At 70.9% G+C, this 57,671-nt stretch carries 51 protein-coding genes and 2 pseudogenes (1 of these 53 running past the window's edge); 29 read left to right on the top strand and 24 right to left on the bottom strand.

The window, feature by feature from the left end:
- Positions 1-593, top strand: partial view of a YoaK family protein gene (locus ABZ794_RS29890; RefSeq protein ID WP_210785404.1) — the 3' portion only. It extends 124 nt beyond the left edge of the window; the window shows 593 of its 717 coding nt (coding positions 125-717); its start codon lies off the left edge, out of view; its stop codon occupies positions 591-593.
- Between the two features lie 3 nt (positions 594-596).
- Here the strand turns inward: ABZ794_RS29890 and ABZ794_RS29885 are convergent, their stop codons facing one another.
- The 4 genes from ABZ794_RS29885 to ABZ794_RS29870 are packed head-to-tail and all read right to left on the bottom strand — an operon-like array spanning position 597 to position 3,841.
- Positions 597-1,223 (bottom strand): response regulator transcription factor, encoded by a 627-nt coding sequence (locus ABZ794_RS29885; RefSeq protein WP_210785403.1) that lies wholly within the window; start codon positions 1,221-1,223, stop codon positions 597-599.
- Positions 1,220-2,470: a histidine kinase gene (locus tag ABZ794_RS29880; RefSeq protein WP_357518700.1), complete on the bottom strand. Its 1,251-nt coding sequence runs from the start codon at positions 2,468-2,470 to the stop codon at positions 1,220-1,222. Before ABZ794_RS29880 ends, ABZ794_RS29885 begins: the two co-directional genes overlap by 4 nt.
- A 10-nt stretch (positions 2,471-2,480) precedes the next feature.
- Entirely contained in the window at positions 2,481-2,918 is a 438-nt protein-coding gene (locus ABZ794_RS29875) for an ABA4-like family protein (RefSeq protein ID WP_238690072.1), read from the bottom strand.
- A complete protein-coding gene (locus ABZ794_RS29870; RefSeq protein WP_357518697.1) occupies positions 2,915-3,841 on the bottom strand; it encodes a hypothetical protein in 927 nt (308 codons plus the stop codon). The genes ABZ794_RS29875 and ABZ794_RS29870 overlap by 4 nt, the downstream gene beginning before the upstream one ends.
- Positions 3,842-4,008: 167 nt before the next feature.
- Between ABZ794_RS29870 and ABZ794_RS29865 the strand changes: the two genes are divergently transcribed.
- Positions 4,009-4,758, top strand: a complete 750-nt coding sequence (locus ABZ794_RS29865; protein ID WP_357518695.1) for a glyoxalase — start codon at positions 4,009-4,011, stop codon at positions 4,756-4,758.
- Between the two features lie 275 nt (positions 4,759-5,033).
- Positions 5,034-6,206, top strand: a complete 1,173-nt coding sequence (locus ABZ794_RS29860; protein WP_357518693.1) for a beta-propeller fold lactonase family protein — start codon at positions 5,034-5,036, stop codon at positions 6,204-6,206.
- A 173-nt stretch (positions 6,207-6,379) separates the two neighbouring features.
- Here ABZ794_RS29860 and ABZ794_RS29855 read toward each other — a convergent pair whose 3' ends face one another.
- Positions 6,380-7,246 carry an aldo/keto reductase gene (locus ABZ794_RS29855; RefSeq protein ID WP_357518691.1) on the bottom strand — a complete coding sequence of 289 codons (867 nt, stop codon included), beginning with the start codon at positions 7,244-7,246 and terminating at the stop codon, positions 6,380-6,382.
- 182 nt (positions 7,247-7,428) lie between these two features.
- A complete protein-coding gene (locus ABZ794_RS29850) occupies positions 7,429-7,731 on the bottom strand; it encodes a helix-turn-helix transcriptional regulator (RefSeq protein ID WP_357518689.1) in 303 nt (100 codons plus the stop codon).
- 65 nt (positions 7,732-7,796) lie between these two features.
- Between ABZ794_RS29850 and map the strand changes: the two genes are divergently transcribed.
- The 6 genes and pseudogenes from map to ABZ794_RS29820 all read left to right on the top strand — a co-directional run bounded on the left by map (position 7,797) and on the right by ABZ794_RS29820 (position 15,058).
- Positions 7,797-8,570 (top strand): type I methionyl aminopeptidase, encoded by a 774-nt coding sequence (gene map / locus ABZ794_RS29845; RefSeq protein WP_210785396.1) that lies wholly within the window; start codon positions 7,797-7,799, stop codon positions 8,568-8,570.
- Between the two features lie 186 nt (positions 8,571-8,756).
- Positions 8,757-9,471, top strand: a pseudogene (locus ABZ794_RS29840) (CDP-alcohol phosphatidyltransferase family protein); the annotation flags it as partial.
- 280 nt (positions 9,472-9,751) lie between these two features.
- The gene (locus tag ABZ794_RS29835; protein ID WP_357518687.1) at positions 9,752-11,398 is read left to right on the top strand and encodes a sulfatase-like hydrolase/transferase; all 1,647 of its coding nucleotides are present in this window, start codon (positions 9,752-9,754) and stop codon (positions 11,396-11,398) included.
- Between the two features lie 36 nt (positions 11,399-11,434).
- Entirely contained in the window at positions 11,435-12,235 is an 801-nt protein-coding gene (locus ABZ794_RS29830) for an FkbM family methyltransferase (protein WP_357518685.1), read from the top strand.
- 154 nt (positions 12,236-12,389) lie between these two features.
- Complete coding sequence (locus ABZ794_RS29825) at positions 12,390-13,154, top strand: ABC transporter ATP-binding protein (RefSeq protein WP_357518683.1); 765 nt, start codon at positions 12,390-12,392, stop codon at positions 13,152-13,154.
- On the top strand, positions 13,151-15,058 hold the full coding sequence (locus ABZ794_RS29820; RefSeq protein WP_357518681.1) for a hypothetical protein: 1,908 nt from the start codon (positions 13,151-13,153) through the stop codon (positions 15,056-15,058). Before ABZ794_RS29825 ends, ABZ794_RS29820 begins: the two co-directional genes overlap by 4 nt.
- 9 nt (positions 15,059-15,067) lie before the next feature.
- Here the strand turns inward: ABZ794_RS29820 and ABZ794_RS29815 are convergent, their stop codons facing one another.
- Complete coding sequence (locus ABZ794_RS29815) at positions 15,068-16,060, bottom strand: hypothetical protein (RefSeq protein ID WP_357518679.1); 993 nt, start codon at positions 16,058-16,060, stop codon at positions 15,068-15,070.
- Positions 16,061-16,148: 88 nt separating this feature from the next.
- On the opposite strand from ABZ794_RS29815, the gene ABZ794_RS29810 reads away from it, so the two are divergent.
- From ABZ794_RS29810 to nrfD, 6 genes are all read left to right on the top strand, one after another.
- The gene (locus ABZ794_RS29810) at positions 16,149-16,355 is read left to right on the top strand and encodes a hypothetical protein (protein ID WP_357518677.1); all 207 of its coding nucleotides are present in this window, start codon (positions 16,149-16,151) and stop codon (positions 16,353-16,355) included.
- Positions 16,337-16,489: a hypothetical protein gene (locus ABZ794_RS29805; protein ID WP_357518675.1), complete on the top strand. Its 153-nt coding sequence runs from the start codon at positions 16,337-16,339 to the stop codon at positions 16,487-16,489. The genes ABZ794_RS29810 and ABZ794_RS29805 overlap by 19 nt, the downstream gene beginning before the upstream one ends.
- 20 nt (positions 16,490-16,509) lie before the next feature.
- Positions 16,510-16,791: a hypothetical protein gene (locus ABZ794_RS29800; protein WP_357518673.1), complete on the top strand. Its 282-nt coding sequence runs from the start codon at positions 16,510-16,512 to the stop codon at positions 16,789-16,791.
- A gap of 78 nt (positions 16,792-16,869) precedes the next feature.
- The gene (gene fdh, locus ABZ794_RS29795) at positions 16,870-20,145 is read left to right on the top strand and encodes a formate dehydrogenase (protein WP_255750838.1); all 3,276 of its coding nucleotides are present in this window, start codon (positions 16,870-16,872) and stop codon (positions 20,143-20,145) included.
- Positions 20,146-20,148: 3 nt separating this feature from the next.
- Positions 20,149-21,192 carry a 4Fe-4S dicluster domain-containing protein gene (locus tag ABZ794_RS29790; RefSeq protein WP_357518671.1) on the top strand — a complete coding sequence of 348 codons (1,044 nt, stop codon included), beginning with the start codon at positions 20,149-20,151 and terminating at the stop codon, positions 21,190-21,192.
- Positions 21,189-22,154, top strand: coding sequence for an NrfD/PsrC family molybdoenzyme membrane anchor subunit (gene nrfD, locus ABZ794_RS29785; protein WP_210786326.1), 966 nt, complete (start codon positions 21,189-21,191; stop codon positions 22,152-22,154). The genes ABZ794_RS29790 and nrfD overlap by 4 nt, the downstream gene beginning before the upstream one ends.
- A gap of 86 nt (positions 22,155-22,240) precedes the next feature.
- Here the strand turns inward: nrfD and ABZ794_RS29780 are convergent, their stop codons facing one another.
- The 8 genes from ABZ794_RS29780 to ABZ794_RS29745 form a co-directional block, all read right to left on the bottom strand.
- On the bottom strand, positions 22,241-23,800 hold the full coding sequence (locus ABZ794_RS29780) for an OFA family MFS transporter (protein WP_238690134.1): 1,560 nt from the start codon (positions 23,798-23,800) through the stop codon (positions 22,241-22,243).
- Positions 23,801-24,032: 232 nt separating this feature from the next.
- The gene (locus tag ABZ794_RS29775) at positions 24,033-25,613 is read right to left on the bottom strand and encodes an MDR family MFS transporter (protein ID WP_357518669.1); all 1,581 of its coding nucleotides are present in this window, start codon (positions 25,611-25,613) and stop codon (positions 24,033-24,035) included.
- Between the two features lie 73 nt (positions 25,614-25,686).
- A complete protein-coding gene (locus ABZ794_RS29770; protein ID WP_357518667.1) occupies positions 25,687-26,307 on the bottom strand; it encodes a TetR family transcriptional regulator in 621 nt (206 codons plus the stop codon).
- 41 nt (positions 26,308-26,348) lie between these two features.
- A complete protein-coding gene (locus ABZ794_RS29765; RefSeq protein WP_357518665.1) occupies positions 26,349-27,209 on the bottom strand; it encodes an alpha/beta fold hydrolase in 861 nt (286 codons plus the stop codon).
- Positions 27,206-28,078, bottom strand: coding sequence for an SDR family oxidoreductase (locus ABZ794_RS29760; protein ID WP_357518663.1), 873 nt, complete (start codon positions 28,076-28,078; stop codon positions 27,206-27,208). Before ABZ794_RS29760 ends, ABZ794_RS29765 begins: the two co-directional genes overlap by 4 nt.
- The gene (locus ABZ794_RS29755; RefSeq protein ID WP_357518661.1) at positions 28,068-29,561 is read right to left on the bottom strand and encodes an NAD(P)/FAD-dependent oxidoreductase; all 1,494 of its coding nucleotides are present in this window, start codon (positions 29,559-29,561) and stop codon (positions 28,068-28,070) included. Before ABZ794_RS29755 ends, ABZ794_RS29760 begins: the two co-directional genes overlap by 11 nt.
- Entirely contained in the window at positions 29,562-29,861 is a 300-nt protein-coding gene (locus ABZ794_RS29750; protein WP_357518659.1) for a DUF4873 domain-containing protein, read from the bottom strand. It lies immediately after the preceding gene.
- Complete coding sequence (locus ABZ794_RS29745; RefSeq protein WP_210786319.1) at positions 29,858-30,586, bottom strand: TetR family transcriptional regulator; 729 nt, start codon at positions 30,584-30,586, stop codon at positions 29,858-29,860. The genes ABZ794_RS29750 and ABZ794_RS29745 overlap by 4 nt, the downstream gene beginning before the upstream one ends.
- A gap of 48 nt (positions 30,587-30,634) precedes the next feature.
- Here ABZ794_RS29745 and ABZ794_RS29740 point away from each other — a divergent pair, with 48 nt between their 5' ends.
- A complete protein-coding gene (locus tag ABZ794_RS29740) occupies positions 30,635-31,525 on the top strand; it encodes a diiron oxygenase (protein WP_357518657.1) in 891 nt (296 codons plus the stop codon).
- A gap of 70 nt (positions 31,526-31,595) precedes the next feature.
- Here ABZ794_RS29740 and ABZ794_RS29735 read toward each other — a convergent pair whose 3' ends face one another.
- A complete protein-coding gene (locus ABZ794_RS29735) occupies positions 31,596-32,102 on the bottom strand; it encodes a VOC family protein (protein ID WP_357518655.1) in 507 nt (168 codons plus the stop codon).
- 92 nt (positions 32,103-32,194) lie between these two features.
- Positions 32,195-32,719 carry a winged helix-turn-helix domain-containing protein gene (locus ABZ794_RS29730; RefSeq protein ID WP_357518653.1) on the bottom strand — a complete coding sequence of 175 codons (525 nt, stop codon included), beginning with the start codon at positions 32,717-32,719 and terminating at the stop codon, positions 32,195-32,197.
- A gap of 240 nt (positions 32,720-32,959) precedes the next feature.
- Between ABZ794_RS29730 and ABZ794_RS29725 the strand changes: the two genes are divergently transcribed.
- Positions 32,960-37,384 (top strand): S8 family serine peptidase, encoded by a 4,425-nt coding sequence (locus tag ABZ794_RS29725; protein ID WP_210786316.1) that lies wholly within the window; start codon positions 32,960-32,962, stop codon positions 37,382-37,384.
- Positions 37,385-37,457: 73 nt separating this feature from the next.
- On the opposite strand, the gene ABZ794_RS29720 is transcribed toward ABZ794_RS29725, so the two are convergent.
- A complete protein-coding gene (locus ABZ794_RS29720) occupies positions 37,458-37,964 on the bottom strand; it encodes a winged helix-turn-helix domain-containing protein (RefSeq protein WP_210786315.1) in 507 nt (168 codons plus the stop codon).
- Positions 37,965-38,197: 233 nt separating this feature from the next.
- Between ABZ794_RS29720 and ABZ794_RS29715 the strand changes: the two genes are divergently transcribed.
- The 4 genes from ABZ794_RS29715 to ABZ794_RS29700 are packed head-to-tail and all read left to right on the top strand — an operon-like array spanning position 38,198 to position 41,877.
- The gene (locus tag ABZ794_RS29715) at positions 38,198-39,208 is read left to right on the top strand and encodes a phosphatase PAP2 family protein (RefSeq protein ID WP_357518651.1); all 1,011 of its coding nucleotides are present in this window, start codon (positions 38,198-38,200) and stop codon (positions 39,206-39,208) included.
- A gap of 19 nt (positions 39,209-39,227) precedes the next feature.
- Positions 39,228-39,920, top strand: coding sequence for a response regulator transcription factor (locus tag ABZ794_RS29710; RefSeq protein WP_357518649.1), 693 nt, complete (start codon positions 39,228-39,230; stop codon positions 39,918-39,920).
- Positions 39,917-41,377: a HAMP domain-containing sensor histidine kinase gene (locus ABZ794_RS29705; protein ID WP_357518647.1), complete on the top strand. Its 1,461-nt coding sequence runs from the start codon at positions 39,917-39,919 to the stop codon at positions 41,375-41,377. The genes ABZ794_RS29710 and ABZ794_RS29705 overlap by 4 nt, the downstream gene beginning before the upstream one ends.
- Positions 41,374-41,877, top strand: coding sequence for a hypothetical protein (locus ABZ794_RS29700; protein ID WP_357518646.1), 504 nt, complete (start codon positions 41,374-41,376; stop codon positions 41,875-41,877). The genes ABZ794_RS29705 and ABZ794_RS29700 overlap by 4 nt, the downstream gene beginning before the upstream one ends.
- Before the next feature lie 18 nt (positions 41,878-41,895).
- Here the strand turns inward: ABZ794_RS29700 and ABZ794_RS29695 are convergent, their stop codons facing one another.
- The 5 genes from ABZ794_RS29695 to ABZ794_RS29675 all read right to left on the bottom strand — a co-directional run bounded on the left by ABZ794_RS29695 (position 41,896) and on the right by ABZ794_RS29675 (position 46,856).
- The gene (locus tag ABZ794_RS29695) at positions 41,896-42,921 is read right to left on the bottom strand and encodes a D-alanine--D-alanine ligase family protein (protein WP_357518644.1); all 1,026 of its coding nucleotides are present in this window, start codon (positions 42,919-42,921) and stop codon (positions 41,896-41,898) included.
- Positions 42,918-44,060: an alanine racemase gene (gene alr, locus ABZ794_RS29690; RefSeq protein WP_357518642.1), complete on the bottom strand. Its 1,143-nt coding sequence runs from the start codon at positions 44,058-44,060 to the stop codon at positions 42,918-42,920. Before alr ends, ABZ794_RS29695 begins: the two co-directional genes overlap by 4 nt.
- Positions 44,057-45,220: an acyltransferase gene (locus tag ABZ794_RS29685; protein WP_357518640.1), complete on the bottom strand. Its 1,164-nt coding sequence runs from the start codon at positions 45,218-45,220 to the stop codon at positions 44,057-44,059. The genes alr and ABZ794_RS29685 overlap by 4 nt, the downstream gene beginning before the upstream one ends.
- A gap of 267 nt (positions 45,221-45,487) precedes the next feature.
- Positions 45,488-46,396: an alpha/beta hydrolase gene (locus tag ABZ794_RS29680; RefSeq protein WP_210786594.1), complete on the bottom strand. Its 909-nt coding sequence runs from the start codon at positions 46,394-46,396 to the stop codon at positions 45,488-45,490.
- Positions 46,389-46,856: a hypothetical protein gene (locus ABZ794_RS29675; RefSeq protein WP_210786592.1), complete on the bottom strand. Its 468-nt coding sequence runs from the start codon at positions 46,854-46,856 to the stop codon at positions 46,389-46,391. The genes ABZ794_RS29680 and ABZ794_RS29675 overlap by 8 nt, the downstream gene beginning before the upstream one ends.
- Before the next feature lie 196 nt (positions 46,857-47,052).
- Between ABZ794_RS29675 and ABZ794_RS29670 the strand changes: the two are divergent.
- Together ABZ794_RS29670 and ABZ794_RS29665 are read left to right on the top strand one after the other, a co-directional pair.
- A pseudogene (locus ABZ794_RS29670) lies at positions 47,053-48,639 on the top strand (serine/threonine-protein kinase); the annotation flags it as partial.
- Positions 48,640-48,678: 39 nt separating this feature from the next.
- Entirely contained in the window at positions 48,679-49,104 is a 426-nt protein-coding gene (locus ABZ794_RS29665) for an RICIN domain-containing protein (RefSeq protein ID WP_307850682.1), read from the top strand.
- Positions 49,105-49,168: 64 nt separating this feature from the next.
- Here ABZ794_RS29665 and ABZ794_RS29660 read toward each other — a convergent pair whose 3' ends face one another.
- A complete protein-coding gene (locus ABZ794_RS29660) occupies positions 49,169-51,430 on the bottom strand; it encodes a catalase (protein WP_210786587.1) in 2,262 nt (753 codons plus the stop codon).
- Between the two features lie 184 nt (positions 51,431-51,614).
- On the opposite strand from ABZ794_RS29660, the gene ABZ794_RS29655 reads away from it, so the two are divergent.
- From ABZ794_RS29655 to ABZ794_RS29630, 6 genes are all read left to right on the top strand, one after another.
- Positions 51,615-52,514, top strand: a complete 900-nt coding sequence (locus ABZ794_RS29655) for an alpha/beta hydrolase (protein ID WP_357518637.1) — start codon at positions 51,615-51,617, stop codon at positions 52,512-52,514.
- Positions 52,515-52,650: 136 nt separating this feature from the next.
- Positions 52,651-53,439: an ATP-binding cassette domain-containing protein gene (locus ABZ794_RS29650; RefSeq protein ID WP_357518635.1), complete on the top strand. Its 789-nt coding sequence runs from the start codon at positions 52,651-52,653 to the stop codon at positions 53,437-53,439.
- Positions 53,436-54,158 carry an ABC transporter ATP-binding protein gene (locus ABZ794_RS29645; RefSeq protein ID WP_357518633.1) on the top strand — a complete coding sequence of 241 codons (723 nt, stop codon included), beginning with the start codon at positions 53,436-53,438 and terminating at the stop codon, positions 54,156-54,158. Before ABZ794_RS29650 ends, ABZ794_RS29645 begins: the two co-directional genes overlap by 4 nt.
- A 30-nt stretch (positions 54,159-54,188) precedes the next feature.
- Positions 54,189-55,067 (top strand): branched-chain amino acid ABC transporter permease, encoded by an 879-nt coding sequence (locus tag ABZ794_RS29640; protein ID WP_091399163.1) that lies wholly within the window; start codon positions 54,189-54,191, stop codon positions 55,065-55,067.
- Complete coding sequence (locus ABZ794_RS29635; RefSeq protein WP_357518631.1) at positions 55,064-56,176, top strand: branched-chain amino acid ABC transporter permease; 1,113 nt, start codon at positions 55,064-55,066, stop codon at positions 56,174-56,176. Before ABZ794_RS29640 ends, ABZ794_RS29635 begins: the two co-directional genes overlap by 4 nt.
- Before the next feature lie 85 nt (positions 56,177-56,261).
- Positions 56,262-57,548 carry an ABC transporter substrate-binding protein gene (locus tag ABZ794_RS29630; protein ID WP_238690104.1) on the top strand — a complete coding sequence of 429 codons (1,287 nt, stop codon included), beginning with the start codon at positions 56,262-56,264 and terminating at the stop codon, positions 57,546-57,548.
- The last annotated feature ends 123 nt before the right edge of the window (positions 57,549-57,671 follow it).

The raw sequence follows: 57,671 nt of genomic DNA, 5'->3' as shown, positions 1-57,671 counted from the left end.
TCGGTTTCCTCGCCCTCGGCGGCGCCTTCGCCAGCGTGATGACCGGCAACATGGTCCTGCTCGGGCTCTCCGCCGGCCGGGGCGAAGCCGACCTGGCTCTGACGTCGGGCTGCGCCATCGTCAGCTTCATCGTCGGTGTCCTCGCGGGCGCCCGCGTCGTCGGCTCGGCACAGCCCGACGATCCCGTCTGGCCCCGGCGGGTCACCTGGGCGCTGGTCCTGGAGCTGTCGGTGTTCGTGGTGTTCGCCGTCGTCTGGGAGGTCACCCTGCACACCCCGGACGCGGGTGTCCACCTGGCGCTGCTGATGCTGTCCGCGGTCGCGCTGGGCGTGCAGAGCAGTGCCATCCAACGCTTCGGCGTGTCCGGCCTGTCCTCCACGTACCTGACCGGCACCCTCACCAGCCTGATCGCCGGGGTCGCCGCGCGCAGCCCCTGGGCCAGCCTGCGACCCAAGGCTCAGGTGCTGCTGGCCCTCATGGTCGGCGCGGCGGTCGGCGCCCTTGTCGCCCTGCACCTGCCTGTCGTCGCCCCGGCCCTGCTGATAGTGCCGCTGGTGCTCGTCGTCGCCGTGTCCGCGCGGATGCGGACCTGAGCGTCAGACACCGCGAGCGAACAGGGCCAGACGTACCCGGTTGGGGCTGTCGGTCTTGGTCATCAGGCTGGTGATGTGGGTCTTGACGGTGGTGACACCGATGTGGAGCCGGTCGGCGATCTCGGTGTTGGACAGGCCCTCGGCGACCAGGTTGAGCACGTCCCGTTCCCGGGCGGTCAGGCCCGGCAGGGCCGGTGGTGACCCGGGGCGGGCGTGCACCGCGCGCTGCACGAGGCGGCGCAGCACCTCCGGGCTGAACGGGCTGTCACCGACGGCGGCCCGGCGGATGCCGTCCAGCAGCTCGGTCGGGGGCGCGTCCTTGAGCAGGAACCCGCACGCTCCCGCGGTCAGCGCGGGGTAGAGGTGGTCGTCGTCGCCGAACGTCGTCAGCACCAGGACGCGGGCGGCGGGGCGTTCGGCGAGGATCCGGCTGGTAGCGGTGATCCCGTCGACACCGGGCATCCGCAGGTCCATGACGACGACGTCGGGGAGGAGCCGCCCGGCCAGCGGGATCGCCTCACGGCCGTTGTCGGCCTCGCCGACGACCTCGATGTCGGGTTGGGCGTCGCAGAGCATGCGCAGCCCGGCCCGGATGAGGTGCTGGTCGTCGACCAGCAGCACCCGGATCACGCCGGCTCCGGCGCGGGCGACCCGGCCGACGCCTCCCGCTCGCGGGGCACCGACCCGACCGGCGCGTCGGCGGGCGCGGCGGCCACGGCCGGAAGGACGGTTCGCACCCGCCACCCGGCGCCGGTCGGGCCCGCGTCCAGCCGGCCGCCGAGGACCTCGACGCGTTCCCGCATCCCGGTGATGCCGTGCCCGCCACCGGCCGGAACGCCCGCCGGCACCCCACCGCGCCCGTTGTCGGTGACCTCCCAGTGCACGCAGCCGTCCCGGACAGCCACCACGAGGTGCGCGAGCGCGGACGTCCCCGCGTGTTTGGCCACGTTTGTCAGCGCCTCCTGGGTCAGTCGCAGCACCGCCATGCCGCGCACCGCGTCGAGTGAACCGATCGCCGGGTCGAGATCGGCCTCCACAGTGACACCCGCCTGCCGGGCCCGGTCGATGGACGCGCCGATCGCCGCCGGCAGCGCCGACGGTTCGATAGCGGTCAGCGCCGCGTCGCCGCGTACCCCGTCGGGGTTGCGCAGCACCGCGACCAGCCGGCGCAGCTCCGCGAGGGCCGAGGTGCCGGTGCCGTGCACGTCGTCGAAGACCTCGCCCACCCGCGGGTCCAGGTCGGTGAGCACGTGCCGGGCCACGCCGACCCGCAGGACCATCGACGCCACGTGGTGCGCGACCACGTCGTGCAGTTCGCGGGCGATGGCGCTGCGTTCGTCGGCGCGGGCCGCACGACTCTCCGACTCGTGCTGGCGTTGCTCGGCCACCGCCCGCTCCACGGCCTGCCGACTCAGCTCCCGGTTGGTGCGGATGACGAGACCGAGCAGCACCGGCACACCGACCTCCAGGGCCAGCCCGACGACGGCCGAGGCGACCTGGCCGACCGCGTCGCCGACCGAGTCGGTCAGGTCGACCACGACCAGCAGCGCGGCGGACATCCAGATGGTCCGGGGGCTGCGCGCCCGCATGGTGACCTCGAGCAGGGCCCAACTCGCGCCAACCTGGTTGATGGTGAGGTCGTCGAGCAGGCGGATCGCGACCGTCAGCAGGGCGGCCTGCGCCAGCAGGTTGACCACCGGCCAGCGGTGCACCGCCAGCCCCACGGTGAACGCGAGGACCGCGAGGATCCACTGTGTCGTCGTGGGCGTGCTGGCGGAGTGCGGGACGAAGAACAGGTAGCCCAGCCCGGCGAGGTCGAGCAGCGCCATCCGCACGAGCGCGTCCCGCATGTCGAACAGTCGCCCCGGCCAGCTCACGGTGGTCAGCCTAGGTGCTGCGGGCCGGTGGCGACTGCCGCCACCGGGTCCGGACCGCGAGGTACGCGGCCAGGCCGAGCGGTCCGAGCAGGATGGTCAGCAGCAGCACCGGAGCCATCACCAGCGCCGGCACCCCCCGATCGCGGCTGTCCAACCAGGCCCACCGTCCGACGAACAGATCGAACGCGATCATGTGCGCCCAACCCGCCGCGGCCCCGGCGGAGGTGCCGAGCAGGTCGCGCACCCCGGCCAGGGTCGGCGACGCCACGGCCGGCAGCACGTCGCCGAACGCCGGAAGCACCAGCAGCGCGTAGATCACCACGACCGGCAGCACGATCAGCGGCGAGGCGATGATCCGGGCGGTCCACGACCAGCGCGGCAGCAGGATCATCAGCGCCCAGAACGGCGCGGCCACCGCGAACGTCAGGGAGAACAGCGTCGCGGTCACGCGGCCAGCGCCAGTTCCGGGCGACGTCGCCGGGCCAGCACCCGTCCGGTCGCGGTCGCCGTCGCGACCACCAGGGCCGCGACCGCGACGAACGTGACGGCGTCCGGCCGCAGCAGCGGCTGTTCGCGCAGGGCCTGCCAGGTCAACAGCACGGTGAGTACGCCGTACGAGCCGCCCGCGACGACCAGCAGCCGGGCGCGGGTGCGCTCGTCCAACCGGGTCGCGAACCGGCTCAGCAGGATCGCCAGGATCGGCAACGCCTGGAGGGCGTGCAGCCCGACGAAGTGCCCGATCCGCAGGTCACCGCCGGTGGTGCTCCAGCCGACGATCGGCAACCCCGGCCCACCGTCGGGCACGCCGACGCTGTGCGCCCCACTGATCCCCTCGATCCCCGGGTCCTGCATCGGCAACGCCATCGGCACCGCCGCGAGCATGCCCAGCGAGGACAGGCCGAGCCCCCACCCGACGGCGGTCGCGGCGACGCGGTCGGGGATCCGCTGGATCAGGACCACGATCCCAATGACGAGGTGCGCGAAGAACAGCACCATGATCGCCGCGCCCATCGTCGCGAACAGCGCGGTGTTCAGCGGGGTGCTGTCGTTGAAGTGGCTGGTCTGCCCGCGTATCACCTGACCAACGATCCACACGTTCTCGACGACCGCCACCGCGACGATGACGACGACCGCCCACTCGACGGCCCGGCTGCGTCGCGGCAGCAGGGAGAGCATCCAGGCGAGCGTCGCGCCGTACAGCACGAACGACACCGCGAACTTGAACGGCTTGAGCCAGATCGGCGCCCCGGTGAGGACCCGCGGGTCGACGAGGATGCCGACGACGGCGACGACGCCGAGCACCGCCATCACGGATACCAGGACCATCAGTGGGCGGTTCCAGCGCGTCGCCCGGCGCACAACGGTAGTCATGTCTGTAGATGCTCGTGGCCGCTCCCGCCGATCGCGTCCGACCCCGAGCCCCGGTTGTGGCCGGTGGTCGGAGCGCGCCTCCTCCCCGGGTAGGAGACGAAACCCGTCGAGGCCGCTGGGTGGTGCTGGCACAATGGCCGGCCTGCCGACCGGACGGGGATCGAATCATGAAGGTCAGTGCGGACCAGGTCCGACCGAACGAGACCACAGTGCCGCTGCTGCACTGCGCGGCCCCGGAGGAGACCCTGGCGTTCTGGCGGGCTCTCGGGTTCGAGGTGGCTTTTGAGCAACTCAAGCCATATGTGTATCTGGCGTTCACCTGGAGCGGGTTCCAGCTGCACTACGGCCCGGCGCCCAAAGACCTGGACCCGGCGAAGGAGCATTCCGGCGGCTGCCTGGTGATGGTGGACGCGGTGGCGTCGTACCACGCGGTGTTCGCCGATGCGATGCGCCGCAGCTACGGCAAGGTGCTGGTCAAGGGGCTACCCCGGATGACCCGCTACCGCGCCGGGGCGTCGCGGTTCAGCATCGTCGACCCGTCGGGCAACACCATCGTCTTCATCCAGCGGGACGAGCCGGAGGACGTGGAGTACGGCGGGTCGAAGCAGCTTGACGGGCTGGCCCGGGTGCTCGACAACGCGCGGATCCTGCGGGAGTTCAAGATGGACGACCGGGCGGCCTATCGGGCGCTCGACTCGGGGATGCGCCGCCGCGCCGAGGACGCGCCGGTGGTCGAGCAGGCGATGGCGCTGGCCGGCCTGATCGAGTTGGCCACCGCGTTGGACAAGGCCGATCGGGTGCCCGAGTGGGGCGCCCGACTCCAGGCGCTGTCCCTGACCTCGGAGCAGCGGACGCAGGTGGCGCAGTACGTCGCCGACCCCACCCTCCTCGAACCGTGGTGGCCCGGCCCGCGCTGACCCCGGACCTCTCCGCGCCTCATCGGGCGTGGACCGCGGTCAGGACCCTCGAACGCGCCCGTGCGCTGATCAGTCTGACCGCCGAGTTCCTGCCCCTGACGCGACGAAGGTCCGCTTCCCAGTAGGTCATATTCGCGCGTACGTCTCGCCATTCCACGGAACGGCGCAAAATTACCGCTTTAGGGTAAGTAAGGCGAACGCACCTAGCTGCTCCGATAGCTTTCGAAGGAGAGGAAAACTCATAATCCTCCCTTCGGGTGCACAAGGAGTCAGTGATGAAGCGCAGTGTCGCGCTCGCGGCAGCCCTCCTGGCAGGTCTGACCAGCATCGGATCGATCCCCGGGGCCGCCTTCGCCGATGGCGGTGGCCCCGGGTACCACGACGACCGCAAGGGGGGTGATTACCACCACGGCGACGAGGGCGCGGTCTTCGTCCAGACCAACAAGGCCGAGGGCAACACCATCAAGGTGTACGACCGCGACGAGGACGGCCGTCTGACCAAGGCGGGCGAGTACGAGACCGGCGGGCTGGGCGGCTTAACCATCGGCGCGCCGCTCGACGCGCTGGCCTCGCAGGGCTCCCTGACCTACCACCGCGGACTGCTGTTCGCGGTGAACGCCGGCAGCAACACCGTGACGGTCTTCCGCGTCGAGGGCACCAAGCTGCACAAGCTCCAGGTCATCTGGTCCGGCGGCCTGCTGCCGGTCAGCGTCGCGGCCCGTGGCGACCTCGTCTACGTCCTCAACGCCGGCGGCGAGGGCTCGGTGCAGGGCTTCGAGCTGCACAAGGGGCGTCTGTCGCGGATCGAGGACGCCAACCGGTCGCTCGGACTGCACAACGGCAACCCGCCCGCGTTCGGGACCGCCCCGGCCCAGGTCAAGATCGACCCGGACAGCGAGTTCGTCCTGGTGTCGACGAAGGCCGCCAACGTCATGTTCAGCTACGAGATCGGTCGCAACGGCAAGCTGTCCCGCAACCCCGTCATCAGCGACGCGGGGAACACCCCGTTCGGCTTCACCTTCGACACCGAGGACTCGCTGCTGGTCACCGAGTCGGGTGCGAACGCGGTCAGCCGGTTCGAACTGGAGGACGACGGCGCGCTCGACCAGGTCGGCCCGTCGGTGCCCAACGGCCAGCAGGCGACGTGCTGGATCCAGCGCGTCGGCGACTACTTCTTCGTCGCCAACGCCGGCAGCTCCACCATCAGCTCCTACCGGGTCGACGACCACGGCAAGCTCGAACTCGTCAAGAACGTCGCCGCCGACACCAACGGCGGGTCGATCGACATGACCACCAGCGACGGCTTCCTGTACGTGCAGAACGCCACCGCCGGCAACGTGCAGGGCTACAAGGTGCACGAGGACGGGTCGCTGAATCTCGTCACCACAGTGGAGGGTCTGCCGAAGTTCGCCGACGGCATCGGCATGGAGGGCATCGCCGCCTCCTGAGCGCACCACCCGCTGGTCCCGGTCGTTCGTCGACCGGGACCAGCTCTCGCCGGTCTCCGGACGGCCTCCGCTGAGCCCGGTCAGCTGGGACGCTGGATCGGGCGTTGTCGCTGCCTGCACGGTGACCGACCTTCCGTCGAGGTCGTGGCGGGGCTGAAATCCCGCCGGGGCCGCTAGTCGAGGCTGGCCAACTCGTCCGGCGACAGGGCCAGCGCCCCGGCGGCCAGGTTCTCGACCAGGTGATCAGGGTTGCCGGTACCGGGGATGGCCAGCAGGTGCGGGCCGCGGCTGAGGGTCCAGGCGATCCGCACCTGCGCCGGCGTCGCGCCGTGCGTGCGCGCGATGGCCTCCACTGCCGTGTTGGTGGCTACGCCGCCGGCCTCACGTCGGTCGCCGGCGATCGCGAAGAACGGCACGAATGCGATGTTCTGTTCACCGCAGGTGCGCACGAGCTGATCCTGCGTACGTCGGGTGTCGACACCGTACGTGTTCTGCACGCAGACCACCGGGGCGATCGCCTGCGCCTGCGCGAGGTGGTGCGGACGGATGTTGGACAGGCCGAGATGCCGGATGAGTCCGGCGTCACGTAGCTCGGCCAGCGCGCCGAAGTGCTCCGCCACCGAGTCCAGTCCGTCTTGGCGCAGGTTCACGACATCCAGATGGTCGCGGCCGAGTTGGCGCAGGTTCTCCTCGACCTGTCCGCGCAGCTGATCCGGCCGGGCCAGCGGCAGCCACTCTCCCGAGGGGTCGCGGCCCGGTCCGACCTTCGTGGTGATGACCAGGTCGTCGGCGTACGGCGACAGTGCACTGTTGATCAGCTCGTTGGCCGACCGGAGCGGCGAGAAGTAGAACGCCGCCGTGTCGAGGTGGTTCACACCGAGGTCGACCGCTTGGCGTAGCAGGCCGATGACCCGCGCGCGATCGCTCGGCGCGCCGCCGTTACCCGTCAGGCGCATTGCGCCGAATCCGATCCGATTGACGCTCAGGTCGCCGAGCGTCCAGGTACCCGCAGATTCCGCACTGATCATGTTGGTGGGCATTGGGCGAAACTAGCCACCCCCACTGACCTGCGCAGTCGGGCGTCTGCCCGATACCGATCGGGATGAGGCGCTGTTAGGTTATCTATCGTGGGAAGCGCTTTGCCGGCAGCGCGGTGACAGCCGGCAGATCATTCGGGTCCTGACCGCATTGGCGTTTCGCCCTGACGGCAGACCGTCGCGCGCTAGGACGCCAACCGTTCGCGCGGGGTGCGCGTCGGCCGGGGGAGTTCGGCGCTGCCGTCCGACGTGTTGATCTCCGACCAGACGGCGTCGAGGGAGAGGCCGAGGACGTCGGCGATCGCCGCGATGGTCGGAAAGGCGGGGGTGGCTATCCGGCCGGACTCGATCTTTCGAAGGGTCTCTGGCGAGACGCCCGCGTCCAGCGCGGTGAGGAGCATCGAACGCTCTCCACGGGCTCGACGCAGGAGCGCGCCGAGGCGCTGTCCGCGTTCGAGCTCTTCGGGAGTGAGCGGCAACCTGACCATGCCCCGATTCTAGTACCGGGATAATATGGCCGGGATACTTATTGGTCTCCCGAGGAAGGCGCTGCATGATCGAGATCCTGAGCCCCGCCGACGTGCTGCGAGCGAAGGACACCGGCGCGCTGGTCGCCGGCATCCTGCAGACGCTGAAGAGCCGCTGCGTGGTCGGCACGAACCTCCTGGACATCGACCGGTGGGCGCAGGCCATGATCACCGAGGCCGGGGCGCAGTCCTGCTACGTCGACTACGAGCCTTCCTTCGGGCGCGGGCCGTTCGGCCACTACATCTGCACGTCGGTGAACGACGCCGTGCTGCACGGGTTGCCGTACGACTACCCGCTCGCCGACGGCGATCTGCTCTCGCTCGACCTCGCCGTCTCCCAGGGTGGAGTCGTCGCGGACTCGGCCATCAGCTTCATCGTGGGCGACGTGCGGCCCCCGGAGAGCCTCGCGTTGATCGACGCGACCGAGCGCGCGTTGCAGGCGGGGATCGCCGCCGCCGGCCCCGGCGTTCCCATCGGTGACCTCTCCCACGCGATCGGCTCGGTTCTCAAGGCGGCGGGATACTCGGTCAACACGGAGTTCGGCGGCCACGGCGTCGGATCGACGATGCACCAGGACCCGCACGTCTCCAACACCGGGCGCCCCGGTCGCGGCTACCGGCTACGCCCGGGGCTGCTGCTGGCGCTGGAGCCGTGGGTGATGGCGGACACCGCCACGCTCGTCACCGATGCCGACGGCTGGACCCTCCGCAGCGCGACGGGCTGCCGGACGGCGCACAGCGAGCACACCATCGCCATCACCGACGACGGCGCGGACGTGCTCACCCTGCCGACGTCCTGACCCGTACGGCACTGTCGACGCCCTCATCGCTCAGCCGACGCCGTGCCGCCCACCGTGGACGATTAACCGGCCGCCGAAGGGGCACGTCCCTCCGTGGCACCCTGCCGGGTCGCGTTCAGAATGAACCGATCGGTCATATTTTCCGTGATGACGGTCAGGGTCACCCACCAGAGTCACGGAGGCACGATGTCAACGGTTCGAACTGGTCCGCTCATCGGACTGCTCGTGCAGATCGCCCTGCTGGCGGTGCTGGCCGAGACGGTCGGTCTGGGCGCGGCGGGCTGGGCGGCGGGGCTGGCGTACGGGGTGGTCCTGTGCGCCCTGCTCAGCCGGGGGATGTCCCGCTCGGGCGCGGATGCCCTCAGCCCGGCCGACCGGGTGACCCTGAGCCGGGCGATCCTCGTCGGCGGCGTGACGGCCCTGGCCGCCGACTCGTTCGGCCGGTCGGCGCCGGTCACCCTGATGGTCGTCCTCACCAGCGTGGCGTTGGCCCTCGACGCCGTGGACGGGTACACGGCCCGCCGCACCGGGACCACCAGCGAGCTCGGCGCGCGCTTCGACATGGAGATCGACTCCTTCCTGGTCCTGGTCCTCTGCCTGCACGTGGCCCCCGCGGTGGGTGGCTGGGTGCTCGTGATCGGCGCGATGCGGTACGTCTTCGTCGCCGCCAGCTGGGTGGTGGGGTGGATGCGCGGATCCCTGCCGCCGCGCTACTGGCGCAAGGTCGTCGCCGCCATCCAGGGCGTGGTGCTGACGGTGGCGATGGGCGACGCGCTGCCCGGGCCGCTGACGACAGTCGTGCTGCTGGCGTCACTGGCGCTGCTGGTCGAGTCGTTCGGGCGTGACGTCGCGTGGCTGTGGACGACCCGTCACCTCCGCCGCACCGTCATCCACGACACTGCGGGCAGCCGACACGCCCCGGACATCCACGACGCCCCGGTCGCGATGGTCCACGCGAGCAGCCCGGTCAGCCACAGTGCCCCGAGCGCCGCAGCGGCGCTGGGCTCGGGCCGGACGGACGGGCTGCCGTGGTCGGACCGTCCCACGGTCGCCGTCGCCCGACGGGGGATCGCCCGCGTCTGATCCGCCCGGATGCCGCGCCCAACAAAGATCATGGAAGGATGCCCGGGTTGTCGCTCTTGACGCGCGTACGTCAGCTGCCGAACCAGGGACGGAGGGCGATGAGGGACGAGGTCTCGGACGGCACCACCGACGTCGAGGATCGGCCGAAACGCTCCATCGCCGCCCGGCTGTCGACAGTGCTCGCCGCGCTGCTCGTGCTGCTCGTCCTCACCGTGCCGTACGACTTCGGCCGGCTCAGCCCGGCGGCGTTCGCGCGGATCCCCCTGGAGGCGCTGCTTGTCGTGGCCCTCCTGCTCGCCCTGCCGTCTCGTGGCAGCCGACTGGTCGCGACGCTGGCCGGCGTGGCCCTCGGCCTGCTCGGAGTGTTGAAGCTGCTCGACCTGGGGTTCACCGCCTCGCTGAGCCGGGCGTTCGACCCGGTGCTCGACTGGGCGCTGCTCGACGAGGGGTTCGCCTTCCTCAGCGAGTCGTACGGTCGACCCGCCGCCACCGGCGTCGCCATCAGCCTGGCGGTGGTGGCCGTGGGCCTGCCCACACTGGTCACGCTGTCGATGCGGCGACTGCGGCGGCTGGTGGTCCGGCACCGCACCGGGACCACCCGGATCGTGGCCGCGCTGGTGGTCGTCTGGGTGGCCTGCGCCGCGTTCAACGTGCGGGTGGTCGAGGGCGTGCCGGTCGCCGACACGTCCGCGACCACACTGGCCAACGGTCACGGCTTCCAGGTGCGCCTGCGCCTCGACGACCGCGAGACGTTCGGCGCGCTGATCGAGGACGACAGGTTCGGCGACACCCCGGGTGACCAGCTACTGACCGCGCTGCGTGGCAAGAACGTGGTGGTCGCCTTCGTGGAGAGCTACGGCCGGGACGCCGTCGAGGATCCGGAGTTCGCGCCGCAGGTCGGTGCGGTCCTCGACCGCGGCGCCAGCGAGCTGAGCGCGGCGGGTTTCGCCGCGCAGAGCGGCTTCCTCACCTCGCCGACCTTCGGCGGCGGCAGTTGGCTCGCGCACGACACGCTGCTCTCCGGCCTCTGGATCGACAACGACCAGCGGCACCGCACCCTGCTGGCCAGTGACCGGATGACCCTCAATGGCGCCTTCCGGCGGGCGAACTGGCAGACCGTCGGCGTGATGCCCGCCGTCACCAGGCCGTGGCCGGAGGGTTCCTTTTTCGGCTACGACCGGTTCTACGACGCCAAGGCGCTCGCGTACCGTGGCCCGAAGTTCAGCTTCGGCACCCCGCCCGACCAGTACACCCTGGCAAGGTGGCAGCACCTGGAGCAGGCGAAGCGCGACGGCAACGTGATGACCGAGCTGGCGTTGGTGTCGAGTCACGCGCCCTGGACGCCCGTGCCGCCGCTGCTCGACTGGGCCGACGTCGGCGACGGCGCGGTCTACCGTGCGGCCGGCGCGGGCAGGTCGGACGACAAGCGCCGCAACACCGGCCAGATCCGGGCGGACTACCGAAAGTCCATCGAGTACACCCTCGGCGCGCTCATCTCCTACGTGCGGACCTACGGAGACGACGACCTCGTGTTCATCGTCCTCGGTGACCACCAACCCGCCGCCGTCGTCACCGGCGAGAACGCCAGCCACGACGTGCCGATCTCGATCATCACCCGTGATCGGGCCGTATTGGACCGGATCTCCGGGTGGGGCTGGCAGGACGGGCTGAAGCCCGGACCGCAGGCGCCGGTCTGGCGAATGGACGCCTTCCGGGACCGGTTCCTGACCGCCTTCGGACCGTAACCCGGCCACCTCTCTCACGGACTGGACCCCAGACAGATGACGGCTACCACCGACACCAGGATCGCCGCGCTCCGGACCGACCCGGCCCTGTCCCTGCTGCACCGGTCGCTGGACGTCTACTACGGCGATCCCGAGCGGGACGCGAGGATGGACGCCTTCTACTCCCGCTTCGTCGGCGGCGGGGACCTCGTCTTCGACATCGGCTCCCACGTGGGCGACCACATCGCCAGCTTCCGTCGCCTCGGTGCCCGGGTCGTCGCTGTGGAACCGCAGCCGCTGTGTCTGCGCGTCCTGCGGGCGATCTACGCCGACGACGACCAGGTGACCCTTGTCGACGCGGCGTGTGGCGCGCTCCCTGGGCGCACCCGGTTGCACGTCAACTCCGCCAACCCCACCGTCTCGACCGCCTCACCGGACTTCGTCCGCGCGGCGAGGGGCGCGGGCGGGTGGGAGGGCCAGGTGTGGGACACCGACATCGAGGTCCCGGTGGTCACCGTCGATGCGCTGATCGAGACGTACGGCGTGCCGACCTTCACCAAAATCGACGTTGAGGGTTTCGAGGACGAGGTGCTGGCCGGCCTGAGCCGCCCACTGCCCGCCTTGTCGTTCGAGTTCACCACCATCGCCCGTGCGGTCGCCGACCGGTGTCTCGATCGCCTGACCGCGCTGGGCTTCGACGGCTTCGACGTCGCGGTGGGCGACGACAAGTCGATGACGTTCCGACGGTGGATGTCCGCGACCGACCTGGCGACGCACCTGCACGACCTGCCGCACGCCGCGAACTCCGGCGACGTGTACTGCGTGTCCGGACACCAGGTGGCTGCCACCGACAGCTGACCATCCACGGCCGGAGCGCTGTTCACAGTGGACGACGACACCCTGGTGGTGACCGAGCGCTTCCGGCTGGTGCACGTCGTCTGAGCACTTCCGCCCACTGTGGACTGTTGAGCGGCGGGCCGCGCCGCCTGACAAGGTCACCTATGCTCGGCGCGTGATCCCCCCGGCACTCGAAATCCGTGGCCTGGTCAAGACCTTCGCGGCGCATCGCGCGGTGGACGGCATCGATCTGACCGTCCACCCCGGCACCTTCCACGGCGTTGTCGGGCCCAACGGCGCCGGCAAGTCCACCACCATCGGGATGGCCGTCGGCCTGGTCACCCCGGATTCCGGGCAGATCCGGATCCTCGGCCACGACGCGCTGCGCGACCGCCGCCAGACCCGCGCGCTGACCGGCGTGCTGCCCGACGGCCTCGACTTCCCCGAACGCCTCACCGGTGCCGAACTGCTGCGCTACAGCGCCGGCCTGCGCGGGCTGCCCCGCGCCACTGCCACCGACCGTGCCGCCGAACTGATCGACGTGCTCGGCCTGACCAAGGGCGCCGGCACCCCGCTGGCCGACTGCTCCACCGGCACCCGCAAGAAGCTCGGCCTCGCCCAGGCGCTGCTGCACGCGCCCCGGCTGCTCGTGCTCGACGAACCGTTCGAGGCGGTCGACCCGGTCTCCGCGGCCACCATCCGCCAGGTGCTGCGCCGGTTCGTGGCCGGCGGCGGCACCTGCGTGCTGTCCACCCACTCGATGCTGCTCGTCGAGCAGATGTGCGACGAGGTCACCGTGATCCATCAGGGCCGGGTGGTCGCCGCCGGGTCGGTCGCCGAGGTCGCCGCCGGCCGCAGCCTGGAGGACCGGTTCGTCGAGTTGGTCGGCGCCGAAGCCTCCGGCAGCGCCGGTCTGGCCTGGCTGACCGGGGCACGATGAGCACGGAACTGAGCGCCCCCGGCCGGCTGGGCGGCACCCTCGGCGCGATCGCGGTGCCGGCCCGGATGCGCGCCACGATGCTGCGTCGCTCGCTGCGCGAGCACCCCGGGCCCACAGTGGCCGGCCTGGTCGGTCTGCTCGCCGCCGCCTGGTTGATCCGGTACGCGCTCCGCGGCGACCAGCACACCCTCGGCCTGCTCGCCGGGGCGTGGGTCCTCGGCTGGATCGTGTTGCCGCTGCTGCTCGGTGGCGGGCGCGGCCGGGTCCGCCCGGCCCACCTGCGGCTGGAGCCGATCGGCGGGATCCCGGCCGCAGTCGGTCTGCTCGCCGCGTCGGCGATCGGCATCGGCCCGGCCGTCTCGCTGGTGGCACTCGCCGCGCTGCCGGTGCACGCCGCCCGGTACGGCGCCGTCGCGGTCCTCGTCACCGCCGGCGGCGCGGTGCTGCTCTGGCTGCTCGGGCTGATCGGCTCGGCGATCGCGCTGGAGGTCGTCGGCCACGCCGGCGGTCCGGCCGGGGCGCTGCTCACCGGCGTCTTCACCGGTACGGCGATGGGTGTCGCCGGGTCGCTCTGGGCGGTCTTCCCGTGGGTGTCGGTCCTGCTCGTGGCAGCGCCGGAGGAGGTGGTCCGGGCCATGGCGTACGTGCCGAGCGCCTGGCCGCTCTCCGCCGTGACCGGGCCGACCGGGCAGGGGGCGCGCCTGACGGCGACCCTGGTGGGCATCGTGGCGCTCTGCGCCGCCGCGTACATCATGCTCGTCCGAAGGGTGATCGCCACGGGCGTGCCGTTCCGGCCGCGCCGGACCACAGCGCTCCCGCTCGTGCGGCGCGGCGGCGACGATCTGGCCGCGCGGCGCGGAACCACGGCGGCGTCACCGGCCGAAGATGGGCAGGCGCAGCGCGGCTGGCGGGCGTGGGTGCCGGCCGCGACGCGGGCGGTCGTCGGCCGTGAGCTGCGGGCCTGGACGCGGCATCCGTTGCGGTTGCAGTATCTGGCGTTCGCCGTGGTGTACGGGGCGCTGCTCGCCGGCCTGCCGCTGCTGTCCGACGTGGACCTGCTGCTGCCGTGGGCCGGACCGCTCGCCGTGCTCGGCGCGGCGGCGATGTCGGCCGGGCTGGTCGGGCTGGACGGCACCGCGTTGTGGCTGCCGCTCACCACGCCCGGCGGCGAACGGGCCGAGGTCCGGGGCCGGGCCCTGGCCTGGCTGGTGCTGGTCACCCCGATCGGGGTGCTGCTCGCCGTCGCCGGTGTCATCCTCGCGCCCGACGTCGACCCGCTGGCCGCGCTCTCCACCCTGCCGGCTCTGCTCGGCGCGGGCGCGTCGGTGCCGGTGTGGGTGTCGCTGCTGCGCGTACGCCCGGTGGCCGACCCGCGGCATCCGACCGCGGCCGACAACCCGACCGACATCGTCAGTGTGCTGGTCGCCACCGCGGCTGGGCTGCTCGCCACCGCGCCGGTGCTCGCCCTGGTGATCTGGGGCCCGTCGGAGGTGGCGCCGCTGTTGCCGCTGGTCGGGCTGCTCGGAGGCGCCGCAGCCTGGTGGGGTGGCGTGTGGTTGGCCGACGAGCGGCTCGCCCGGCGCGGCACGACGGTGCTCGCCGCGGCAGGTCAGCGGAGCCGGCCTCCGGAGACGGTGCTTCCGCTGACCTGGGACCTGCAGTGGTATCGGGAGAACACGTCGACCGCCTGGGCGCTGGGGTTGCTGACGGTCGGGTGGATCCCGGTGATCCCGCAGGGGTTGATGCCGTTGGCGTTCGGAATCGACAGCGGGTGGATCGTGGCCGGTCACCTGAGCGGGAGCGCGCACACGGCCATGGGGTTGGCGATGGTCGGCCTGGGCGTCGCGATGCTGCTCACCGGCCTGGTGCTGTGGGATCGCCGACCGCAACCCGGCGGCTCCTGAGCCACAGCTCTACCACAGCCCGAGCTGGCCCTCGACCTCGTCCGTGTGTGGCTCCCGCAGTTGCCAGAGGCGGACCACCCCGAGGCGGGCGTCATGCGTCATCCACCGTCCGTGTCCACCGGCGGACAGGATCGAGTTCTGGGGCATGTCGATGCCGTAGTCCATCACGGTCTGCGGGCGCAGCGTACGGGTGGAAAGCAGGAGATGCTGCTCGGCGTCACCCTGGTCGGTCGCGACGCCGACCATCACCCAGTCGTCGGATACGACGGCCCCGGTCTCGTACATCCGGTAGTCGTCGGAGTCGCCGAACTCCGGGATGTCGTCGTAGCGGCGCTCTATCCGAACACTGTCGTCGGCACCATCGCGTATCGCGATCCAGCCGCTGCCGTGCGGCATGGAGAGATAGAAGCTCCCGCTGGCGTTCGTGTCGGCCAGGCAGCCGTTCAGGATCTGCCCGGCGACCAGCCGCCGATCGCCCGTCGTCCAGCGATAACTGAGGCAGGTTTCCGGTCCCACCGCGATGTGCAGCCCGACGTGCTGTCGATTGGCGTCCAGGACGAAGGTGGCGGAGCCTTCAACTGTCTGAAGGGGGCGCCGGCCCACCTCGGTGCCGCCTCGGGACGTGTCCAACACGACGAGTTGGTCGCCGGCACCGTCGGGCAGAAACAGCCAGAGAAGATCGTCCCCGGCCAGGTGACAGCTCGGCCGTGGCCAACCTGTCGACAAGACCCTGCCGTGCTCGACTGTCCACCGGACGCGGCCGTCGGCGCTGCGAACCTGCACCTGTCGAGGTCCCACGAGCGCGAACCGCGACCGGTCCGGAGCCACACCGACGGCCAGGATCGGGTCAGCGTCGGAGGACGCCCACGCCAGCGCGACCGTCAGGTCCGAGTGCGATACGCGCAGCGAACGATGGCTCCACGCCAGTAGCCCCGTGTCGGTCAGCCACTCGACGAAGGTCGGCGGCGTCACCACTGTCTCGGCGATCAGCAACGGGCGCACAGCCGCGAGCCTACGCACGACGAGAAGCCGTGGCGGTACTCGTTGGGTCGTAGCCATGGGAGTGGATGCTGTCCGGCATGCTGTGGACATGACTGAGGAGCTGAAAGATCCGTCCGCCTGGTCCGGCGACACGATGTCAGCTTCGCCACCAGTGATCTCTGTGATGCTGATACCGGCGTTGATCCTGCTCGGGGCGACGTTGGTGCCGTTGACGTTCCTGACGTTCGCGCAGGCCCGGACCGGGCGGTGGCAGGTGCCGGCCTCGGCACTCTGCCGATGCTGTTCGTCGCGTTGATCGAGGAGTCGGCGAAGCTGATCGTCCCGGTGGTGCTGCTGTTCACGGTGGTGGCCCAGCGTCGTCGCCGGGTGCCCTCCGACGGGCTGATCATCGGCATCGCGCCGCCGGTCACACCGCCTGGACCGGGCTGACCGCCGGTGCGCTCTGGGCGTTGCTGGCGAGCCCGAGCGTCGCTCGGCTCTTCGGGTTCATCGGCACGTTCCTGGGTGTCGTCGTCCTGCACACCCTGTGGGACACGTTCTCCGGTTCGCTGGTCTTCGTCGTGTTGGCGATCATCAGCATCGGCTGGTTGTTCTGGGAGCTGCGCCGCTACCGGAGCTTCAGCGATCAGCACATCAGCACATCGGCCAGCTGCAACCGCACTGACCAGCGTCGTACTCCATGCCTCTCCCGGCCCGCAGCGAAGAGCTGGGGTAGGCATGACTGTTGGTGATCTCGCTGCGACCGGGCCAGCACCTCATCTAACGTCAGAGTGTTCATATTTGGCGGGATTGGTGGGGAAGGTGCGGCGATGGGGGTGCGCAGCTGGTTCGAGGGCTGGCCGGTCTATCGCCAGCTCACCGGCACGGACCCGCTGGGCCGGGGCGCCGCGGCGAAGTCCGACGGGTCCCGCGCGCTCACCGCCCGCACCGATACCGCCGATTCGGTGGCCCGTTCGGTCTGCCCGTACTGCGCTGTGGGTTGTGGTCAGCGGGTGTTCGTGAAGGACGGGCGGGTCAGTCAGATCGAGGGTGATCCGGACAGCCCGATCTCGCGGGGTCGGCTCTGCCCGAAGGGTTCGGCGAGCAAGAGCCTGGTCACCAGCCCGCTGCGGCAGACCACGGTCCGCTACCGCCGGCCGTACGGCACCGAGTGGGAGGACCTCGACCTCGACACGGCGCTGAATATGATCGCCGATCGGGTCCTGGCCGCCCGGGACGAGACCTGGGAGGACGTCGACGCCGAGGGTCGAGCGCTCAACCGGACGCTGGGCATCTCCAGTCTGGGTGGGGCGACGCTGGACAACGAGGAGAACTACCTCATCAAGAAGTTGTTCACCGCGATGGGGGCGCTCCAGATCGAGAACCAGGCCCGTATTTGACACTCCGCCACCGTCCCCGGTCTGGGGACCAGCTTCGGTCGTGGCGGCGCTACCCAGTACCAGCAGGACCTGTCGAACTCCGACGTCATCGTCATCCAGGGTTCGAACATGGCCGAGGCGCACCCGGTGGGTTTCCAGTGGGTGATGGAGGCCAAACGTCGGGGGGCGAAGGTCTTCCACGTCGACCCGCGGTTCACCCGAACCAGCGCGCTGGCTGACTCGTACCTGCCGATCCGGGCGGGCACCGACATCGCGCTGCTCGGCGGGGTGGTGCGCTACATCCTCGACAACGAGCTGGACTTCCGGGAGTACGTCGTCGCCTACACCAACGCCGCGACCATCGTGACCGAGGAGTACGCCGACACCGAGGACATGCACGGCCTCTTCTCCGGCTTCAACGACGACAACGCCACCTACGACCAGGCCAGTTGGCGCTACCAGGGCCACTCGCAGAACCAGACGACCCGCGACAGCGAGACACAGCGGGAGACGGCGGCCGGGCTGGAGAACGAGTCACACGGTGCGCCCGTCGGCGGCGAGACCGAACGGGACGAGACGTTGCAGCACCCGCGCTGCGTCTACCAGATCCTCAAGCGGCACTTCGCCCGCTACACCCCGGAGATGGTGGAACGGGTCTGCGGCATCCCGCAGGAGAAGTTCTTCGAACTGGCCCGGGCGTGGACGGAGAACTCCGGCCGGGACCGGACCGGCATGCTCGTCTACTCGGTGGGTTGGACGCAGCACAGCGTCGGCGTGCAATACATCCGGACCGGCGCGATCATCCAGCTCCTGCTGGGCAACGTGGGCCGCCCGGGTGGCGGGGTGATGGCCCTGCGCGGGCACGCCAGCATCCAGGGGTCCACCGACATCCCGACGCTGTTCAACCTGCTTCCGGGCTACCTGCCGATGCCGCACCACGCCAATCACCCGACCCTGGACGAGTGGGTGGACAGCATCGCGCACCCCGGGCAGAAGGGCTTCTGGGGCAACGCCCGCACCTACGGCGTCAACCTGCTCAAGGCGTACTGGGGTGATGCGGCAACCGCCGACAACGACTACTGCTACGGGTACCTGCCGCGGATGACCGGGGACCACGGCACCTACCAGCAGGTGCTCGACATGATCGACGGCAAGATCAAGGGCTATTTCCTGCTCGGGCAGAACCCGGCGGTCGGTTCGGCGCACGGCCGGGCGCAGCGGCTCGGCATGGCCAACCTCGACTGGCTCGTCGTCCGGGACCTCTTCATGATCGAAAGCGCCACGTTCTGGCAGAACGCGCCGGAGATCGAGACCGGCGAGATCGCGCCCGAGCGGTGCCGCACCGAGGTGTTCTTCCTGCCGGCCGCCTCCCACGTGGAGAAGGAGGGCACCTTCACCCAGACCCAACGGCTGTTGCAGTGGCGGGAGAAGGCCGTCGAGCCGCCAGGCGACGCCCGTTCCGAACTCTGGTTCTTCTACCACCTCGGTCGCGTCATCCGGGAACGGCTGGCGACGTCGACGAAGCCGCGCGACCGTGCGCTGCTCGACCTCGCCTGGGACTACCCCACGCACGGCCCGACCGCCGAGCCGAGCGCCGAGGCGGTGCTGCGCGAGATCAACGGGTACGACGTGGCGACCGGCCGGCCGCTGGCGTCGTTCACCGAGATGAAGGACGACGGCTCCACAGTCGGCGGTTGCTGGATCTACACCGGCGTGTACGCCGACGGCGTCAACCAGGCGGCCCGCCGCAAACCCGGCTCGGAGCAGTCCCTGGTGGCGCCCGAGTGGGGTTGGGCGTGGCCGGCGAACCGGCGCATCCTCTACAACCGTGCCTCCGCGGACCCGGACGGCAACCCGTGGAGTGAGCGCAAACGCTACGTCTGGTGGGACGCGGACAAGAGCGAGTGGACCGGCTACGACGTGCCGGACTTCGAAAAGACCAAACCGCCGTCCTACCGACCGGCGCACGACGCCTCGGGTGTGGCGGGCATCGCCGGCGACGACCCGTTCATCCTCCAGGGCGACGGCAAGGGCTGGCTGTACGCGCCCACGGGCGTGCTCGACGGACCGATGCCCACCCACTACGAGCCGGTCGAGTCGCCGGTGCGCAACCCGCTCTACCGACAGCAGGCCAACCCGACCCGCAAGGTCTACACCCACCCGATCAACACGCTCAACCCGAGCCCGCCGCAGGAGCACAGCCAGGTGTTCCCGTACGTGTTCACTGTCAGCCGGCTCACCGAGCACCACACCGCCGGTGGGATGAGCCGGACGGTGTCACCGCTGGCCGAGCTGCAGCCCGAGATGTTCGTCGAGGTGTCGCCGGAGTTGGCGGCCCTGCGAGGGTTGAGTCACCTGGGCTGGGCCCACCTGGTCACCAGCCGGGCGGCAGTCGAGGCGAAGGTGCTGGTGACCGACCGCGTGACGCCGCTGCGAGTGGATGGCCGGATCATCCACCAGGTCTGGCTGCCGTACCACTTCGGCTACGAGGGTCTGGTGACCGGCGATTCGGCCAACGACCTGTTCGGCATCACCCTCGACCCCAACGTCCTGATTCAGGAGAGCAAGGTCGGCACGTGCGACGTCCGGCCCGGACGACGCCCCAGAGGACAGGACCTGGTGGACCTCGTCGTCGACTACCGGCGGCGGTCGGGGAACCTCGTCCACCGTTACCCGCCGATGGTCACGACCGACGTCGCCGACAGCAGCAGCGACCAGGAGGCCTGACCGATGCCCCATGCCAACGCCCTGTACGGGCCGCTGGACCCCGCGCCGGACGCCGGCTACGAGAACCCGCCACCGCGGATGGGGTTCTTCACCGACACCAGCGTCTGCATCGGCTGCAAAGCGTGCGAGGTGGCCTGCAAGGAGTGGAACGGCGTCCCCGAGAGTGGGCTCGACCTGCTGGGCATGTCGTACGACAACACCGGCGCGCTGACCGCGAACTCGTGGCGACACGTCGCGTTCGTGGAGCAGCCCCGTTCGGCCGGCTGGGCGACTCCGGCGTTCGCGGGGGACCCGGACGGGCCGGCGATCAGCCCGGTGACGGCGGCGGCCGGCGCGCGTACCAGCACCGACACCGGGACGGACCCCGGCCTCGACACGGGCTCGCCCGCCGCGGCGGCCCGCATGTCGGGCGGGCCGGAGTTTCTGGGGATGCCGGGTGCGCAGCCGCCGGGGCGGGGCTCGGGCGCGGAGGGGCGGACGGATTTCCGCTGGTTGATGATGTCGGACGTGTGCAAGCACTGCACCCACGCGGCCTGCCTGGATGTCTGCCCGACAGGTTCCCTGTTCCGGACGGAGTTCGGCACAGTGGTGGTGCAGGAGGACATCTGCAACGGCTGCGGTTACTGCATCTCCGCCTGCCCGTACGGCGTCATCGATCAACGCAAGGACGACGGTCGGGCGTGGAAGTGCACGCTGTGCTACGACCGGCTCGGGGTGGGGATGACGCCGGCGTGTGCCCAGGCGTGTCCGACGGAGTCGATCCAGTACGGCGAACTGGACGAGCTGCGGGAGCGGGCCGCCGCGCGGGTGGCGAAGCTGCATGAGCGGGGCGTGCCGGAGGCGCGGTTGTACGGGCACGACCCGAACGACGGCGTCGGTGGTGATGGTGCGTTCTTCCTGCTGCTCGACGAGCCGGAGGTGTACGGCCTGCCACCGGACCCGATTGTGACCACCCGCGACCTGCCGGCCATGTGGAGGCGTGCCGGCCTGGCGGCGATGACGATGGCGGTCGCCACGGCGGTCGCGTTCCTGGGCAGGCGGCCATGACCCGCGGCGGTGAACAGCTCACGGTGCCGCCGGCCGACTTCGCCTCCTACTACGGCCGACCGGTACTGAAGCCGCCGGTGTGGAAGTACGACATCGCCGGCTACCTGTTCACCGGAGGCCTCGCCGCCGGAAGTGCGCTGATCGGCGCGGGCGCCCAACTGACCGGACGAACAGGGCTGCGCAAGGTGGGCCGTTGGACGGCCCTCGGCGGTGTCGCCGCCAGCACGTACCTGCTGGTGCACGACCTCGGCCGGCCGGCCCGGTTCCATCACATGCTCCGGGTGGCCAAGGTGACCTCGCCGATGTCGGTCGGCACCTGGATTCTCGCCGCGTTCGGCCCGCTGGCCGGTGTGGCAGCGGTCGCCGAGCTCGCGCCGCTGCTCCCGCAGCACGGTGTGCTCGGCCTCGCCCGTCGGATCGCACCGCCCATCGGCAACGTCGCCGGCCTGGCCGCCGCGGCCACCGCGCCGGCGCTGGCCACGTACACGGGGGTGCTGCTCGCCGACACTGCAGTGCCGTCGTGGCACGACGCCTACCCGTCGCTGCCGTTCGTCTTCGCCGGCAGCGCGCTCGCCGCCGCGTCCGGGGTCGGACTGATCGCGGCACCGGCCGCGGAGGCCGCCCCACTGCGACGACTCGCCCTGGCCGCCGCGGCCATCGAGTTCGGCGGAGGGCACCAGCTGGAGCGGCAGGGCCTCACCAGCGAGCCCTACACGCACGGACGCAGCGGCCGGCTGGTCAAGGCGGGACGCGCTCTGCTCGCCGTGGGTGCCGCCACCGCGCTGGTCAGCCGACGCAGCCGGGTCCTGGCGGCGATCTCCGGCGCCGCCCTCGTGGCATCGTCTGTCGCCACCCGGTTCGGCGTCTTCGAGGCGGGACGGGTGTCGGCCCGCGATCCGAAGTACACGGTGGTGCCACAGCGGGAGCGGCTCGACGAGAAGCGGTCGGCGACCCGGCTCTGAGCGGATCGTCGCAACGGAAGGCGCCCCGTCAAGGGGGCGCCTTCCGAAGCGGTGCAAGAGGTCTGGCGGCGGTGGGCCGCCGCGGGTCAGCCGGTGAACAGCTTCGCGGCGGTGATCGCGGTCTGGACGATGCCGTACCCGAGGAGCACCGCGATCAGCAGCCACGACAACCAGAGCCGCCCGGTCTGGCTACCGACGCGCGGCGGCGCGGGCGGCTGGCTGTCCCGCCCGAGAGCGACCGGCTCGGTGACGGTGGCCTTCGCCACGGGCGAGGTCGGTCCTCGGTTCGGTTCGTGGAACCGCTCGGGCACGGAACGCACCAGCAGGTTCGCGATGAACCCGATGGCGAGGATGCCGACCATTGTGAACAGCGCGGGCCGGTACGCCGCAGCGGTGAGCGTGCCGGGCTTGCCCTGCGTGTCGAGGATCCCGTTGACGATCAGCGGGCCGGCGACACCCGCTGCCGACCAGGCGGTGAGGATCCGGCCGTGGATGGCCCCGACCTGGAAGGTGCCGAACAGGTCACGCAGGTAGGCGGGCATGGTGGCGAAGCCACCGCCGTAGAAGGAGATGATCGCGGCGGCGATCAGCACGAAGACCGCTGTCGCGGAGTGACCGGCCACGGCGAGCAGCAGGTACAGCACCATGCCGACGCCGAGGTAGACCATGTAGATGGGCTTGCGGCCGATGAGGTCGGACGTCGTCGACCAGACGAACCGCCCAGCCATGTTGAACAGCGACAGCACTCCCACGAAACCGGCCGCCGCCGTCACCGAGACCGTGGTGGCGGTCCCGTTGTCCCGGAAGAAGTCCTGGATCATCGGGCTTGCCTGCTCCAGGATGCCGATGCCCGCTGTGACGTTGCAGAACAGCACGATCCACAACAACCAGAACGACCGGGTACGCACGGCGTTCGACGCCGACACGCTCGCCGTCGTCACCAGAGGTCGGGCGGCGACGCTCGCGGGGTCGAATCCGGCGGGCCGCCAGTCCGGCGCCGGCACCCGGACGTTGAACGGGCCGAACATCATGATCACGAAATAGCCGATGCCGAACGTGACGAAGAGCGCCACGAGGGCGTTGCCCGACGCCACGGCCGCCGGGTTGTTGGGGTTGTAGCCGGAGTCGTAGAGGGAGAGCAGTTGGCGCGCGAGCGGGCCGGCGACCAGGGCGCCGCCGCCGAACCCCATGATGGCCAGCCCGGTGGCGAGGCCGGGGCGGTCCGGGAACCACTTGATCAGTGTGGAGACGGGCGAGATGTAGCCGATGCCGAGCCCGATGCCGCCGATGACGCCGTACCCGAGATAGAGCAGCCAGAGTTGTTGGGTCGCGATGCCGAGCGCGCCGACCAGGAACCCGACGGCCCAGAAGCACGCCGAGACGAACATCGCCCGGCGTGGTCCGTTCCGCTCGACCCAACGGCCACCCACCGCCGCCGACGAGCCCAGCATGACGATGGCGATACTGAAGATCGCCCCGATTGCCGTCTGGCTGACGTCGAAGTGCGCGATGAGGGAGTTCTTGTAGACGCTCGTCGCGTAGACCTGGCCGATGCAGACGTGCACGGCCAGTGCCGCGGTCGGGATGAGCCAGCGGCTGTATCCCGGGGGAGCGACGGTGTGCCGAGGATCGAAGACCGACAGCATGGGCATCGTCCACACCTCCTGCGGCTGAGTGGGCCGCGACGTTGCCGAGCTGTCCGACCCGGCAGTTGGCCGAGGGGCGCCGCCGCAGTGGCGGCTCGGCGCACGTCTGGCGTCAGCCGTTGACCGGCTCGATCTCACGTTACGTGGCAACGGGTTCACGCCATGTCGTTACCGAGAAACGCGGAACCGGGGGCGGGCCAACCGGTCCGCCCCCGCTCTGCTGGCGTACGGCTCAGTGGACCGCGGTCTTTGCGGCCGCCTCCTCCTGGGCGCGTCGTTCGTCCCCGCTGAGGGTGTGCAGCGGCTTCTCCTTGATGAACAGCACGACGATCAGCGCGAGCAGCGCGATCGGCGCGCCGACCAGGAAGAGGTCCGCGGTGGCGATGCCGTACACGTCCTGCACGATGCGCAGCACAGGCTCGGGCAGGGTGGACAGGTCGGGCACCTCGGCGGAGCCACCGCCGGCGGTCGCCGCCGGGCCGAGCCGGTCGGTCGTCAGCGAGGTCACCCGACTTGCCAGGACCGCGCCGAGGGCGCTGACTCCGATCGCGCCGCCCATGCTGCGGAAGAACGTCAGCACGGAGGTGGTGGCACCGAGTTCGTGGGCCGGCACGTCGTTCTGCGCGGCGAGCACGAGGTTCTGCATGAGCATGCCGACGCCGACGCCCAGCACGGCCATGTAGATCGACAGCACGACGACGCTGGTGTTGGCGTCGATGGTGCCCAGCAGCAGCATCCCGACGGTCATCACCGCGGCGCCGGCCACCAGGTACGCCTTCCACCGGCCGTACTTCGTGATGAGCTGACCGGCCACCGTCGACGAGACGAGCAGACCGAAGATCATCGGCAGGCTCATCAGGCCCGCGACGGTGGGCGACTTGCCCAGCGAGATCTGGAAGTACTGGGACAGGAAGACGGTGCCGCCGAACATCGCGACACCGACCAGCACGCTGGCGATGGTGGCCAGGGACACCGTGCGGTTGCGGAAGATGCTCAGCGGGACGATCGGCTCCGCCGCCCGCGACTCGACGACCACGGCCAGCGCCAGCAGAACCAGCCCGCCGATGACCATCACTGCCGTCCAGCCGGAGGCCCAGTCGAACTTGTTGCCGGCCAGGGACGACCAGATCAGCAGCGTAGAGACACCCGAGGTGATGAGCAGGGCGCCCAGCCAGTCGATCTTCGCCTTGCGGCGGACGACCGGCAGGTGCAGGGTGCGCTGGAGCAGGGCGATGGAGACGATGCTGAACGGGACGCCGATCAGGAAGCACCACCGCCAGCCCAGCCACGACGTGTCGACGAGCAGGCCGCCGATCAGCGGGCCGGCGATGGTGCCCACACCGAAGACCGCGCCGAAGATGCCGGCGTAGCGGCCCAGCTCACGCGGCGGGATCATCGCCGCCATGACGATCGTGGCCAGCGCTGTCATGCCGCCGGCGCCGATGCCCTGGACGACCCGGCTGAGCAGCAGAACCTCGACGTTCGGCGTGAAGCCCGCGATGAGTGAACCCACCACGAACAGTCCCAGCGACAACTGGATCAGCAGCTTCTTGCTGTAAAGGTCGGCCATCTTGCCCCACAGCGGCACCGTCGCCGTCATGGCGAGCAGTTCGCTGGTGACGATCCACGTGTAGACGGTCTGGCTGCCGTTCAGATCCGCGATGATCCGCGGCAGCGCGTTCGCCACCACAGTGGAGGCGAGGATGGACACGAACATGCCGACCATCAGGCCGGAGAGGGCCTGCAGAACCTCCCGACGCGACATGCGCGTGCCGACGTCGGCGGTGTCGGCGGGCGGGACGGTGGTGGTCATTGACGCTCCCTTGTCGGGTTTGTGGCCCAGTGGCTGGCCCCGGAGCTGATGTGGCGGGGCACGGACTGGCGGGTCAGGAGGGGGACGGCGGATCGGGCAGGCCGGCGGCGACCGCGGCGAACGCCTCGTCGACGAAGTCGTGCAGGGGCCGGGCGTCGTCGCCGGCGGCCCAGCGCAGCAGGGCGGTGCGGAAGGCGGCACCGGCGACAGCGACGACCAGCGGCGGGTGGCCGTGGTCGGGGCCGACGCCGAGGCGGGTGGCGACGACCGCGACCATGGCCTGCTCGGTCGCGCTGTTGCCGGCCACCAGCCGAGGCAGCAGCGCGGGGTTCTGGGCGATGACAGTCAGTCGCAGCCGCCACAACTCCCGGTCGGCCTGGATCGAGTCGACCGACTCGTCGAGGGCGGCCCGCACTGCCTGCAACGCCGACACCTGCGCCGGGGCGGCTGCCAGTCGCGCCACGACCGGGTTGCCGTCGAGTGCCGGATCGTCGGTGAGGGCCTCGTCCTTGCAGGTGAAGTAGTTGAAGAAGGTCCGCGAGGACACGTCAGCGGCCTCGCTGATCTCCTCCACCGTGACGTGCTCCAGGCCGCGTTCGGCGACCAGCCGCAACGCGGCGGCGGTCAGCGCGGCCCGCGTCTGCGCCTTCTTGCGGTCGCGACGTCCGGGCGCGGCGTGGTCGATGTCGGTCACGCCGGCGAGATTAGGAGCGAACTTGCGCAGCCTGCAAGTTTTTAGAGTGTGAAGTGATCTTCCTGACTCGTGACCCGGGCGGAGACCGACGGATCCGGTCGCTCGGTGCGGGGTATGGCGCCGGTGGTCTCCACGATGAGCGCGGCGACCAGGTCCGGGTCGTCGCTCATCGGGACGTGCCCGCAACGCGGCAGCGTCACCACCCGTGCCGCCGGCAGGCCCGCGCGGGCGCGCTCGGCCTGGTGGACGCCGAAGATCCGGTCGCAGTCCCCCCAGCCGATGGTCACCGGCACCGTCGCGTCGGACAACCGGAGGCAGTCGAAGCGATAGTCGCGGGCGGCTCGGGCCACCGCGTTGAAGCCTGCCCCGCGGCGCAGGGCGAGCGCGTCGCCCAGCGCGCGCTCGACATCCAGCAGCGTCGGGCGGGCCATCAGCGGCGCGAAGCACAACGCCCGTAGGTACGCCGAGCGCAGCGCGACCCGCATGATCGTGGTGGGCAGGTACGAGTTGGCCCGCAGCATCCGGAGGATGGCCAGCGCCCGGCGGCGCTCCGCCGGTGTGAAGAAGCCGGCGGGGGCGAAGGCCGTGGCCGAGGCGACCGCCCCGGTGGCGGCAAGCTCCAGGGCGATCGCCCCACCGAGGCTGTAGCCGGCGACGTGCGGACGCTCCAGCCCCCACTCGGTAAACGCCGGCAGGACCCCGGCCACTGTGGCGGCCATGTCGGCGGGCATGCCGGTGCCGGGCACGGGGGAGTTCCCGAAGCCGGGCAGGTCGAGCGCGATCACCTCGTGGTGAGCGGTGAGCCGGTCGAACACCGGCTCCCACGCCTGATGACGGTGACCGATGCCGTGGATGAGCACGAGCGGCTCTCCGCTGCCCGCACGTCGGAAATGAATGCTCATGACCGCTCTCCCACCGACGTCCTGCCGAAGGAACGCCCGAGCTGGCGTACCTCGTCTTCCATCTGGCCGACCATGGTCTGGCCGCCGAACCGGGTGATCAACGCGTCCGAGAGGCCGCTGAGCATCACCGGCCGCAACGCCTGTACCAGGGCGAGCGACCGTGGCACGTACACCTTGCGCCTGCGGCGCTCGATGCCGTGGAGCAGGGCCTCGACGCACTGCTCGACGGGTACGACGGTGGACAGCGGCCACGGCAACCGGCGCAGCGTGGTGCGAAAGGATGCCAGGTCGTCACTGATGTCGCGGACCAGGTCGGTGTCGATCCAGATCGGATGCGCCGTGCCGACGGTGACACCGCGTGGGCGGGTCTCCAGGCGCAGCACGTTGGCGAACTGCTCCACACCGGCCTTGGACGCGCAGTAGGCGGCCATGCCGGGCATTGCCGTGAAGGCGGCGGCTGACGAGACGATCAGGACGTGGCCGCGGGCGGCGGTGACGTGGGGCAGCGCCGCGCTGACCGTGCGGATCGCGCCGCAGAGGTTCACCTCGACGGTACGGACCAGCGCGTCGACCGGTCCCACGGCGACGGTGCCGAGGTTCGCGATGCCCGCGTTGGCCACTACCACGTCGATGCCACCGAAGCGGTCCACAGTGGAGGCGACTGCGGCGTCCAACGCCACCTGGTCGGTGACGTCACACTCGTACCAGTGCGCGTCGAGGTCGGCGCTGAGCCGCTCGAGCAGCTCGCCCTCCAGACCGACGAGGGCGACCCGGGCCCCGCGGGCGACGGCCTCGCGGGCCAGCTGCGCCCCGATGCCGCGCGCCGCGCCGGTGATGAGCAGGATCTTGCCCGCCAGGTCATACCGCATCGGCGTGCTCCCGCTCCGGTTCGTTGGGGGTGCTGCCGGTCGAGGCGATCTGGTAGTCGGCCGGGCGGAACCGGCGCAGCCGCATCCGGAAGCTGGTGGCGAAGCCCGGCCAGATCGTGGTGTTGCGGCCGGTGGCGTCGAGATACCAGCTCGAACAGCCCGTCTGCCATACGGTGCCGGTCATCTTCTGGTCGACCCGCTCGGTCCAGCGTCGTTGCGCCCGCGCGGTGGGCTCGATGGCCTGGACGCCCCGGGCCCGCATGTGACGCAGGGCCGAGAGCACCAGATGCAGCTGCGCCTCGATCATCAGCACCACCGACGTGTGCCCGAGCCCGGTGTTCGGGCCGAGCAGGAAGAACAGGTTGGGGAAGCCGGCGATGGTCGTGCCCCGGTACGCGCGCATGCTCGGGGTCCACACGTCACCCAGACTGCGCCCGCCCCGACCGTGGATGCGTCGGACGACGGGGGAGTCGGTGACGTGGAAGCCGGTCCCGAGGATGATCGTGTCCGCCCGGTGGTGGACGTCGTCGTCGGTGACGAGACCGTCCGGCACGATTCGGGCGATGCCGGTGGTGACCACGTCGACGTTCGGCCGGGTGAGCGACGGCCAGTAGTCGTTGGAGATCAGCACCCGCTTGCAGCCCATCGCGTAGCGGGGGGTGAGCTTGTCCCGCAGGATCGGGTCGGGGACCTGACGCCGCAGCGTACGCACTGACAGGCGCGAGGCGAGGCGGTTGACCGCCGGGTGCAGGAATCCCAGGCCCATGCTCTCGCGTACCAGATAGAGCCCTGCGCGGGCGGCCCGCTGCGCACCGGGCACGGTGCGGAACGCGGCCTGCTCGACGCCGCTGATCCGGCGCGACAACCTCGGCATGATCCAGGCAGGGGTGCGCTGGAAGAGCGTCAGCTTCTCGACCGTCGGCTGGATCTGTGGCACGAACTGGATGGCCGAGGCGCCGGTGCCGATCACCGCGACGCGCCGGCCGGTCAGGTCGTGGTCGTGCCGCCAACGGGCGGAGTGGAACACGGTGCCGGCGAACTCGTCGATCCCGGGCAGGTCGGGGATGGCCGGGTCGCTGAGCGGGCCGGCGGCACAGATCAGGACCCGGGCGCTGTGGTCGCCGCCCGAGGTGCGCAACAGCCAGCGTTGGCGCTGGTCGTCCCACCTTGCCTCCCGCACCTCGTGGCGCAACCGCAACCTCGGGCGTATCCCGAAGCGGTCGACACAGCCGCGCAGGTAGTCCCAGATCTCCGGCTGGCCGGAGAACGTGTTCGACCATTCGGGGTTGGGGGCGAAGGAGAACGAGTAGAGGTGCGACGGGACATCGCAGGCGCAGCCCGGGTAGCTGTTGTCACGCCAGGTGCCGCCGACGTCCTCACCCCGGTCGAAGACGAGAAAGTCGGTGAAGCCGGCCCGCTGTAGGCGGATGGCGGCGCCCAGGCCACCGAAGCCGGCGCCGATGATGGCAACGTCTGTCTCCATTCACTCCTCCGTCAGCTCGGGCGTGCGAGTCGGGTCGGCCACTGGCGGCCAGGGCGGATCGCCCACGCCGGTGATTCGTACGCCGCCCCACGGATCGACCTCGGCCAGTCGGGCCGCCCGGACGCGGTCGGCGATGCGCAACTCGACGTCGCGTCGGCCGGAGCGCAGCAGGTGGGCCACCCGTGGCTCGGGCTCGATCCGTCCGCCCCAGTGGAAGCGGCCGTCGACCGGCTCCCACCGCCCGCTGAGGTGCACCCGGACCGCGCTGCCCTCGACACCCGCCGGGCCGTTGTAGCTCACGGCACGATCCGCTCGTGGGCGCGCGTCAGCTCGTGCGGCAGGTCGGCGCTGGCCCGCACCCCCTCGATGCCGCTCCACAGCAGGGCGGTCAGGTAGTCGGTGAGGGCGGCCCGGCTGATCGGCTGGCCGTGCGTGGTCCACCAGTCGCCGACCGCCTGCACGAAACCCACCAGGCCGTACGCCCAGGGCTCGGCGGGACCGGCGTCCAGGCCCAGCGTGCGTAGCCGGTCGCCGATCACCCGGGCGAGCCCGGCGGCCACCTGCCGGCTGGTGCCGGCGATCACCTGGTGGATGCCGGGGTCGCCGGACTGGTGCATCAGGAACCGGTAGAGCCTCGGCTCCGACTCGATCACGCCCAGGTAGGCGTCGATCGTCGCTTCGACCAGGCCACGTTCCTCGCGGACCTGTTCGACGGCGGGCGCGATGGCGTCGACCACCCGGGCCGCCACCACCTCGCTGACCGCGACCCAGAGCTGCGACTTGTCGGCGAAGTAGCGGTACAGAACCGGTTTGCTGACACCCGCGGCGGCGGCCACCTGTTCCATGTCGACAGTCGGCCCGTGCCGCAGCAGGGCCTGCACCGCGGCGCCGACCAACTGCTGCCGTCGTTGCTCACGATGGTCTGCCCAGCGGTCTCGGCGGCCGTTGCCCTTCGCCTTCGGGCTGGCGTCGGAGGGCGTGGCCGGCGGGTCGGGCGCATTGACATCGGTGAGCGGCGATTGCATGCTACTACTCGTAACAGTTACTGGTCGTCACGTCAATATGGAGGAGCCATGGAGGCGGCGGAAACCAGGCGTGCGGCAGTCGCCGAGCGCCTACTCACGTCCTCGCTGCGGGCCAGCTACGACCCCACCGTCGAGATCGACTGGGACGCCCCGCACACCACCGGCGCCTACTGGCTCCCGCCACAGCGCAGCAGCCTCTACGGCACGCCACTGTGGGAGCAGCTCAGCGAGGAGCAGCGCGTCGAGCTGACCAAGCACGAGGTTGCCAGCGCGGCCAGCGCCGGGCTGTGGTTCGAGACGATCCTCATGCAGATGCTGATCCGGGGGTACTACCGTGCCGACCCGACCAGCCGGCAGGCACAGTACGCGTTGACCGAGGTCGCCGACGAGTGCCGGCACTCCATCATGTTCGGCCGGCTGATCGAGGCGACGGGTTGTCCGGTCTATCGCGCGAGCACCGTGGACCACCACCTCGGGCGCTTTCTCAAGGCCACCGCCAGCGGCCCCCGGATGTACGCCGCGATCCTCATCGCGGAGGAGATCCTCGACGCGTTCCAGCGCGAGATCATGGCGGACGAGTCGCTCCAGCCGCTCATCCGGATGGTCTCCCGCATCCACGTGGTGGAGGAGGCGCGACACGTCCGGTTCGCCCGCGAGGAACTGGCCGCCGCGGTCGCGGCCACCGGTCCGGTGGGCATGGCGTACGCCCGACTGTTGGTCGGTCGGGCCGCCTACACGATCGCCAACCGCCTGGTCCATCCCGGCGTGTACGCGGCGGTGGGCATTCCGCCGGCGGTCGGTCGGGCCGCCGCCCACACCAACCCGCACTGGCGTGCCACCCTGCGCTGGTCCGCGGCGCGGGTGCACGACCACCTGGCGGGCGTTGGCCTGGTGGCTGGGCCGGGGCGTCTGCTGTGGGCCCGGGCCGGGCTGATCTGACCGTTGTCCCCCTGGCGTGAGCGGCATGGGGCCGGCCGTCCCCGGCCGGACCCCACACCGTCCGTGTGGCTCACTCGCTGCGGGCGAAGCCACCCTTCGGCGCGATGATCTCCAGGTTCGTCCCGTCCGGGTCGTTGAAGTACGCGACAGCGGTGCCGACCGCCGCCGGCGGCTCCACCTCGCCGGACGCGAACGTGTACGGCTGTCCGAGGAACTCGAACCCGGCCTCGCTCATTCGGCCGTAGACCGCGCGTACGTCGTCCACGTGGAAGCACAGGTGCATCGAGCCGGGCCGGTTGGCCGCCACCTGGGCGGTGTCGCCGACCGGCTCCTGGAACTGGATCAGGTCGATCCCGAGGTTGTCGAGGTTGAACGTGGCGTACCGCAGCTTCGTCGTCGGCAACCCCTGTGACTGCGCGAAACCGGCGCCGTGCATGCTTTCGTCCCGAACGACCGGTTCCGCGCCGAGCAGGGCCTGGTAGAACGCGACCGAGCGGTCGAGGTCACTCACCGCGATCCCGACGTGTGCGGCCTTCTTCAGCCCGATGGACACGGTCGAGGGATTGGGGAATGCCATCCTGACTCTCCTTACCAGCGCTCTTCGTCGCCTGTGTTGATGCTGATCTTCCTGGCGTACCCCGGGCGAGATCAGTTCATGCGACGTCGCTGTCAGGCCCGTTCGACCCGCGCCTGCTGGTGATCGGTCAGCCGTAGCCCCACACCGCGGACGACATCGATGGTGGCCCCGGTGCCCAGGCCGTGCAGCTTGCGGCGCAGCCGCTTGACCAGCGACTGCACGTCCGCCTTGCGTTCGCGCCCCTCGTCACCCCAGACCGACCGGTGCAGCTCGGCGTAGCTCCAGACCCGGGCCGGCTCGGTGATCAGGCAGGTCAGCAGGTCGTGTTCCAGGCGGGTGAGGTCGACCTCACGTTCCCCGCAGCGGGCGCTGGAGCGGGCCGAGTCGATCACCAGGGCGGCGGCCGGCGTCGGTTCGGACAGGGCGGCTGCCTGCTGCGGGGCGGCGATCAGCCGGCGCAGCTCGTCGAGGTCGGCGACCAGCAGCAGCGGTGCGATGCCGTCGAGAAGCTCCGCGAGCCGGATGCGCTCGGCCGGCGACGGGGTCACCGCGATCAGCAGTGGGAACGGCTCGTCGGCCGGATCACCCCTGTTCACCGTTGCCTCGTCCTCGGCCACCGCACCACCCGGGATCGATGGGCATCCCTGCCCAGCTCTCGTCACGGTTCTGACAATGATTGGCAAGCGTGCCGCCAGCCAGGGCAACTCTTAGCGACAAGTTGCTCACGGCAAGTTCTTGATCGTCCGTTCTTCTCGATCATAGTGTCCACTCGGGCAACCGGCGTGACCCGCGCGGTGCATGGGGGAGGTCCACCATGGCCCATTACACCCTGGGTCGTTCTGAGGGAGGCAGCACCGATGTTCAGACGTCCACAATGGCGGCGCGCGGCCAGATCACTGGTGAGCGCCGGCGCGGCGACGATCCTCGCCGCGACATGCTTGGCGACGATCAGCTCGGGCGCGCAGGCCGCGCCGGGCGGTGCGATGGGGGCGGGCGCCCAGACCGGGGACAAGATCCGACCGGAGCTCGCCAAGCAGCTCCAGGCGAAGAGTGAAGGGGACTTCTGGATCCGGTTCAAGGACCGGGCCGACCTGAGCAAGGCCAGCGCCATCAAGGACTGGTCGAAGCGTGGCACGGCGGTGGCGGACGCGCTGCGCAAGACCGCCGCAGCGAGCCAGGGCAAGATCCGGGCCGACCTCGACAGCTCGGGCACCAAATACCAGACCTTCTGGGCCACCAACGCCATCAAGGTGAACAGCGGTTCGCTGGCGATGGCCCAGAAGTTCGCCGGGCACTCGGAGGTCGAGGGCCTCTACGCGCCGGTCGCGTACAAGGTGCCGGAGACGACCAAGGGCACCGACGAGAAGACCGTGAACGCCCTGGAGTGGGGCATCGCCAACATCAACGCCGACGACGTCTGGTCCCAGTACGGCGTCAAGGGCGAGGGCATCACCGTCGCGAACATTGACACCGGGGTGCAGTTCAACCACCCGGCGCTGGTGAACTCCTACCGGGGCAACAACGGCGACGGGACGTTCGACCACAACTACAACTGGTTCAACGCCGCCAACGCGACCGGGGCCTGCGCCACCGCCCCCTGCGACGGCGACGGCCACGGTACGCACACGATGGGCACCATGGCCGGCTCCGACGGCGCGAACCAGATCGGTGTCGCCCCCGGGGTCAAGTGGATCGCGGCGAACGGTTGCTGCCCCAGTGACGCCGCTCTGGTCGAATCCGGTCAGTGGATGCTCGAACCGCTGGACCTCAACGGTCAGAACGCGGACGCGAGCAAGCGACCGAACATCATCAACAACTCGTGGGGCACCCGGGACCCGTCCAACGAGCCGTTCATGGAGGACGTGACGAACGCCTGGGCCGCGTCCGGGATCTTCGGCGCCTGGTCCAACGGCAACAGCGGGCCTGCTTGCCAGACCAGTGGCTCGCCGGGCAGCCTCGTCAGCAACTACTCGACCGGCGCGTACGACAGCAACAACAACGTCGCCGGCTTCTCCTCCCGCGGCGCCGGTCAGAACGGCGAGATCAAGCCCAACATCTCGGCGCCGGGCGTGAACGTCCGGTCGAGCATCCCGGGCAGCGCCTACGGCAGCATCAGCGGCACCTCGATGGCCTCACCGCACCTCGCGGGCGCGATCGCGCTGCTGTACTCGGCCGCGCCGTCGCTGGTCGGCGACGTCAACGCGACCCGCGCGCTGCTCAACGGCGCCGCGATCGACAAGGCCGACGACCAGTGTGGCGGCACCGCCGCCGACAACAACGTCTACGGCGAAGGCCGACTCGACGCCCTCGCGCTGCTCAACGCCGCCCCGACCGGCGACGTCGGCACGCTGGCCGGCACTGTCACCGACGCGACCTCCGGCGCCCCGATCGCCGGCGCGACACTGACGCTCACCGGCGCCTCCGAGCGTGAGCTGACCACCGGTGCCGACGGCACGTTCTCCACCCAGCTCCCCACCGGCGACTACCAGGTCGCCGTCGCGGCGTTCGGCTACGCCAGCACCACCAAGACGGCAACTGTCGCCAAGGGCGCCACCACGACGCTCAACGTCGCCCTCACGGCGGTGCCGAGTGTCAACGTCACCGGAGCGGTCACCGACGGCTCCGGCCACGGTTGGCCGTTGTACGCGAAGGTGACAGTGACCGGCGTGTCCGGCGTCTACGACTACACCACCCCGTCAAACGGCCGCTACAGCATCAAGCTGCCGGCCGGGCAGACGTACACCCTGAAGTACGAGCCGCAGTACCCGGGCTACCAGACCGTCACCAAGGACGTCGTGGTCGGCTCGGGCAACGCCACCGCCAACGTCGCCGTGCCGGTGGACAGCAGCGTCTGCACCACCGCGCCCGGATACGCGACCGGCTCCGACGGTGAGTACGAGACCTTCGACGCCACGACCACGCCGGCCGGCTGGACCGTCGTGGACGACGCGGGCAGCGGTCAGGTCTGGAAGTTCACCGACGACGGCGACCGGGGCAACCTGACCGGCGGCACCGGCAACTTCGCGATGATCGACAGCGACAACTACGGTGCCGGCACCAGCCAGGACACCTCCCTGGTCAGCCCGGTGGTCGACCTGACCAGCGTCACGGCTCCGGTCATCCGGTTCAACCAGGACTTCAACCAGCTCAACGACGACACCGCCGACGTGGACCTGAGCATCGACGGCGGCGCCACCTGGACCAACGTGCTGCGGCAGGAGACCGACGTCCGGGGACCGAAGCTGACCGAGATTCCGATCCCGCAGGCGGCCGGCCAGGCGCAGGTGCAGGTTCGGTTCCACTACTACGACGCCTCGTACGAGTGGTGGTGGGAGGTCGACAACGTCCTGATCGGCAGCCAGGTCACCTGCGTGCCGGTCGACGGCGGTCTGGTCGTCGGCAACGTCCGCGACAAGAACGACGACAGCTACGTCAACGGCGCGACAGTCACCAGCAAGGACCGGCCCGCCGAGAAGGCCGTCACCGTGGCGACCCCTGACGACCCGGGGCTGGCCGACGGCTTCTACTGGATCTACTCGTCGCTCACCGGCGAGCACCCGTTCACGGCGACCGCCGGCAACTACGTCAGCCAGACCAAGCCTGTCGACGTCGAGGCCGACTGGGCGACCACCGCGAACTTCCAGCTCGCGGCCGGTCGACTGGCGGTGACGCCGACGCAGTTGAGCGCGACGCTCCAGATGCCCAACGGCAAGACCAGCAAGTCGTTCACGGTGACCAACACCGGCGGCGCGCCGGTCGAGGTCAAGTTCGGTGAGCGGGACAACGGGTTCGAACTCCTGCGGGCGGACGGCTCAAAGGTCACCCGCCAGCAGGTGCTCGGGTCCAGCGGCGCGCCGGAGCAGCGGCTCACCGTACCGACGTCGTTCGCCGCCAAGGCGTCCGGCAAGGAGGCCAAGGCCGCTGCCGCGGCGGTCGGCCCGCAGGCGGCGCCGTGGACCGACATCGCCAACTACCCGGCCACGATCATGGACAACCGGGTGGTGAACCTGGACGGCAAGGTGTATTCGCTCGGTGGTGGCGACGGTGAGGCATCCACCACCAAGAACTACGCCTACGACCCGGCCGCACAGACCTGGACGGCGATCGCCGACCTTCCCGGCGCGCGTAACGCGGTGACCGCGGGCGTGGTGAACGGCAAGATCATCGTCAGCGGTGGCTGGGGCGACGCAGGCCCGGACTCCGCCACCTGGTCCTACGACCCGGGGGCCAACACCTGGACGGAACTGGCCGACAACCCGGCACCGCGGGCCGCGGCCGGTCAGGCCGTCGTCGACGGCAAGCTGTACGCCGTCGGTGGCTGCACGACGGCGGCCTGTCTGCCGATGTCGAACAGCGTCGTCCGGTACGACCCGACCGGTGACAAGTGGGAGACGATGGCCAACTACCCGAAGTCGGTGGCCTTCGCCTCCTGCGGCGGGATCGACGGCGTCCTCTACTGCACCGGCGGCAACGACGGTTCCGCCGCGCAGAAGTCCAGCTACGCCTTCGACCCGGGCGCCAACACCTGGACCGCCATCGCCGACGCACCGGCCGACAACTGGGCCAGCTCGTACGCCGTCGCCAGCGGCAAGCTCCTGGTTGTCGGTGGCTCGCAGGGTGGGGCCATCAGCAACGCCGGCTTCGCCTTCGACCCGGCCGCCGGTTCGTGGTCCAACCTGCCCAACTCCAACACCGCGCGGTACCGCGGCGGCGCGGCGTGCGGCTTCTACAAGATCGGCGGCTCGTCCGGCAGCTTCAACGCGGCTCCGGACAGCGAGGTGCTCCCGGGCTTCGAGGGATGCTCCGAGTCGGCGGCCGACGTCAGCTGGATGACCATCGACAAGTCGGCGGTCACCCTCGCGCCGGGTGCGAAGGTCACTGTCACCGTCGGTCTGACGGCGAACGTGGACCAGCCGGGCACCTACTCCGGCGCGGTCGCGATCTCCGAGAACACCCCGTACTCGGTGGCGCCGGTCGCGGTGACCATGACCGCGAACCCCCCGAAGACCTGGGGCAAGCTCATGGGTACGGTCACCGGCACCAGCTGCCAGGGTGCGACCTCGCCGCTCACCGGCGCGGTAGTGCAGGTCGACTCGTGGGCGGCGTCGTACACCTTCGCCACCGACGCCGAGGGCAAGTACGCCTACTGGGTGGACCGCCGCAACAACCCGCTCACGATGATCGTGGCCAAGGACGGCTGGAAGCCGCAGACCCGTCAGACCAGGATCGACACCGCCACTCCGACGGTGGAGAACTTCGGGTTGGCGCCCATCAAGTGCTGACGCCCGAGCACTAGCCGAAGAAGTCCGGCCCGCCTGGTCCCCGACCAGGCGGGCCGGACCGCGCCCGGGGTGATCAGACGGGGGCGAGCCGGAAGCCGACGCCGCGTACCGAGTGGATCGTCGCCGTGGCGTTGAGACTGGCGAGCTTGCCGCGCACCCGGCGGATCACCGAGTGCATGTCGGAGCCCCGGCCGAGGTGCCGGTTGCCCCAGACCTCGAGGTGCAGGCGTTCGTAGGTCCAGACCTGACCGGGCGCGTGCACCAGGCAGAGTAGGACGTCGTGCTCCAGCCGGGTCAGGTCGATCTCCTGGTCGCGCCAGCGCAGCACCCGGCGGTCGGAGTCGACGGCCAGATCCGGTGGCGGTGGCTGTGGGCTCGGCGCCACCTCGGCGAGCGCCACAGCGGTCGGGGGAGCCGGGGCGGCAGGCGCCTCGACCACCCCGAGGAACCCTCGTGCCTGCTCGACTGTCGAGACGATCAGAAAGGCGTCACTGCCGCCGAGCAGTCGGGCCAGATGTCGCCGCTCGGCCGGCGAGGATGCGATGCCGATGACCAGGCTGGCCACTGGAATTCCCTGCATTTGCCAACACCTTCCGGTTCCCCAACTCACTCCGGATGGATTTTTCGCACCGCCGACCGAAACATCGATCGGCGTCCTGACCCTAGTGGTGGCTGATCTCGGCTGGGTAAAACATCGTTGCATGTAAGCATGTGAATCCCGCCGCGCCGTCCAGGTCCACCCGGCCCACCGCCGACGATCCGCTTTTCCGGAAGCGGTGTGGGTGGTTGTGACAGAACCAAGACAATCCGAGCATGGGGTACGGACCTTTCGGGGCGAGCATGGTCGCCATGTCCATCGGATCGTTGTACTCCGTCGGGCGGTCGACGCCCGGTCCGGCGCGACCGCTGCCCCACGCCCGCGCGGCGGTGCCGCTGGGGCTTCGACTGCTCGTGGCGGCGCTGTCCGGTCTGGTTGCCCTGACCCTCACCGCCGCCGTCTTCGTCCGGACGTACCCCGGGCAGTGGCTGGACGGGGTGCTCCTGCCGCGCGCCGAGCGGGGCGGAGGGTACGAGCAGCAGACCGTGCTGGTGGGCCCGGCCAAGACCGTGCTGGCCACCTTCGGCAGCCCGAGCCTCATCGCGGCCCTGCTCGGTGTGGTGCTGCTGGTGGGTGTGCTCCGCCGGCGGCTGGTGGCGGGGGTGGTCGGTGTGGGCATTGTCGTCTGCGCCGTGCTGCTGGCCGGCGCTGTGAAGTCGGAGCTGCCCCGCCCGGATCTCCAGATCCTGAGCTCCACCACCCACAACAGCTTCCCCAGCGGCCATGTCGCGGCGGCGACCGCCCTGCTGCTGGCGTTCATGCTGGTCCTGCCCGGGTGGGCCCGGCGCTGGCTGGCGGCGCCGGGCGCGGCGGGTGTCTCGGTGATCGCCGCCGCCACGATGATCGCGGGCTGGCACCGGTTCAGCGACGTGCTCGGTGGCGTACTGCTCGGGGCGACTCTGTTCTGCCTGGCGGCGGCAGCGTTGGCGGCCTGGTCCGACGGCCGCGACACGACCGGAGGTTCGGACGGTGGCAGCCTCTGGCGCAGGCTGGCCGAGGCCGCAGTCGGGCTGGTTGTACTGGTCTGGGCGCTGCTGGTGGTCGTGCCCGGTCTGGCCGCGTCGGTGCAGCGCGGCTTGTTGATCGCCATCGTGGCCGCAGCCGCGTCGACGATGTTCCTGGTGGGCGCTGTGGTGTTCCTGGTGCGTTCGACGGAGTTCGCGGTGCCGCCCTCCCCGCGGAGCCGAGCGCAGCCACCGCCAACGACCGAAACCCGAAAGATCTAATGATGGGATACTTGACGACATGTCCCAGGTGCTGTTGATCGAAGACCACCAGACGGTGCGCGACGGACTGCAGTTGGCGCTCACCCGACAGGGCCACACCGTGCACGCCGTGGGCACCGGTGAGCAGGGGTTGGAGCGGCTGCGCGCGACCCCGTCCGATGTCGTGGTCCTCGATCTCATGCTGCCCGGGATGGACGGGTTCGAGGTCTGCCGCCGGATCCGGCAGCTCGGCGACCTGCCGATCATCATGCTCACCGCCCGCAACGACGACATGGACGTGGTCGCGGGCCTGGAGGCCGGCGCCGACGACTACGTGGTCAAGCCCGTGCAGGCCCGGGTGCTGGAGGCGCGCATCCGCGCGGTGCTGCGACGGACCGGTGGCGACTCGCGGCGCGGCGGCGACCGGACCGGCCTGGAACAGCACGGTGAGTTGACAATCGACCGGGCCGCGCTGGTGGTCAGCAAGGACGGAACGCCGGTCAGCCTCGCCCCGACGGAGCTGCGGCTGCTGCTCGAACTCTCGCACACGCCCGGCCAGGTGCTCAGCCGCCAGCAGCTGCTGGAGGCCGTGTGGGAGCACGGCTATCTCGGCGACTCGCGACTCGTGGACGCGTGCGTCCAGCGGGTACGCGCCAAGATCGAGGCCGATTCGTCGGCGCCGGTCTTCATCCAGACGGTACGTGGTTTCGGATACCGGTTCGGGCCGCTGTGACACAGTGGCGCCGGGTCGGCGCATGGGTCTCGGGTCTACGGGTCCGGCTCCTCCTGGCGTTCGCGCTGCTGGGCGTGACCACGACGGTGGCGGTGGCCGGTGGCAGCTACTTCCAGGCTCGGACCGTCATCCTCCAGCAGGCGCAGGACGCCGCGGTGATGTCGCTGACCGACCAGCTCACCAAGGTCTACCCGATCGCCCAGCTTCCGCCGACCCAGGACGACCTCGAACTGTTGGCCCAGCGCCTCAGCGACCGGGAGAGCTTCGCGGTGGTCGTCTACCGGGACATGCGGGCACAGGGCGGCTCCGAGCTCGCCGACCCGCTCACCCCCGAGCTGCGGCAGGAGGTCCGTGACGGTCGCATCGCCTGGCAGCGGGTCTCACTCGCCGGAGAGCCCGCGCTGCTCATCGGTACCCAGTTGGCGCTGGACCGCGCGGACGGCACGTCCCGTCCGTCCGGGGTGGAGGTCTACTCGGTGCGCAATCTCGTGCCCGAGCAGCAGAGCATCGACCGGCTCGCCACCCGGGCGTGGCTGACCGGCGGGTTGTCTCTGATCCTCGCCGTCCTACTGGCGTTGCTGTCCGCCCGCGGCGTCCTGCGACCCGTCCGCGACCTCAGTCGGGCGGCGCGCCGCCTCGGTGAGGGCGACCTGAGCACCCGGTTGACGGTCCGGGGCGCCGACGAGCTGGCGGATGTGGCGCGGACCTTCAACGACACCGCGGGCACGCTGGAGCGGCAGGTCAGCGAGCTGCGGCGGATGGAATCCGACGCCCGCCGCTTCGTGGCCGACGTCTCGCACGAACTCCGGACGCCGCTGGCCGCGATGACGGCGGTCACCGACGTGCTCGACGAGGAGGCCGAACACCTGCCCGGGGACGCGGGCCGGGCCGCCCGGCTGGTCAGCCAGGAGACGCAGAACCTCACCCAACTGGTCAACGACCTCATCGAGATCAGCAGGTTCGACTCCGGCACCGCGCGGCTCGCCCTGGACGACGTGGACGTGGCCGCGGCGGTGACCGCGACCCTGCGGATCCGCGGCTGGCTGGACCGGGTACGAACGGAGTTGCCACCCGGCATCGTGGCCCGGCTCGACCCCCGCCGACTGGACGTGATCGTCGCCAACCTGGTCGGCAACGCCTTCCGGCACGGTGCCGAGCCGGTGTCGGTACGACTCGGCGCCGACCCGGGCTGGGTCACCATCGAGGTGGCCGACCGGGGGCCCGGACTGGACCCGGAGGTGTTGCCACACGTCTTCGACCGCCTCTACAAGGCCGACACCGCGCGAACCCGCTCCGAGGGCAGCGGCCTCGGCCTCGCCATCTCCTGGGAGAACGCGCGTCTGCACCGCCACGGCGAGCGACGGGGGAGTCTCGTAGCGGGCAACGGCACCCACGGCGGCGCGGTGTTCACCCTCCGCCTGCCCCGCGAAACGGCGGACACCGGAGGTGCCCGGTGACCGGCCGACGAACGGGCCGTGCGCTGCTCGCCGGCGGACTGCTTCTGACGCTGCTCGCGGCGGGCTGTGGGGTACGACCCAGTGCGGTCATCACCGGTCGTCCGCCGATCAGCGGCCCCGCCCAGGGCAGCTGGCTCTACCTGCTCGCGCAGGGCGAACTGGTGCTGGTCCTCCGCCCGGTCAACACGGACCCGTCGCCCGCCGCCGCGCTCTCGCTGCTCGCAGCCGGTCCGCAGGAGAACGAACGCGCCCAGGGTTTCACCAGCGACGTTCCGGCCGGCCTGGACCCGGTCACGGTGACGGCGGGCGCGGATCGGTCCGGTGACCTCACGGTGCGGGCGAACATCGCCGCGCAGGCGTTGTCAGGGCGCGCGGTCGACCAGATCATCTGCACGACGGTCGCCGCCGCGGCGCAGGTCAGCGCGGCGAACGCCGCCACCACCGTCACCATCGTCGGGTCCGACGGCGCCCGACCGCCCCGGGCGTGCCCGATCAGGTGACCGGGCACCGACCGGCGCTCACACCAGGTGGTCGACCGCTCGGGCCGGCCGGGGCAACCCGCTGTGGTGGCCGTGGTCCTGGTCGGCCAGCGCACCGGCGATCAGGATGTCGATCAGTGCGGCGAACTCGATGCCGGCCTGCTGCCAGATCTGCGGGAACTGGGACGCGGCGGTGAAGCCGGGGAACGTGTTGACCTCGTTCACGATGGGCTCGGGCGACCCCTCGGTGGGCAGGAAGAAGTCGACCCGCAGCAGCCCACGGCAGTCGAGGGCCTGGAAGGCGCGAATCGCACGGTCCTGCAGCACCTCGGTGGTCGCCGCGTCGAGTGCGGCGGGAATTTGGAAGATCGCCCCGCCGTCGTACTTCGCGTCGTAGTCGAAGAATCCGGCGCCGGTCACCCGGATCTCCAGCGGCGGGCCGGCCTGTACCCGGCCGTCCGGGTGCTGGAGGACGGCCACGTCGATCTCGCGTCCCCGCGCTCCCTGCTCGACGAGCACCTTCGGGTCGACCTGGCGGGCCTGCTCCAGCGCGGCGGGAACTCCCGCCCAGTCGTCCACCCTGAAGACGCCCAGGCTCGACCCGGCGCGGGCCGGCTTGACAAAGACCGGCAGCTCCAGCCGACGCTGGTCCTCGGGCGACAGGGCCTCGCCGGGACGTAGGGTCACCCCCGGGCTGACCCGCAGGCCCTCCGCCGCGAGGAGCCGCTTGGTGACCCCCTTGTCCATGCCGGCGGCGCTGGCGAAGACGCCGTTGCCGACGTACGGCACGCCGAGCCACTCCAGCAGCGACGACACGGTGCCGTCCTCGCCGTACGGGCCGTGCAGGGCCGGGAACACCACGTCCTGGGCACGCAGGACGCGCAACGCCGCAGGCAGGGGCGTCGGTCGGCCGCCGACGTGCCACCCGCCGTCGCGGTCGATGAGCACCTCGGTGACCTGGTACCGTCCACCGTCCAGGTGGGCGAGGATGCTCGCCGCCGAGCGGCAGGACACCTCGTGCTCGCCGCTCTGCCCGCCGTACAGCACTGCCAGTCGGGTTGTCATGAGTTCCGTGCCCTTCCATGGAGGTGCTCGCGGGCCACCCGGGCCCCGATGCCGGTCAAGATCTCGTGTGGGTTGGTGTCGGCCCAGCGCGCCCACTCGACCACCGTCGGAGGGTGCTGGTCGCCCTGGGCCGGGCCGAACACCACGACCGGGTCGCCGATCGTCACCGGAAGATCCCCGGCGTCGACCACGCACTGGTCCATGGCGATGCGCCCGACGATCGGGCACCGTCGGCCGGCGAGCCACACCGAGGCGCGGCCACCCGCGGCCCGGGGCAGCCCGTCGGCGTAGCCGAGCGGCAGCAGCGCCAGCGTGGTCGCCGCGCCGGTCACGTGCTCGGGCCCGTAGGAGACGCCGGTGCCGGCCGGCACCCGCTTGACGTTGACCACGCTCGTCCGCAGGGTCATCGCGGGGTGCAGCCCGAACTCGCCCGGACCACTCACGCCGAACGGGTCCACGCCGTAGAGGGCGATCCCGATCCGGCAGAGGTCGAAGCGGGTTCGCGGTGCGGAGAGCGCGGCCGCCGAGTTGGCCAGGTGGACGAGATCAGGGTTCAGGCCAGCCGACCGTGCGGTCCGCAGCGCCTCCTCGAAGATTGCCACCTGACGGGTGAGCGCGGGGGCGCCCGGCAGGTCGGCGTCGGCGAGGTGGGACCACACCCCGCGCACCCGGATCCCACCCTCTCGTTCGTACTTGCGGGCCCAACCGACCAACTCGGGCCAGTCGTCCCCGGCGGCCCCGTTGCGGGACAACCCGGTGTCCGCCTTGAGCTGCACCATCGCCGGTACGCCGAGCAGACGGGCCGCGTCGGCGACGGCGTGCAGGTGCGTCGTCGTGGACACGCCGACGTCGACGCCACTCTTGATCAACATACCGAAGTCGTCATCCGGGCTGTGCAGCCAGCTCAACGTGGGCGCTGTCACACCCCCGTCGCGCAGGGTCAGCGCCTCGGCCGTCGAGGTCACTCCCAGCCAGGAGGCGCCGGCGCGCAGCGCGGCCCGGGCCACCTGCACCGCGCCGTGGCCGAACCCGTCGGCCTTCACCACGGCCATCAGTCCGGTGCCGGTGACCGACGCGATCGACCGTACGTTGCTGGCGATCGCGTCCAGGTCGATCAGGGCTTCGGCGAGGGCGCTCATCCGGCCGCCTCCAACCGGCGCGTGCCGGGCAGCGCGAACAGCCAGCCCGCGCGAACCGCCAGCAGCCCGCGGTGAACGACCAGGCTCAGACCGATCACCAGCCCGCTCAGCAGAATCGGATAACCGAGCACGATCAGGCCCTGAGCCGACCCACCCAGCCCGGAAACCGGTACGAGCAACAGCCGGTGCAGTAGGGCCAGGACCGGCATGTGAATGACGTAGATCGGCAACGTGATGCGGCCGAGCCTAGCCAGCGGTTTGCTGAGCGCCGACCACCGCGACAGCCGGGCAGCAGCGGTTATGCCGAAGATCACTGCCACCACGGAGACCGCCGGCCATACCCCGAGCCACTGCTGGGCGCCGGTCACCGCCATCGCGGCGAGCGCCAGGACGTAGCCACCCGAGGTCAGCAACAGCCGGCGGCGGCTGGCGGTGGCGGCCCACTGCTGGATCTGCGGCCGCAGGTACAGGCCGGCGAGGAAGAAGACCAGGTTCTGGTAGAGGCCGGCGCGGTTGCCCGGGGTGTCGAGCAGGCCGGCGGCGGCGACGGCGGACAGTGCGGCGGCGGGGACCAGGACCAGCGCGCGGGGCGCCCGGCGGGTCAACTTGGCGATCGTGAAGTACAGCGCCAGGGCGTACAGGTACCAGAGGTTGGACGGCGTGATGGTGAGCTGCTCCAGCAGGCCGAGCGCCGAGGTGGCCCGGTCGGTCGGCAGTGCCGCCGCGGCGGCGAGGACCACTGTGTGGATCAGCAGCCAGACGGCGTACAGGTAGAGGAACCCGGCGATCCGGCTGCGGGCGACGACCCGCCACGGCCGCTGGGCGGCGTTCGCCGCGAAGACGCCCGAGATGGTGAAGAACAGCGGCATCCGCAGCGGAAGGAACTGCTCACCCAGCGTTCCCCAGAATCCCGGCACCGGTACCCCGATGTGCCAGTCGATCTGGAGGTAGTCCTTCACGACGACGTGCCACAGGACGACGAGGATGATGCAGACGCCCTTCGCGGCATCCGCCCACTGCGCCCGGTGTGATCCGGCGGCAGGTGCGGGCGCGGAGGCAGGGGCGGGTCCGGTCCGTTGGCGGTGGCGGAACCGGACGCGCGGCGCGTCGGGCTCCAGCTCGGCGGGCCGGGGCTCGGTGGGAGACAGCTGTTGGATCACCCACCGAAAGCTGCCAGCCGGATATCCGCACGTGATCCACGAATTGTCATGGTGCGGTAATGAACGCCGCCGGACCCGATCCGTAGGCGGTTCCGAGCCGGGGTGAGCGAGGTGCAGGTGACGCCTGATCGGGACCCGATCGAGTTCGCCCGGCGGCTCGGCGACGAGGTGCTGCCCCGGCTGGCCGACATCGGCTGATTCCGCCGCGACCGGTGCGGGTGCCACCCAGGGCCCCTTCGCCAGGAGGCGGGCTCCTGCGGGCCGCCCTCAGTTGTGAGGGTTGAGAAAGTCGGTGATGAGGGTGGCGAGCTCCTGTGGGCGTTCGGCGACCATCGCGTGGCTGGCGCCGGCGAGCTGCCGCACCCGCAGAGACGGGTTGTCCACAGTGGCAAGCCGTTCGGCGGTGACCTTGCGGTACGCCTCGTACAGGCTGTGGAACGGCTGTTGTTCGGGCAGGTCCTCAGTGGCGAGGACGAGCAGCAGCGGGCAGCGGACGTCGCGGTAGGCGGGCATCAGCTCGAGGGAGTCCATGGCGTCCCGGAGTTGCCGGGTGAGGTCCGGGCCGGGCCGCAGCCGGCTGCGGCCGTCGTCGCCGGGCACGAGGTTGCGTTCGACGGCCGCCACCCAGTCGTCGGGTGCGGCGCCGTAGCGTTGGGCCATGGCCCGCTGCCCCGCCAGCATGGCGGCCACCTGTTCGGCGGTGAGCGGCTCGGCCAGCATCGCGGCCATCGCGTCGAATACGGCCCGCAGCTTGGCCAGCTCGGTCTCGGTCTGCGCCGGATCCAGCCCGGTGAGCTGGTCCGGACGGTTCAACGGCGGATTGCCGTCGAAGCTGACGGCACCGGGGCACTCCGGGTGACGCTGTGCCCAGAGAGTGGCGAGCATGCCGCCGAGGGAGACGCCGACCACCGCTGGGGAGGTGAGGCCGAGGTGGTCGGCGACGGCGGCCAGGTCGGCCAGTACGGCGTTCCAGCGCCACGGGCCGTCTCCGGACCGGCCGTGACCGCGCAGGTCGACGGTGACCACCCGGTGGGTCGGGCGCAGGTGCTCGGCGAGGGTGGTCATCTGGGCGAGGTTGCCGCCGGCGCCGTGAAGGAGCAGCAGCGGTTGTCCGGGTCCGCCGAAGTCGCGGATCGCGATGGGCACGGTCCCGGAGTCGATGATGGTCTCAGACACGTCGGTTCCCTTCCTTGAGCAGTCGGTCGCGTACGGAGGCGGAGCGCACGCCGCCTTCGGGGTGGCGGGCGAGCTTGTCGCGGGAGACCAGGTCGTGGACGCCCTGGCGGGTGATGCCGAGCATGGCGCCGGCCACCGCGTACGACACGGATTCGGCGGTCGGGTGGCCGACCCGTCGCGCGACGGCCTGGCCGAAAGGGCTGCGCCACCAGTCGTTGGGTGGGTCGAACGGTCCGTCCCCCGGGTAGAGGGTGGCGATCGCGCGCATGACCACGCTGACGGCGGCCCGGTCGTCGCCGCTGACGATTGTGGTCGCCCAGGATCGGGCCCGATCCCGGATGACGGTGCGCAGCGGGTCGATGGCGTCGTGGCCGTCGACCAGGATTTCCAGGGGGTCGAGCAGGCGGATGTCGATCAACCGGATGAGCTGCTCGGTCAGTTCCTGGTGGGTTGGCGACATGCTGCCTCCTCCGCTACTTGACACCCATCGTCAAGCACTTGACGTCGAGTGTCAAGCACCATGGCGCGAGCGCGGTTGGCCCACGCCGTCTTTCGCTCCACAAACGACGTTGCCGGCGGGGATGAGCCGGATCACATACGGTGGTTCGCTTCGACTGCCGGAAATTGTTCGACGACGTGCCAGGTAGCCTCTCCGGGTGTCGCAGATGTTGCCGCTTCTTGTTACCGATCGGTATGACGTCGTCGAGCTCATCGGCCAGGGCGGAATGGGTCGAGTGTGGAAAGCCCGCGACCGAATGCTGCAACGGGACGTCGCCATCAAGGAAATCGTTCCACCCCCCGGCCTGACCATTGAGGCGCGACAGGAATTGCGGGTCCGGTCACTTCGGGAGGCCCGGGCAATCGCGCAACTCGACCACGTCAACGTCGTCCGGGTCTTCGATGTGCTGTTGAGCGCCGACGGCGACCCGCAGATCGTGATGGAGTACGTGCCGTCCCGTTCGCTGCACGACACCATCACCACCGACGGCCCCGTCGCGCCGGTGCGGGCGGCCGAGATCGGGCTGGCCGTGCTCGGCGCGCTGCGCGCCGCCCACCGCGCCGGGATCATGCACCGCGACGTCAAACCGGCGAACATCCTCGTCGGCGCGGACGACCGGATCGTGCTCACCGACTTCGGCCTGGCCACCGCCGTCGAGGACGTGAACCTCACCCTCAGCGGTGTGGTGCTCGGCTCGCCCGCGTACGTCTCTCCCGAGCGGGCCATGCGGGGCACGGTGGGCCCGGAGGGGGATTTCTGGTCGCTCGGCGCGACCCTGTACGCCGCCGTCGAGGGCCAGTCGCCGTACGCCCGGCCGTCGGGTCTGATGAGCCTCACCGCGCTGGTCACCGAGCCGCCGCCCGCGGCGCGACGGGCGGGACCGCTCGCACCGGTGCTGGCCGGTCTGCTGCGCAAGGACCCGGCCGAGCGGATGGACGCCGACGCGGCCGAGCAGTTGCTCCGGGCCGTGCTGGACGGCACACCGCGGCCACCCATCGCGGTGACGTGGCGTCCGGCGCCCGCCGTGCCCGCACCACCGGCGATCACGGCCCATCCGGTCGACGCGTCCGACGTACCCCGGTCGTCGGCACCGGTGGCGGCGGATCGTGCCGGTCCGGGACCGGCCCGCCGACGGCGGACCTGGCTCCTCGGTGGTCTCGCGGCAGTGGTCGCGCTCGGCCTGGCGGTCGGGGTTCCGCTGGCCACCCGCCGGGCGTCGCGGCCGGCCGGGGGAGGGGCCGAGCTGGTGGACGCCGCCGTGGCGGGTGCGCCGTCGACGCCCGGTGCCGTACCGACGACCGCTACGCTCCGGCCGATCTCGTGGTCGGTCTACCGGGACAGCAGTGGCTTCTCGATGCCGGCGCCGCGCGACTGGCAGATCCTCCGGCGCGGCCAGCGCGTCGAACTGCGCGAGCCGGGCGGCGAACGGATGCTTGTCGTCAGCCAGACCGACTCGCCGCGCGGCGACCCGTTGGCCGAACTCGGCGGCCCGGCCGTCAGCGAGCGGTACCGCGACTACCGCCGGGTCGAGCTGCTCGCTGTCAACTACCAGCTCAAGGCCGCCGACCTGGAGTGGGTCTACACCAGCGAGGCGGGTACCGCGATGCGCGGACGCCAGCGCACCTTCACGACGGCTGCGCGTCACGGCTACAGCATCGCCTGGTTGACACCCGAGTCGGCCTGGCCGGCGGCCGGGGCGGACGCGTTCCGGGAGGTTACCGCGGGCTTCCGGCCGGCGTCGACGGCGGACGGGGCCACGCCGTCCGCCACGCCGGACCGTCGAGTGTCGCCGAGTCCGAGCGTGCCCCCGGCGCGGTCGGGCAACCGGCTCGTCGGGGTGGCGAGCAAGCGGTGCCTGGACATCAGCGCGCCGGACTCACCCGACCCGGTCCGGCTCGGGATCTGGGACTGCCGGGATGATCGCGCCTCCCACCAGCTCTGGGCGATGCGCTCGGACCGGAGCGTGCAGTTGGGTGGGCGTTGCCTGGACGTGCTCGCCGCGTCCAGCGACGCCGGAGCGGCGATCCAGCTCACCACCTGCAACACGACCCCGGCGCAACAGTTCACCCTGAACGAGGCCGGGCAACTCGTCAACGCGCACAGCGGACTGTGCCTGGGCACTGTCGGCCAGAGCACAGCGAACGGCGCGATGATCGAGCAGCGCAGCTGTAGCGCCGGCACGAGCCATCTGCGGTGGACCCGGCGATAGCGCCGGACACCGACGAGGGCCGTCCTCCCAGTGGTGCGGAGGACGGCCCTCGTCGGTGGTTGGATCAGGCGACCGATGCGGGGAACCGTTCCCAGACCCGGTGCGCGGCCATCAACTGCTGCACCGCGGTCAGCGCTTCGGCGCCCGAGCCCGCCGCCACGACGCCCGGGGTGCCGGCGACGCCGGCCTGCTCCAGCACTGTGACACCGGCCCCCCAGGCGCCGATCGCCTTGGCGTGCCGCCAGCACTCCTCGACGAGCAGCAGGACGCGGGGGTCCACGGCGGCCGGGCCCGGCGTGCCCGCCTTGGCGTCGCGGGCGGGCAGGGCATCCGGTGCGGGTGCCGGCGCTCCGGCCAGCAGGACCGCGTCGAACTCGACCGACCGGCCGGTGGCGAAGGTGCGCTGCACCGGCAGGTCGCCCACCATGCCGCCGTGCGGGGCGATCAGCAGCGGCACCATGCCGGCGCTGAACACCGCCCGGCGAACCTCGTCGACGCCGTCCAGGTCACCGTCGGGGTCGACGACGATCCCGACCATGCGGCCGTCGCTCGGCCACTCCCGACCGACCTGCGACAGCGCCGGGCTGGGCGTGACGTCGGGGAGCGGCACTGTCGGCTGCGGCGCGGGCAGACCCAGGCCGGTGGCGACCTGCTCGCACAGCACCGGGTCGATGTTGGCGAGGCTCCGCAGCTGACGCTCCTTGATCGCCTGGTGGTAGCACTTGCCCAGCTCGAAGGTGTACGCCCGGATGATGTGTTCCTTCTCGACCGGCGACATGCTCAGCCAGAACAGGCGGACCTGGCTGTAGTGGTCGTCGAACGAGGCCGGGTTCGCGCGTACCTTCGGCGCCTGCGCGACAGTGACCGGCACGTCGACGAAGGCGTGCTCGGCGTCCCCGGCGGGGAACGGGTTGCCGCCGTCGAGCGAGTTCGGTCGGTACGGTGCGACGCCGGCGTGCACGGCGTGCTGGTGGAAGCCGTCGCGCAGCATGTCGTTCACGGCCGCGTGCGGGCGGTTGATCGGGATCTGCGTGAAGTTCGGCCCGCCCAGCCGGGTGAGCTGCGTGTCGACGTACGAGAAGAGCCGGCCCTGCAACAGCGGGTCGTTTGTGACGTCGATGCCCGGGGGCAGGTGACCGAGGTGGAAGGCGACCTGTTCGGTCTCGGCGAAGAAGTTCGTCGGCGTCCGGTTGAGCACCAGCCGCCCGACCGGCTGCACCTCGGCCAGCTCCTCCGGCACGATCTTCGTCGGGTCGAGCAGGTCGATGCCGGCGAAGGTCTCCTCGGGCGTGTCCGGGAAGACCTGGATGCCCAGCTCCCACTCGGGGTACGCGCCGGCCTCGATGGCGTCGTACAGGTCGCGTCGGTGGAAGTCCGGGTCGATGCCGCCGATCAGCTGCGCCTCCTCCCAGGTCAGCGAGTGCACGCCCAACTTCGGCTTCCAGTGGAACTTGGCCAGCACCGTCTCCCCGGCCTCGTTGACGAGGCGGAAGGTGTGCACGCCGAAGCCCTCCATCGTCCGGTACGAACGCGGAATGCCCCGGTCGGACATGTTCCAGATGGTGTGGTGCTGCGCCTCGGTGTGCAGCGACACGAAGTCCCAGAAGGTGTCGTGGGCGCTCTGCGCCTGCGGGATCTCCCGGTCCGGGTGCGGCTTGCCGGCGTGGATGATGTCCGGGAACTTGATCGCGTCCTGGATGAAGAAGACCGGGATGTTGTTGCCGACCAGGTCGAAGGTGCCCTCGTCGGTGTAGAACTTCGTGGCGAAGCCACGGGTGTCGCGGACCGTGTCGGCCGAACCCCGCGAACCGAGAACCGTGGAGAACCTGACGAAGACGTCGGTCTCGCGTCCCTTCTTGAGGAAGCCGGCCCTGGTGACCGCCTCGGCGGTGCCGTACGCGGTGAACACACCGTGCGCGCCGGCGCCCCGGGCGTGCACCACGCGCTCCGGAATGCGTTCGTGGTCGAAGTGCGTGATCTTCTCGCGTAGGTGGTGGTCCTGCAGGAGCACCGGGCCGCGCGGGCCGGCCTTGAGCGAGTGGTCGGTGTCGCGTAGCCGTGCCCCGTTCGCGGTCGTGAGGTAGGCCCCCTGCTGACCGTTCGCGATCGTCGGCGCGCCGGTCTCCGCGCCGGTCGGCGTGCGCGTCTGCGGTGCCCCCTGTTCCGGCTTCGGCGGCAGCGGGTCGTGCGGCGTCGTCGGCTCCTCGAGCGGCGGTGGCGCGCTCCCCGGCGCACCGGGGACATCCGGGCTGAGGGCGTCGGCGATCTTTCCTGATGCGGTCTTCACGACGTTCTTGACCGCCTCGGCGGGCTTGCTGGAATCCACTGGCTGAACCTCTCCATGGCGCGTGTGCGGGCCGGCGCCTGCCCTGCTACCCCAGGTCAGAGGGTCGAAACACGACTCATCCCGGCATCCTGCGCCGGGACTGGTGATTTCGCCGATGCCGGGATCGGCGGAGCAGCCAAAACTGACACACGTCGATATCCCTCGACTTTAGGGAGTGCCCGACGTGTCCTCACCAACCACCACCCGTCCCCGTTCCGTCGCAGCTCGTGCCACCCGGCTCGCATTGGCCGCCGTCCTGGCCGCCGGTGGCGTCCTGGCCGGATCGTCCGGCGCCGCCCAGGCCGCCGGCCCGTACGAGCGGGGCCCCGCCCCGACCACCGCGATCCTGGAGGCCAGCCGCGGCCCGTTCGCGACGTCCTCGCAGAGCGTGTCCTCGCTGAGCGTCACCGGCTTCGGCGGCGGCGTCATCTACTACCCGACCAGCACCAGCGAGGGCACCTTCGGCGCCATCGCCATCTCGCCCGGTTACACCGCCGCGTGGTCCAGCATCAGCTGGCTCGGACCGCGCATCGCCTCGCACGGCTTCGTGGTGATCGGCATCGAGACCAACAGTCGGCTGGACCAGCCGGACAGCCGGGGCCGGCAGTTGCTCGCCGCGCTGGACTACCTGACCCAGCGCAGCTCGGTGCGTACCCGGATCGACAGCAGTCGGCTCGCGGTGGCCGGCCACTCCATGGGTGGCGGGGGCAGCCTGGAGGCGGCCTCGTCGCGGCCCTCGTTGCAGGCCGCGGTGCCGCTGGCGCCGTGGAACCTGGACAAGAGCTGGTCCGAGCTGCGGGTGCCGACGCTGATCGTCGGTGGCGAGAACGACAGTGTCGCGTCGGTCTCGTCGCACTCGATCCCGTTCTACAACAGCATCCCGGCCTCCGCCGAGAAGGCGTACCTGGAGCTGAACGGGGCGAGTCACTTCTTCCCGCAGAGCACGAACACGCCGACCGCGCGGCAGATGGTGGCCTGGTTGAAGCGGTTCGTCGACGACGACACCCGCTACGAGCAGTTCCTCTGCCCCGGCCCGAGCGGCTCCCAGATCGAGGAGTACCGCAACACCTGTCCCAGCGCCTGACGGCGGTCACGGGGCGGTCGCCGCTGGCGGCCGCCCCGTCGACGTGCGTGAAGGGGCATTGAAGGTCTTGACGCCAAACCCGAGAAACGTACACTGCGAGTGTAAATAAACACCCGCCACGACAGAGGGATGGGTGATGGAGCGCGGCCTCGAACTGCACCACATCGGCGTCCGTTTCGGCGGCCTCACCGCCCTCGACGACGTGTCCCTGCGGGTGCCACCCAACCGGGTGGTGGGCGTCATCGGGCCCAACGGCGCCGGCAAGACCACGCTGTTCAACGTGATCTGCGGCTTCGTCCCACCGGAGACGGGCTCACTCACCCTCGACGGCCGGCCGCTGCGGCCACGGCCGCACCGGCTGACCCGGCTCGGCATCGCCCGGACCCTTCAGGGCACCGGGCTCTTCGCCGGGCTGAGCGTGCTGGAGAACGTGATGACCGGCGCCTCGCACACCGCCCGTGCCGGCTTCGTCCCGGCGCTGCTCGGGCTGCCGGCCAGCGACCGCGACGAGCGCCGGCTCCGCGGGGACGCCCTGGCCATCCTCGACGAGCTGGGCATCGCCGAGCACGCCGGGGCCGCGCCGACCACCCTGCCCTTCGCCGTACGCCAGCGGGTCGCCCTGGCCCGCGCGCTGGCCGCCCGGCCCCGGCTGCTCCTGCTCGACGAGCCGGCCGGTGGCCTCGGGGCGGACGACATCGCCGAGCTGGCGGAGCTGGTCCGGCACCTGCCCCGGCGGGACACCGACCCCTGCGCCGTGCTCCTGGTCGAGCACCACATGGACCTGGTGATGGCCGTCTGCGACGAACTCGTGGTCCTCGACTTCGGCCGGGTCATCGCCGCCGGCACCCCGGACGAGATCCGCGACGACCCCGCGGTCACCGACGCGTACCTCGGTGCCACAGTCGAGGAAGAGGTCTCCCCATGAGCGGCGCCGACCTGCTCGTCGTGCGGGGGCTGGTCGCCGGTTACGGCGCCGCGCCCGTGTTGCGGGCCATCGACCTCACCGTCCCGGCCGGCACCATCGCCGCTGTCGTCGGCGCCAACGGCGCCGGCAAGACCACCCTCCTGCGCGCGCTCTCCGGCATGATCCGCCCGGCCGCCGGCCAGGTCCTGCTGGCCGGGGAGGACCTTCGCGGCACGCCGGTGGAGCAGCTCGTCCGACGCGGCATGGCGCACGTCCCGGAGGGCCGGGGCGTGATCAGCGAGCTGACCGTCGACGAGAACCTGCGGCTGGGCGGGCTGTGGCGACGCGACCGGGCCGACGCCGGGCGGGCCCTCGACGAGGTCTACCAGCTCTTCGAGCCGCTGGCCCGACGCCGCCGGCACCTCGGTCACCAGCTCTCCGGCGGCGAGCGGCAGATGCTCGCGCTCGGTCGGGCCCTGGTCGGGCGCCCCCGTCTGCTGCTGCTGGACGAGCCGTCGCTCGGCCTGGCGCCGCGGGTCGTCGCCCGGACCATGGCCCTGCTCCGCCAACTGCGCGACCGCACCGGGCTGACCGTCCTGCTGGTCGAGCAGAACGTGCGCAGCGCGCTCGCCGTCGCCGACCAGGGCGTCGTGATGTCCCTCGGTCGGGTGGTGATCGCCGCCCCGGCGGTGCAGCTACGCGACGACGTCGACCTGCGCCACGCGTACCTCGGTTTCTGACCACCACCTCGTCCCCCGGAGGGAGGACTGTTGGACCGCTTCGTCTTCCTCACCGTCGACGGCCTGTCCCGGGGCGCGGTGTACGCCGCGTTCGCGCTGGCCCTGGTGCTCATCTGGCGGGCGGCGCGGGTCGTCAACTTCGCCCAGGGGGCGATGGCCGTCGCCGCCGCGTACGTCGCGTACACCGTCAGCACCGCGACCGGTTCCTACTGGCTGGGCTTCGTGGTCGCGATCGTCGCCGGCCTGCTGCTCGGTGCGCTGGTGGACCGGGTGGTGATGCGGCACGTCGATCACGCCTCACCGCTCAACCCGGTGATCGTCGCGCTCGGGCTGGTGCTGCTGATCCAGGCCGTGCTCGGCATGGTGTACGGCAGCGAGTTCCGCCCCGCCGAGGCCCCGTTCAGCCGGTCCGCCCTCACCGTGGGCGGGGTCGCCGTGCTGTCCCCGTACGACCTGTTCGTCTTCGCCACGATCGGCGTGGTGGTCAGCGGCCTGGCCTGGATGTTCGCCCGTACCCCGGTGGGGTTGCGGATGCGCGCGGCGGCCTTCGCTCCGGAGGTCTCCCGGCTGCTCGGGGTCAACGTCGGCGGGATGCTGACCCTCGGCTGGGCGCTCGCCTCCGGGGTGGGCGCGCTGGCCGCCATGCTGGTCCTGCCGACCGAGTTGGGCCTGCACCCGCACGCGATGGACCTGGTGTTCGTCTCGGCGTTCACCGCGGCGGTGGTCGGCGGGCTGGACAGTCCACCGGGAGCGGTGGTCGGTGGGCTGGTGGTGGGGTTGCTGCTCTCCTACGTGAGCGGCTACGCCGGCAGTGACCTCACCCCGCTCGCGGTGCTGGTCCTGCTGCTGGCGGTGCTGCTGGTCCGGCCCGGTGGGCTGTTCGCCCCGGTCGCGGCGAGGCGGGTGTGAGCGCCACGAGGGCGGCAGTGCCGCCGAGAGAGCAGCTCGACGACCCGGGCGGCCGACCGGTCGACCGGCGACGCGGCTCCACACTGCTGCGCCACCTCGCGGTGGTGCTGGCCGCCGGGTTGCTGCTGGTGGCGATCAGCTACTCCGTCGAGCCGTTCCGCAACTTCCAGCTCGCCACCGTGGCCGCCTACCTCTGCGCGACCGCCGGGCTGACCGTCCTCACCGGGCTCAACGGTCAACTGTCGCTCGGGCACGGCGCGCTGATGGCCACCGGGGCGTACACGGTGGCGCTGTGCCAGACCGCGTTCGCCGACCGGGGGATGACCGGCGGCTGGCTGTTGCCGCTGTCGTTGGCTGCGGCGATCGCCAGCACTGTCGCGGTAGGCGCGGTGGTCGGTGTGGCAGCGGCCCGACTGCGCGGCCCCTATCTGGCCGGGGTCACCCTCGCGGTGGCCGTGGTGGTGCCGGCGCTGGCGGTCACCTTCGACGGCGTGTTCAACGGCGAGCAGGGGCTGTCGGTGCCGGTGGAGCCGCCGCCGCTGTCGCTCGGCCCGTACTTCCCGTACGAGCGGTGGCAGCTCTGGGTCACCGGCGCGGCCACCCTGCTCGCGATGCTGCTGTTGGCGAACCTGATCCGCAGCCGGTACGGGCGTATCTTCCGGGCGGTCCGCGACGACGAGGTGGCGGCCCGCCTCGCCGGCATCCACGTGGCCCGCACCCAGGTCCTCGCGTTCGTGGTCAGCGCGGCCACCGCCGGGCTCGGCGGTGCGCTGCTGGCGGTGCTCGCGCAGAGCGTCTCACCCGGCGCGTTCTCGCTGACCCTGTCGCTGTTCCTGCTGATGGCCGTGGTGATCGGTGGCCTGGGTCGACTGACCGGCGCGCTGTGGGGGGCCGTCCTGCTGGTCGCCCTGCCCGATCTGACCCACTCGGTGACCGAGATGCTCACGCTCTCGCCCGCTGTGGCGCAGCGGCTGGAGGGCAACCTCCCCCTGGCGATCTTCGGACTCACCCTGATCGTCGTCATGATCGCCGCCCCCGGCGGTGTGCAGGGTCTGCTGTCGCGTCTCGGCCGGGCGTTGCTGGCCAGGCGTCCGACCCGGCGTTCCTGAGCTGTCCTCGGTCCGGCCTCGGCCGGGCGCCCCACCACCACACCGTTCCCACAGACAACCGGACCGAGAAAGGTCGGTGTTTCCCATGCACCGTAACGCGCATCGCGGCCTCGCGATCGCCAGCACCCTTGCCCTGCTCATCACCGCTGCCGGCTGTAGCGGCGACGACGGCCCCGGCTCCGGCGGGGCGTCGGTGCCGGGCGTCACCGACACCGAGATCGTCGTCGGCACCCACATGCCGCTGACCGGTCCGGCCTCGGCCGGCTACTCGAAGATCGCACCGGCGACGAAGGCGTACTTCGACTACGTCAACGCCAACGGCGGAGTGCACGGCCGGAAGATCACCTACAAGATCATGGACGACGGCTACAACCCGGCGAACACCCAGCAGGTGGTCCGTCAGCTCGTCCTCCAGGACAAGGTCTTCGCCGTCCTCAATGGTCTGGGTACGCCGACGCACACCGGGGTGCTCGACTTCCTCAAGAGCAACCGGGTGCCAGACCTCTTCGTCGCCTCCGGCAGCCGCAGCTGGGACCAGCCGGACAAGTATCCGGGCACGTTCGGGTTCAACCCCGACTACACGGTCGAGGGCAAGATCCTCGCCAACTACGCGAAGGCGAACCTGGCCGGGCAGAAGGTCTGCTTCCTCGGTCAGGACGACGACTTCGGCCGGGACAGCCTGGCCGGCGTGGAGAAGGTGCTCGGCGCCGGTGCCGTGGCGGTCAAACAGACGTACGTCACCAGCAACACCAACGTGGCGCCGCAGATCGGCGCGTTCAAGGCGGCCGGTTGCCAGGTCGTCGTGCTGGCCACCGTGCCCGGCTTCACCGCGCTCTCCGTCGGCACGGCGGCACGGCTGGGCTTCAAGCCGCAGTGGCTGGTCTCCAACGTCGGCGCCGACCACCCGACCCTGGCCAAGCAGCTCGGCGCCGCCGCGCCGCTGCTGGAGGGCATGGTCGGCACCAACTACCTGCCGATGCAGAACGACACCGCGAACCCGTGGATCCAGCTCTTCACCAAGGTCAACAAGGAGCACAACGGGGACGCGCCGTTCGACGGCAACACCGTCTACGGCATGTCGGTCGGCTACCTCTTCGTGCAGGTGCTGCTCGCCGCCGGCAAGGACCTCACCCGCGAGAAGGTGCTGGACGCCGTGCAGAAGGGCGGCTACCAGGGCCCCGGTCTGGTGCCGCTGCGCTTCTCCGCCACTGACCACTCCGGGTACGGCGGCCAGCGGTTGAGCCGGGTGAGCGGGGGAGTGCAGACCTACTTCGGGCCGGCGTACGAGACGGACGAGGCGGACGGGGCGGTCAACGAGTACACCGCCACCCCGGCCGCGCCCCCGGCGAACGGGGTGCCGACCGTCTCCTGAGGCCCCGCAGCTCCGACGTCCGACCGGGCGTGGTCCCGCCGTTCCACCCCCCGTCGGAGCGCGGCGCGCGGGCGGGCGGCGCGGGCGTCCGCGCGCAGGGCCGGGGCGGGGAGTCGGGGGCGC

This window comes from Micromonospora sp. NPDC047187 (assembly GCF_040643355.1).
In the GTDB taxonomy this organism is placed as follows: Bacteria; Actinomycetota; Actinomycetes; order Mycobacteriales; family Micromonosporaceae; genus Micromonospora; species Micromonospora salmantinae.
The sequence above is the reverse complement of the archived record's forward strand: the minus strand, read 5'-3'. Positions and strand labels throughout refer to the sequence as shown.

Coding starts and splice junctions, on each gene's coding strand:
- ABZ794_RS29630 (WP_238690104.1), top strand. CDS start 56,262: ATGCACCGTAACGCGCATCGCGGCCTCGCGATCGCCAGCACCCTTGCC.
- ABZ794_RS29860 (WP_357518693.1), top strand. CDS start 5,034: ATGAAGCGCAGTGTCGCGCTCGCGGCAGCCCTCCTGGCAGGTCTGACC.
- ABZ794_RS29740 (WP_357518657.1), top strand. CDS start 30,635: ATGGAGGCGGCGGAAACCAGGCGTGCGGCAGTCGCCGAGCGCCTACTC.
- ABZ794_RS29805 (WP_357518675.1), top strand. CDS start 16,337: ATGCTGTTCGTCGCGTTGATCGAGGAGTCGGCGAAGCTGATCGTCCCG.
- ABZ794_RS29820 (WP_357518681.1), top strand. CDS start 13,151: ATGAGCACGGAACTGAGCGCCCCCGGCCGGCTGGGCGGCACCCTCGGC.
- ABZ794_RS29855 (WP_357518691.1), bottom strand. CDS start 7,246: ATGCCCACCAACATGATCAGTGCGGAATCTGCGGGTACCTGGACGCTC.
- alr (WP_357518642.1), bottom strand. CDS start 44,060: ATGAGCGCCCTCGCCGAAGCCCTGATCGACCTGGACGCGATCGCCAGC.
- ABZ794_RS29865 (WP_357518695.1), top strand. CDS start 4,009: ATGAAGGTCAGTGCGGACCAGGTCCGACCGAACGAGACCACAGTGCCG.
- ABZ794_RS29870 (WP_357518697.1), bottom strand. CDS start 3,841: ATGACTACCGTTGTGCGCCGGGCGACGCGCTGGAACCGCCCACTGATG.
- ABZ794_RS29850 (WP_357518689.1), bottom strand. CDS start 7,731: ATGGTCAGGTTGCCGCTCACTCCCGAAGAGCTCGAACGCGGACAGCGC.
- ABZ794_RS29765 (WP_357518665.1), bottom strand. CDS start 27,209: ATGAGCATTCATTTCCGACGTGCGGGCAGCGGAGAGCCGCTCGTGCTC.
- ABZ794_RS29720 (WP_210786315.1), bottom strand. CDS start 37,964: ATGCAGGGAATTCCAGTGGCCAGCCTGGTCATCGGCATCGCATCCTCG.
- ABZ794_RS29835 (WP_357518687.1), top strand. CDS start 9,752: ATGAGGGACGAGGTCTCGGACGGCACCACCGACGTCGAGGATCGGCCG.
- ABZ794_RS29760 (WP_357518663.1), bottom strand. CDS start 28,078: ATGCGGTATGACCTGGCGGGCAAGATCCTGCTCATCACCGGCGCGGCG.
- ABZ794_RS29830 (WP_357518685.1), top strand. CDS start 11,435: ATGACGGCTACCACCGACACCAGGATCGCCGCGCTCCGGACCGACCCG.
- ABZ794_RS29650 (WP_357518635.1), top strand. CDS start 52,651: ATGGAGCGCGGCCTCGAACTGCACCACATCGGCGTCCGTTTCGGCGGC.
- ABZ794_RS29735 (WP_357518655.1), bottom strand. CDS start 32,102: ATGGCATTCCCCAATCCCTCGACCGTGTCCATCGGGCTGAAGAAGGCC.
- ABZ794_RS29710 (WP_357518649.1), top strand. CDS start 39,228: ATGTCCCAGGTGCTGTTGATCGAAGACCACCAGACGGTGCGCGACGGA.
- map (WP_210785396.1), top strand. CDS start 7,797: ATGATCGAGATCCTGAGCCCCGCCGACGTGCTGCGAGCGAAGGACACC.
- ABZ794_RS29675 (WP_210786592.1), bottom strand. CDS start 46,856: ATGTCGCCAACCCACCAGGAACTGACCGAGCAGCTCATCCGGTTGATC.
- ABZ794_RS29755 (WP_357518661.1), bottom strand. CDS start 29,561: ATGGAGACAGACGTTGCCATCATCGGCGCCGGCTTCGGTGGCCTGGGC.
- ABZ794_RS29715 (WP_357518651.1), top strand. CDS start 38,198: ATGGGGTACGGACCTTTCGGGGCGAGCATGGTCGCCATGTCCATCGGA.
- ABZ794_RS29780 (WP_238690134.1), bottom strand. CDS start 23,800: ATGCTGTCGGTCTTCGATCCTCGGCACACCGTCGCTCCCCCGGGATAC.
- ABZ794_RS29745 (WP_210786319.1), bottom strand. CDS start 30,586: ATGCAATCGCCGCTCACCGATGTCAATGCGCCCGACCCGCCGGCCACG.
- ABZ794_RS29695 (WP_357518644.1), bottom strand. CDS start 42,921: ATGACAACCCGACTGGCAGTGCTGTACGGCGGGCAGAGCGGCGAGCAC.
- ABZ794_RS29775 (WP_357518669.1), bottom strand. CDS start 25,613: ATGACCACCACCGTCCCGCCCGCCGACACCGCCGACGTCGGCACGCGC.
- ABZ794_RS29790 (WP_357518671.1), top strand. CDS start 20,149: ATGCCCCATGCCAACGCCCTGTACGGGCCGCTGGACCCCGCGCCGGAC.
- ABZ794_RS29725 (WP_210786316.1), top strand. CDS start 32,960: ATGTTCAGACGTCCACAATGGCGGCGCGCGGCCAGATCACTGGTGAGC.
- nrfD (WP_210786326.1), top strand. CDS start 21,189: ATGACCCGCGGCGGTGAACAGCTCACGGTGCCGCCGGCCGACTTCGCC.
- ABZ794_RS29810 (WP_357518677.1), top strand. CDS start 16,149: ATGACTGAGGAGCTGAAAGATCCGTCCGCCTGGTCCGGCGACACGATG.
- ABZ794_RS29645 (WP_357518633.1), top strand. CDS start 53,436: ATGAGCGGCGCCGACCTGCTCGTCGTGCGGGGGCTGGTCGCCGGTTAC.